We start from the raw sequence: 56695 nt of genomic DNA, 5'->3' as shown, positions 1-56695 counted from the left end.
ACATAGCGTTTATCTAAATATTTACCTCGCTTCTTTTTTATTGTGTGTGCTAACAATCTGGATTTAAAGATGATTCTGTTTTATAGGGTGTGTTTACATCCCAATAAAAGAGGTACACCTCTATTTATTTAAAGAAATATTAAGCTGAAAGAAAAAGCCCTTTCATATTGATTGTGCCTTTTCTTTTTTTATACACGCTGATATACTATCCATACAAGGACCTTTAGCTCAGTTGGTCAGAGCAGACGGCTCATAACCGTCCGGTCATAGGTTCAAATCCTATAAGGTCCATTTGGTTTTTAACCGTCATATGTTATAATCGAATTTCCATCACAAAACGTCTTAGTTGCTTCAAACTTCTAAGACTAGAATCCGTTGCAGATTGTAGCGGATTCTTTTTATTGGACTGACTCCTTTTATTAACAAATGGCATAACATAAAATTAGCCGTTTACCAATTGTTATTTCTTCAAACTTAAATCCATTATTAAGATGTTCTCATTGGGACATCTTTTCTTTTGGTAACAAACAAGCTATAATCTATTCAATAAATTGAATTATCACTCTTTATATAAAGGAGGAACCCCTATGGTGATCTATAAGGATGACAAACGAGGTACATATTTCTTCGTAGTAAGAGTCCGTCAGTTTGATGGGACAACCAAGCAAGTAAAACGTCGTGGGTTTAAAACAAAAAAAGAAGCACGTGAAGCAGAAGCTAAAATGTTAGTTGAAAAAGAATCAAACTCCAATCTAACATTTGAGCACGTTGCAGATAGTTATTTTAATTGGTATACGCAGAGGAGGAAACAATCTTCAATAAATACCATAAAAAATGCCATCTACAATCATTTAATGAAAGAATTTGGAAAAATGAAAATTGACTGTATCACACCTAGACATGTAATGGACTATCAAAACAAAATGATCAATGAATACTCTGCGGAATATTTAAAAAAATTCCACACTACACTCTCAGCAATATTTAATTTTGGAATAAAATTTCATGGTTTAACAACCAATCCAGCAAGAATTGCTGGGAATTTTCAAAAAGAATCAAAGAAAAGAATTAACTTTTGGGAATTCGAAGAATTTAAACAGTTTATCAGTGTGGTAGATGAGCCCATGTATAAAGCATTCTTTTCAACTCTTTATTATAGTGGAGCAAGAAAAGGCGAACTACTAGCTTTAACTTGGGAAGATATAAATTTCGAAGAAAAGACCATTAACATTCACAAAACTAAATACAATCGTCAAGTTACAGAACCAAAAACTAAAGCTTCTAATCGAATTATTATGTTACCTAACTTTGTAATGAATTTATTAAGAGGTATAAAAAAAGATGCTGCACTAACAGCACCAGTTAAAAATGATTATGTTGTTTTTGGTGAATTCTATGATAGTCTCGCCACAACTTCATTACATAAAAAATTCAACAACTATCTAAAGATTGCTATGGTTAAAGAGATTGTAATGCATGAGTTTAGACATTCTCATGCTTCTTATCTAATAAATAAAGGTGTTAGCCCGCTGGTTGTAGCCCAGCGATTAGGGCATTCTGATGTAGCAACAACTTTAAATACTTATAGCCATTTGTATCCTTCGAAGCAAGCAGAAGTAGTTGCGTTTATGGAAAAAGATTTGCTATAATTGTTACCAAACCGTTACCGATTAACTATAAACCGTTGATATTATAACTTTAGAAAAGACCCTGTTCGTCAATTCCTTTTTATCTGTCTTATTTCACACTTAGTTTTTCTTTCACTTTCGCTGGAAGCTCGTCTTTTTTCACTTCTTCCCAAGCTGTTACACCTTTTTTATCTGAGTGGTATACGCGTAGGAATGCTTCTTTACGAAGATTTTTTTGAGCTATGAATTCTAATTCTTTCTCTTTACCGTCTTTATCAAAGCCAGTCAGCTTATATTCATAATCTTTAAATTTCTGCCCATTACTAGCTTTACTATCAAATTCTTTTCCATCTACTGTAATTTGAACATAATACTCATCTTTACCCATACGGTTTAAATCACAACCAACTAACAAACTTGCAAATACAACTAAAATACTAAATAGTGCAATGTATCTTTTCATTTCCTTCACCTCATATGTTTTTTCTTATATTCTTATCTTAAAGCCCGGAGCTTAAAGAAGAAATTCAAAAACATGACATGAACATTACACTTTTGTAAGATAATAATTATTTCTTCACTTTAGAAATTGTCATTCCATTAAGCTTCTGTATAACGTTTTTGTTTCTCACGCTCATCAGCTACACTACCGCCAATAACGTCTTTCACGCCAATTTCGCCACTTATCACGTAATTTCCTTATACCGTTTATTACGCCTTCTATTATGCCCTCAATTATAATCTCTATTACAAGATATCTCACTAAACTAATAATAGGTTTAATTACGTATCTCCCTATAAATTCAAGAATATCCTCCATCATATTTTCCTCCTTCTTTTAAAAGGAAGCTGCTACTCCTCCGCGTCCAGTTACAATTTCTGCCCTACTGCGGTATATATCAACAAAGATAATACGACAACAACATCCACGATAACGCTATTGAATTTGGAAGAAACTTCGGTAAATACTAATACTGTAGTTAACATGGCTAAGAGAATTATTTTTTCACCTATATTCGGAGATGCTCCCAAAAACTTTATAAAATCAAAGACAACTTTACTACAATTCTTCCCGTAACTAATTTATTATCGTGGTAAACTGTCTTCCACTATATCCGTAACAGTTCCATTCGGTTCAAAGATTACACGTAATGATCCTTCTCCACCATAACCAGTATAGTCATATACTGAATAAGATTTATATTTCTCAATCACATGTGGCTGTCCAATTGCAGCTTTTACCTGATTCGCGGGCATACCTTTTTTGATTTTCAAATAATGATTGTAACTTACTGCTGCCGAATTGTTATTTACATCTTTATACCACGGTACACGATCGTTTTTTTCTTCATATTCCTTTACAGGCTCTTCACTACGTTTCGTAAATACCTGATTCTCTTTATCTTTATCTTTATCTTTATCCTTTATAGCAGTACGTTCAATATTTACAACGTAACCATATGTATTTAATTCAACCATAATTTCATATGTACCATCCGTATCTTTTTCAGTATAAAATACGCGTTTTTCATGGTTATTATAATGTTTTATGTTCTCACCACCATAGTCAATCGTATTAAGAATATCCGTATACGTCATACCTTCCTCAATCTTTTGAGATTCATCATGAGAAATATAACGCTTTTGTGATGATGGTGCATCCTCATTTTTAATACTTTCACGTTTGCTCGTAGTCATAGGTGTTTTCTTCTGATCTTTTAGTACTTCACCTTCCGCCTTCGCTGGTTGCTTTGCTCCTGCTTTTGTTAATACGTCTGTATCGCTAGAACAAGCTCCCAAAATCGATACTGTAGTCAACGCCATCCCTACTATAAGTACTCTCTTAAATGACTTCACTCTAATCTCCCCCGGTGGTTTTTAATATCTAGTAATCAATGTATTTTAATTAATACGGAAGTATTCAGTTCTATACAATTGGCTATAACCTTCTCCCTCATGCCCCTTTTTTGTATAAAGTGAAACTTTAATCAGCCCTCGCCAATCATCCTCGTTACAAATATTAACATTAAATATAACTAATAAATAGTATATTTTTGCTAATTATTTACATTTTTTCTACATAATCTTATCTTAAAATGAACAATATGAATCTCGAATTCACAGCGTTAATCATATATACCATATATAATAACATTTAAATTAAAATCTAAAGTAAATTTACATGCATTTTCTGTTTTAACGCAAAAAGAAAAGGCCTTTCTAACGATTTGAAGTGCACCCCAATTGTTAGACACAGTCTAACAATTGGAGGTGCATTTTTTATGGCTAAATTTTCTTCAAAAGAAAAAATCCAAGCGGTGAAACGATATTTAGATGGTACAGAAAGTGGAAAAACAATTGCTAAATCTATAGGAGTTAACCCTAGCGTACTTCGTGAGTGGATTAGACGATATGAGTCTTCAGGTGAAAAGGCCTTTGAAAAGTGCTATACATTCTACCCAGCCCAGTATAAACTAGATGTACTTTATTATATGAATGAACACGGGACATCTATCAGAGAAACAGCGGCACTTTTCAATATACCGTCTTATGAAACACTTCGGAAATGGAAAATAGCTTATGAAACAGGAGGATTGGATGCCCTACAATCAAAGAAAAAGGGGCGTCCAACCATGAAAGATAAAAAAATAAAGCCAGTAGATGAAGGATCAATCGAAGCCTTACAAGCGGAAAATGAGCGTTTACGTATGGAAAATGCATATTTAAAAAAGTTGAATGCCTTAGTTCAAAACAAAGAAAAATCACCAAACAAGACAAAGCGCAAGTAATCTACGAGTTAAGGCATGAATTTCCTATCAAGGAGTTACTTCAACTCGCAAACATTCCACGTAGTACGTACTATTACTGGATGAAACGTTTTAATCGTCCTGATCCAAATGCGGAGGTAAAAGAACTGATTCAAGCTATTTATAATGAACACGATGGGTGTTATGGTTATCGTCGTATTCGTGATGAACTTATGAATCGTGGACACAAAGTAAATCATAAAAAAGTGTATCGCCTTATGAAAGAATTAGGGTTAAAATGTCTGGTTCGTATGAAAAAATACCGCTCTTACAAAGGGACAGTTGGGAAAATTGCGCCAAATATTTTAAATCGCAACTTCCAAGCTGAAAAACCAAATGAAAAGTGGGTTACAGATATTACGGAGTTTAAGTTATTTGGGGAGAAGTTATACCTATCACCAATGTTGGATTTATTTAATGGTGAAATTATCACGTATACAATTGGTTCAAGACCGACCTATTCCCTTGTTTCAACGATGTTGGACCAAGCCCTTTATTGTGTAACCAATCCGGATAAACTCCTCATTCACTCTGATCAAGGTTGGCACTATCAAATGAAACAATACCGTCATTCTCTTAAGAATTGTGGCATAACTCAAAGTATGTCTCGCAAAGGAAACTGTTATGACAATGCCGTTATTGAAAATTTCTTCGGTATCATGAAATCGGAATTTCTGTATCGAAAAGAATTTGAAAGTATAACACATTTCAAACAAGAATTAGCAAAGTATATAGAATACTATAATCATAAAAGAATTAAGGCAAAATTAAAGGGTATGAGCCCAGTACAATACCGGGCTCATACCCTAGAGGCTGCCTAATGAAACGACCTGTCTAACTTTCGGGGGTCACTTCAATTTTATTCCATCGCTAAAAAGGCCTTTTCTATTTTGGCTAAAAACTTAGCACTCTTCTGGCTTACCAGCATTCGATGCTGTACGGAAAGATGATCCACATCCGCATGATGCGATCGCGTTTGGATTGTCGATTGTGAATCCGCCGCCAAGCATAGATTGTTTATAGTCAATTTTTACTCCTTTAACAATTGGAGCACTTTCTGTATCGATAACAAATTCAACACCGAAAAACTCAAGAACTGTGTCGTCTTCTTTTGGTTCTACTTCAAATCCTAAGCCGTAAGAAAGACCGCTACATCCGCCGCCGTGTACAGCAAGGCGCACATACTTCTCTCCATCTTCAGCATCTTTTAACATATCTTTAATTTGAAAAGCTGCTTGTTCTGTTACTTCAATCATGAAATACACCTTCCTTTCTGTTCTTAGTCCATTATACATCTTTACGCTTCTATCTTGTACTCATACACTCCGCGGCAAATTACTTCCGCAGGTCCTTTCATCAACACGTTTCCTTCTTCAGTCCACGCAATCATTAAATCGCCGCCAGCTAAATGGACTGTAATTTCCTTACCACGTTCCATCTTTCCATTTAAAATAGCAGCTACAACTGCAGCGCACGCTCCTGTTCCGCAAGCTTGCGTTACACCAGATCCACGTTCCCAAACGCGGAAGTTCATCTCGTCATTATTCAAAATTTCGATAAACTCAACATTTACTCGCTCTGGGAACATTTCATGTGTCTCGAGAACTGGTCCAAGTGTTGTAAGAGGTGCTTTTTCTACATCATCAACAAAAATAACCGCATGCGGATTTCCCATTGAAACAGCTGTAAATGCATAACGATGATTATTGTATAAGAAGTTTTCACGAATAAATGGTGTTTCACCTTCACCAAGCATTGGTATTTCTGCACGTGTTAGACGAGGTGCTCCCATATCGATTTTTGCTAATGTCACGACACCATCTTCTACTGTTACTTCAGCCGTTACAATACCAGCTAACGTTTCAATTGTGAAAACTGTTTCTTCTACTAGTTTATGCTCATACGCATATTTCGCTACGCAGCGTAAACCGTTACCACAGCTCTTTCCTTCAGAACCATCATTATTAAACATACGCATCTTCACCGGAGCTACGTCTGAAGGGCAAATTAAAATCATCCCGTCTGCTCCAATACCAGTATTAATATTTGAAACCTTTTCGGCCACAAGGGCTAAATCTTCTTCAGGAATTTGCTCTTCAAACATATTTACATATATATAACTATTGCCAAGACCATGCATTTTTGTAAAAGAAAATTGGCTCATTTATATTCACTCCAAAAATAATTTGTTATGTTAAGTATAAAATGCATGCTTTTAGAACACAATATGAATGTCCCCCGTTTCTCATATTTGACAACGTTTGGCGATGAGCCACTCTTACACAATTTGTGTAAGAAAAAAGCCCTTCTAAAAAGGGCCTTTTTTTATTTATCCTACTATTTTCGATTGGGGAAGACTAATACTCAGTATTAGTCTTCCCCACGAAATAAAGTTTTATCTAATGAAAAAGGTGCTGCTAATTCGCAACACCTTAAAACATTGGATTTTCATCCAAATACTCATATACATTATTAACAAGCTCTTCTACTGTTGCACCTTGTACAACTTCACCATTTACAAGTGCAAATGGTCCTTCAAAACAAATGCCACAATATCCTAAACAACCATACTCCATTACATCTAAATTCGGATCTTTTTCTAATTTTTCTAGAGCTGCTTGTGAACCACTTGCAAGGTTACCTACACAAAATTCAATTAATGGTTTAATCAAAATTCTCCCCCCTGTACTACAAAACAAATTACCTTTTCACTTTATCTATAAGAAGAAAACTAAGCTGTTTCTTGTTGTTTTCGTTACACAGTCTAAACTATTTAGTTACTTCATTACTTCACTTCAAAGTAGATGATTTCTTCTATATAACATGCTACTTACAATGAAAGAGTAACTTAAAAAGAAAAACAGTTTACTTTTCTTCTTATTGTACAACAGAGTATTCATTCATGCATTGTTATTTGTTCACAAATTCGATATAATTTGATTGAGTAAAGTCAAAATATTTTATTAATATAAAATTTTATGATTAGGGGATATTTCAACAGAAAAGGGGTAATCCATCATGAAACACCTCGTAATACTAGGTGGGGGCTACGGTGGAATGAGAATTCTGCAAAGGCTACTTCCAAGCAACCAACTTCCAGATGATGTACAAGTGACATTAATCGACAAAGTACCATATCATTGCTTCAAAACTGAATATTATGCATTAGTTGCGGGTACTATTTCAGAAACGCATATTCGTATACCGTTTCCTGAACACCCACGCCTCAATATTCAATACGGCACAGTAACAAATATTGACCTCGAAGAAAAAGCTGTTCATCTTGATGGCGGCGAAGCGATCCAATATGATGATTTAATTATCGGACTTGGCTGTGAAGATAAATATCATAACGTTCCTGGAGCTAGAGAATATACACATAGTCTACAATCAATTGAACAAACACGTAAGACATATGAACAATTAAATAGTCTAGAACCAAATGCAACAGTAGCTGTCGTTGGTGCTGGCTTAAGTGGCGTTGAAGTAGCAAGTGAACTTCGTGAAAGCCGTTCTGATTTAAAAATCTATTTATTTGATCGAAAAGATAGAATTTTATTCCCATATCCAGAGAAATTAAGTAGATACGTAGAAGAATGGTTTGTAAAGCATAAAGTTAACATTATACGAAACTCTAACATTACAAAAGTAGAACCAAATATTGTGTACAACCACGATGAACCACTTGAATGTGATGCAATCGTCTGGACAGCTGGTATTCAAGCAAATGAAGTTGTTCGAAACCTTCCAGTTGAACAAGATGGTAGCGGACGGGTTGTCTTAACTAAATATCATAATATTCCAAATAACGATCATGTTTACGTTGTAGGAGATTGCGCAGCACTTCCACATGCACCATCTGCCCAACTGGCTGAAGGTCAAGGAGAACAAATTGTCCAAATATTATTAAAACGTTGGAATAATGAACCACTCCCGGATGAACTACCTGTTATTAAATTAAAAGGTGTTCTAGGATCTCTTGGTAAGAAGCACGGCTTTGGTTTACTAGCAAACCAACCATTAATGGGACGTGTACCGAGATTATTAAAATCTGGTCTTCTTTGGATGTACAAATATCATAAAGGTTAATACTTTACAGGCTGTCTACTATGTAGGCAGCCTCTTTGCATCAGTTTTTAAAAATTATCAGACACATCTTTCTCAATATTTATAATGATTTATTTTTCATTTTTATATTAAAAAATATTGATAAACATTGTATGCTATTTGTAAGTTGTTTTATTACTTCCTTTAAGACCGAGTTCATTCGGTCTTATTTTTCATGTGATAAATACTTTTGTAGGAGGCATTACATTCCACTTATGAACTTATCGAAACTAAACAATCGAATAGAAGCGAAAAAGAAAGAGCTAATCTATCTCGTTGAACGATACGGATTCACTCATGATAAAGTGATTTCTTTCAGCCAAGAATTAGATCGTTTACTTAACTTATTAATAAAACTCAAGACGAAGAAAAAACGTTGTTCGTTATAACCATTTTCCCCTCTTTTTTTGATACGATATAACTAGAATCAGAAAGGAGCGATTTATGTTTATATTAAAAGACGTTATATATAAAGATATACTACACATTCCTTATTTACAGATTTAAAAAGAAAAGATTACTTGTATTATCGGTGAAAGCGGAAGCGGAAAAAGCACATTACTTCGCATGTTAAATGATTTACAATCCCCAACATCCGGTACAATTGAATATAACGGAAAGTTAATTTCTGATTATTACCCTATTCAATTACGTCGTGACGTAGTTATGCTTGGGCAAACTCCACCTATTTTTGATGGAACCGTTAAAGACAACCTATTAATGGGACTTCGTCTTTCTGAAAAACCATTTCCAAATGATGATGCCCTGCGGAGTGCATTACAAACCGTTAGCTTAGACAAGCAATTAGAAGATAGCACCTCCTCATTATCCGGCGGTGAAAAACAAAGACTTGCCTTTGCACGTATCGTACTTATGGATCCGCCTGTCTATTTATTAGATGAACCCACTTCAGCATTAGACAGTGATACAGAACGCCGCGTTATGAAACAATTTACTGAACTAGCACGAAAAAAGAAAAAAACAGTTATCTTCATCACACACTCGCAACAACTTCCAGAAGAAATTGCAGACGATATTATTGAAATTAGCAAAACAAAGGGTGCAACTAGAAAGGAAGTGCTCTCAGTTGAAGGGCGTTATTGAACTCCAAATTTGGCAACTTGCAGCTGCCTATATTTTCATTCTTATTTTAATTGGACTTGTAAAATTAAAAGGAATACCTCGCGAAAAACAAATCGCGCTCGCAACATTCCGTATGACGATTCAGCTCGTACTTGTTGCATATGTCCTTACATACATATTTGAAAACAGTAATCCATTTTATACAATCGCTCTCATCACTTCTATTACTACCTTTGCAATTTTTAATATTTATAAACGGGTTAACATCCCAATGTCTAAAGAATTAAAACGAGTAGCCGCCCTTTCCATGATCGCCGGATCAATTGGACCACTTCTACTATTTATCTTTGTTATTATCGGTCATGACCCTTGGTATGCTCCGCAATATATCGTCCCTATTACAGGAATGTTAGTTGGGAATGCCATGACTGGTGTTTCTCTTGGTGCAAATACGTTCTTAAACAATATGAAATCGCAAAGAGGTCAAATTGAAGGTGCACTTATGCTCGGCGCAACACCGAAAGAAGCAGCTGCTCCGCTCATTCGAGACGCTTTTGACTCTGCTATTTTACCAACAATTAATTCTATGGTCGGAATGGGAATTATAAGCTTACCAGGCATGATGACTGGTCAAATATTATCCGGTGTATCACCATTCACAGCCATTCAATATCAAATCGCCATCATACTCGGTATTTCTGGAAGTACTGCCTTTGCTGTCATTATCTTTTTACAGCTTGGATATAAAACGTTCTTTAATAAGCGATGTCAGTTGAAAGAGGTTGACTATGATGCGAGGTAAATCGTAACTTTCGCTCAGTAAATGATGCATCGTTCTCGGTGAGTGAAATTATATTAACGATTTTTTCAATATATCTATCATAACTTGCAATATATCAACGATTTTGCAAATATATCTATCATAACTCAGAATATATCAACGATTTTGTACGAAATATCGATTTACCGACAAAAAGTGACATAATAAAAAGAGGGGGCTATTCGCCTCCTCTTCTATTTACTTACGCCTTCTTAACGAACTGTGATTTTAACTTCATAGCTCCGAAACCGTCGATTTTGCAATCGATATCGTGATCGCCATCAACTAGACGGATACTCTTTACTTTCGTACCGATCTTCACAACTGAAGAAGTTCCTTTTACTTTTAAATCTTTAATAACAGTAACAGCATCGCCATCTTGAAGAACGTTTCCGTTCGCATCTTTTACAACTTTTGCACCATCATTATTTTCAGCTTCTGCTTCTTGGCCCCACTCATGAGCACATTCTGGACATACGAAAAGAACGCCATCCTCATACGTATATTCTGAATTACATTTTGGACAATTTGGTAAAGTAGCCATAAATTCATTTCCTCCGTTCATTATTTATACGTAAAAATCAAAATTGATGTTTACATCTCGATAAATAAAATTTGTATAGCATTTCTTTATAGTGCCATAGTCTCACGTTATTGACAACCCTACCTCAAATTCTCATTTTTTATTGTATTTTACAAAATTTCAATTTGTATGCCGTTTTTCTATTTGCTCTTCTACTAATTTTAAAAATCTTCGTTGTGCATTTTTATTTTTTACGAGCAATCGAACTCTTAGCTTACTTTGTAAATATGAGCGAACTTTGTAGTTCGTAATAAATAACTTTTGATACTTCTCGTCTTCATATATCATTCGAAACCATTCATACTGCTGCAAGTAACGTATGTTAACATCAATCTTTTTCGTGTGTAAACCCGTACTTAAACTAATAGATCCTATTAGAGCTTCTATTAATGCTGAAATCATTTCTCTCCCCCTAATAAACAAAAGAAGAACCTTCACAAGATTCTTCTTTTCAAAATGAACGAGTTCTCTCTAGAAACCCAAATTATTTTCTTCAATGTAAATTTGATATTCTTCCACTTCTTCTTCACTTAACTTCTTATTATTTTCATATACCTCTTGCCACTCGAAATAATCTTCATCGAAATAAACAGCAAATTTAATTTTCACGTTTTTCTTCTCTGTATAATCATAACCAGTAAACTCTACTACGTCATAATCTTTTTCTTTCTTAACAAACTTCCAAGTTGGATTATCAGTCATAATCTCTAAAGTAACCCCTTCACCACTTGAACGAACAACGTTTTTAATATTCGGTTCAGTTGGTAAAAAGGACAGCCCGAGCGCAGCTAACCCAAACACAATCCCGACTATAACCTGTAAACCAATCATACCAGCAATACTTACGCCACCCTTTGATTGTAAGAAATACGCCTTCTCATGATCAGACGAATCTTCTCCCTTACGAAAAACACGAACAGCATGCTTATAATATAAACGGTTTCCTTGCCATCCAGTAAATATCATCATTCCTAATTGAAGAGCTAAACTAAATGTTACATAAATCCCATCTGGAATATCTATAAAAGGGGGTATAAATATACTAGGTATAGCCAATAACGCAAATATAATAAATAACTTATACATTTTTCGATAAGCTAACCAAAAAGTTGGGAAGAAAAAGGCTACCCAATTCCATGTATTCCCTTGCGCTGGATTTTCTACTTTCCCCCACTTAAAGTCATAATAAGCTGTATTCTTTTGAACAACTTTATGTAATTCTTGTGGAGAAATCGTTTCTTGTAAAACAGTGTCCTTCACGTACATCATCCTTTTCTTATTTCTATATACATTTATTGTATATGCACAAAATGAAGGAATCTAACAAAAAGTACACATATTTCATAAAAATGAACGGAAATCGAATATATTCCGACAATTATCCGTTTCTTATTTCATTTTACTTTTAAATATATTAAAATAATCATGTATCATATATTTAATACACTAAGTTAATTATTTTATATATTCACTAAAAAGGATGCATCAAAATCATTTTTATACATCTTTTTTAGTGAATATATACTACATTTCCTCCCTCTTAATCACATTGAAATACTATTTTATTTCTCGCACATTCCCCTTCACTTTCTCAATAATATCTTCTATACGCTCCGCTATACATTCCGGCTCCCATTCTCCCTCACCGTGCATAGCTGTATAAACTGGACAGTTCTCATCGTTACTATCTACAAAAATCGGGTCTCCAAGATATGAATCTATCCCTATTACAATCCATCCTTCTTTCCAATCTCCTTCTTCATTCCCGACTAAGCTTTGACCTTCTTCATCAAAACTATAACCAAGTTGCCCTTCTTCTATTTCTTCACTATTAAACAATTCTATCGTCATAGGTTCAGATTCATACTCTAGCTCAATTTCATTATCATCAGCACGATCTACATGTGCTAAAAGTTGTTTAATTTTATTATGGTTAATCAAGATATCTTCTCCATTCTATCTTTTAAAAATCTAATTTTATTCATAATGAGCTGCCGCAAGTAACATTTGAGCAATAAACTTCCATGAAATATTTTCTGGAAACTTCTCTCCTTGATTTATATAAACCGATTCACAAGAACCTAACCAACTATTTAATGCCTCTAAATAAGTCTCTACCTCTACATTCTCCCATTCATCTCTATTCACTTTAAAATCCTTTTGGAGGTATACAAGAAATTTTAATAAATCTTCTTTAGAATTTACGTGATCGAGGTATTCATACACATCCATACTCCGTCCCTCCCTCTATTGCATGTTATCTAAACTAACTATAATATATGACATAAGATTCTTAAAACTATTATTTGAGGTGATCGAATATGAAGAGTACAATTTGGGCAGACGATGACTATTTAAAACTAGCACCCATTAACGATGAACTAATCAAAAAAGCAGAAGAAGTACTGAACGTAAAGCTTCCAGAATCATATATAAACCTTCTAAAAGAACAAAATGGGGGAACTCTTCGTCTCGATGTTCACCCTACTTCAAAGCCAAATTCTTGGGCAGACGATCACGTTAATGTATCTGGTTTATATGGTATTTCTTTTGATGAAAATGAATCTAGTATTTTAGAGAGCCGCTATTTAATTCGAGAATGGGAAATGCCTGAGAATATCATACTTTTATCTGGTGATGGACATACATGGATTGCATTAGACTATCGAAATGTAGCTGAAAATCCTCCAGTTATATTTATCGATAATGAGTTTGAGGAAATTATTGAATTAGCACCTAACTTTGAAAGTTTCTTACAAAACTTAACTACTTATGAATATGACGAAGAATAAGCCTGGCTCTAAAAAGGAGCAAGATTTTATTACAAATTTACACGCCACTTTAAAACCACTCGGCTTTAAGACAAAAAGACATACATTTTTCAAAGCTGAAAACGGATTTTATAAGCTCATTAACATACAAAAAAGCCAGTTTGGAGATGACTTTTATATAAATATAGGAGTCCACCCTATCGGTCTCCCGCAGCTTATTACGCACCAATTACAAATAAAAGAAAACATTTCAATATTCGATTGCATTCTACAAACGAGAATAGAGCCTATACATATCAAACAGAACCAGCTATTGCATAATGTTTCACATGAAACTATCAACATTCCGGGTTACCTTTCTACTATTTTCGACTGGTTTCAAACGTGGACATCTTATGAAAATTTAGTGGAAATAAATATACATTCCATTACTCCGGTACTAGCTGTCGTTCCAATATTAGAAGAAAAAGCGTTTCTACTTCTTACTTGTTTTTCTTTCTACAAATTAAAACAGTACGAACAAGCTAATCGCTACTTACAGCAATATTTACATTGCACCGTGCATCTGAATACTAAGGAAAAAGAGCCCATATTCTTTCACGAAGTTGATATGTATATGAAAAAACTAGTAGAAAGTGCAATGTAATTTCACATTGTTCTTTCTACTAGTCCTTTATCACAATTTTATATCCTATCCTACAACTCCCAAGTAATATTCATTTCTGCAAATGACTCCTTATTAGCTTCCAATCCTTCGCTATCTTCCGTTCCAATCATTGCTACTTCTTCTTTAGACAACTTAATTTCCTCATTTGGCCTTTGGATTTTTTTCTCATACACGAGTTGTAAAAGCTCTATTTGTTCCTCTGTCAGTTCATACTCTTCTTCCAGTCTTTCCATTGCTGATTCTGTATCAAGTAATGGAATTTCTAATAAGAATCCACCGTGCTCTTCCATCTCTTCAAATGAATCAATTGAATACGCACCACTATCCTCAATCCAAAATGCAGTTGTAATAAAAGGAACTGTTTCGCCTTCTACTTCTTCTAATACGTATTGAAGTGCTTCTTCTTTCGCAATATCTATTACTTCCGAAGGTGCCCCTTCAAAATAACTTTTCGCATCAATCCACTCATCCATTCTCTCACTATTCACATCTTGAAGACATACAATCGTATAATTCGGATGAAACGTAATTACCCCTTGTCCGCCTTGGCTATCTTGCATACTATAGTTAAATCCATCCCATGAACTTTCATGTGAGAAATCTGGACAATGCGCTACATTAATTGCATGGGCAATCGAATTTAAAACGCATCCTTTCCATAATTGTTCTCTATCTATATGTAATTTATATTTACTCATCATCTTCCCCCATGCACATATTTTTTCTATTATCTTTCCTCTACACAATACTTGTAAATACTTTTCTATCTACTACAAAATAAAAAAGACAATACACCCCACTGTATTGTCCATTTTCTTCCCTACCATTTCTCTCTACACATCTCAATTAAATGTAGTAAGTACCTCTTCGTCATATCTGCCCTTCTCCACCTTGAGAGCATTCGCTTTTCTTTTGGATTCTGCCGTATTCTCTCTACTTCTTTTAATAAAGGTCCCCATTCTTCCGATGAATGTTCTAACAAGTATTGTAGTCCTCTATCTTTTGAAACGATTGTTTTATGGTCTAGTGTATATAAAATACGCCCCATCGTAACAACCGCTGATTCTACCCATTCTTCTATAAAGAATAAATATGGCTTCTTCGCCTTCCCACTCCAGTACTGTTCTACGTTGTATTTCATCGTATTTACTACATCATTCCATTGTATTTGCAGCGGAAGATCTTCTGCTTCTTTTCCGGTAACTGTAATGCCTTGATTTTTCAACGTCCACCATGTGACCGCATTAATGTCCCAATGACCAACATTAGCTTTACCATCTGCACAATACACATACTCGTTCATTTCATCATTGTATTTCCCTAAGTCAGCAAGCGGAATATACATACCGTCCATTCTTTTACCTAGCATATTATCACTAAGTTTCTTATGTAGTTCCACAAGCTGCTGTTTTTCAGCTTCATTCACGGAATCATTTATCACTGTAACAAAATCAACATCGCTCGTTTCCTTATGAAATGCACCTAGTGCGATGGATCCGTAAATATATACCCCGACTATTTTTTCATCCAAAAAAATTTCTTTTAATTCTACTGTGTACCGCTCCATTAACTGCTCTACTTCCGTTGGTAACGCATGCTTCACTCCATTTTTCATATCTATCCCTCCAATAAAAAAAGCCTTTGCAAATTCGCAAAGACTTCTTGTTTTATAAATATTTCTCGATTTCTTCGTAAACATCCTTCAAACGAGGATTTCCTTCTCCAACAATTTCTCCATTTACAAGAACGACCGGATAAAATAAATCTTCTTCCACTACGCGCTCTGCGAATGCTTTTTTATCCGCATCTTCTTGTTCTTCTTGGAAATCAATATACTCGAAATTAAATTTATTTTCTTGTCCTTCATATTTACGACCAATTGCCGCTTGTAACCACTCAAACGTTTCTGTTGAAGATGGCATTCCAACGCAGCTCGCACAAATTACTTTCGTCCCATACACTTGAACATTAACCATTTCTTCTCCCCCACTTCTTGTCCCAACAGTATATTCAGATGTCTTATTACATAAGCACATCATTTTACAAACTTATTCCATACCCCTATACTGAAAAAACACGATACAAAATTTCGACAATAAAACAAGAAGAGAAAAAATAGATTTTCCCCTCTATCTTGATTATAATAAAACTGATGAAAGGAGTCGATAAAAATGGAAAACCCACATATGCAAGAACAAGTATTAGAAGTATTAGATAAATTACGTCCATTCTTACTTCGCGATGGCGGAGACGTTGAATTAGTAGACATTGAAGAAGGTATCGTAAAACTACGCCTTATGGGTGCATGCGGAAGCTGCCCAAGTTCTACAATCACACTAAAAGCTGGTATCGAGCGCGCGTTACTTGAAGAAGTACCAGGCGTTATCGAAGTAGAACAAGTATTTTAATTAAAAGCGGAAGCGGCTCGTTCAAAGTCACTTGCTAAAAGGAGACCAAATTTGGTCTCCTTTTTTTATTCAAATCACATTTATCCGTTAACATCATAAAACAAAATTGGAAATCCCTCTCAAAAAATGCGATAATTAATACTATATAGTGAATCGTTCACACATATAAAGTAAAAAACATAGGGGGACGACACATGCCAAAAATGGGGAACACTTTTTTAACAATTCAAGAACTAGAAAAGAAAAAAAAGTATTTATTAGGCCTTTCATCCGCTATACCAACGTGGAATACAAGCTATCAATTTTTATTTAAAGAAATCCAGCAAGAATTATTGGGTAAAGTAAATGAAAAGCTCGAAAAGCATCAATTCGTTTTAAATATATGTACAGATCAGCAGGTAGGGGCATAATGTATTACATAAAATTGTGGTATATAAAAAAGAGACCTCACTCGGTCTCTTTTTTATATTTTTAAGATAACCAATCTAATTTTCTAATCCCAAGCTTATCTACTGGTAAACGAAGCGAACCATAAAAATGCTTCATAAATTGCTCTGAGCGGTTCACATCGTGTAAAATGGCTTCTAAGCGATCTCTATATATGCTTTTTTGTTCTTCGTTTCCAGTTTGGTAATATCGTTCGACCGTTTCAAAATAGTGCAGCGGGAACAGGAGCCTTGCAAATAATAAGCGCCAGCCAAATGAGGATAGCGAATAATTCCGTTCATAATCCGTAACAAATTGAACGATTGTTTGCTCCCAGTCTTTCTTTTTTTCTATCGTCATATGGCGGATCCATTCTGCAATATCTCGACTCGGGTGATCATACACCCAATCAAAAGGAAGTTTGAGACGCTTCGTTTGATGCCATAATAAAGGTGTGAATCGTTCTTGGCAAATTGTTGCTGCATCCGTTAGTTGCGGCGTATCATCCATTTCTGTATCGACAACATATTGAATGGCATTTTCTGCAACTCCTAAGTAATACGGGAAGGATTCAATAAACAATTGATCGAATACATCTGAAGGGTGGTTCATCACTTGTGATTGCCAAAACTTTTCTAATTGATCGAGCCTTTTTTCCCATAACGCTTTCCATTCACCAATTCGGCTTAATTGCTCAATTTCTTCTGGAAAGAATGCACCTCGTTTATGGAATATAGAAAGCTCACTTCCTAATGACATAGCATGTCGTTCTAACGTGCGCATACCTTTTAATAAGCAATAATTTTGTTCTTCTATCTCACTTACATAGTAGCCGTGTATAGTCGGAACGAAAGTCGCTACAGTTATATCCCCTTGCTGGTTCATATAATCACTGAGCTTTTTCATCTCTACAAGTACTTCTTCCTCCATTTCTCCAATTGGAACAAGTACATAAATTTTGTTGCGAATCCAAAAGCTTTTATAGGGGCCAAGGGGGATTAATTCTTTAACATGCATGTGATAATGCTCATAAATATGCTGAATCATCGCAGTCGCCACCTATGGTTTTTCTTTATATATATGAGCTTGTGCTCGCCTTTCATTCCTATGCACATGATAAAGCAACGAAACGTATACAAATACTAAAAAGAAAAAAAGGTGATAAACATGAAAGAATCAAATCAACTACAAGAAAGAGCATTAAAACTATTACAAGAACGCGGTGTAACAATTGACGATATTGCTGAACTTGTTCATTTTCTTCAAAAAAAATATCATCCAAATTTAGAGATGTCAGAATGCCGTTACAATGTAGAACGTGTACTATCAAAACGTGAAGTACAAAACGCACTGATTACTGGTATCGAGCTTGATGTCCTTGCTGAAAAGGGAATGCTAAGTGAACCGTTACAAGATATTGTAAAACGTGATGAAGGCTTATACGGAATTGATGAAGTTATCGCACTTTCTATCGTGAATGTGTACGGCTCTATCGGTTTCACGAACTTTGGATATATTGATAAATTAAAACCTGGTATTTTAGAATACTTAAATGATAAATCAACTGGAAAGGTGCACACGTTCCTTGATGATATCGTTGGCGGAATCGCTGCCGCTGCTTCAAGCCGTTTAGCGCACCGAGCTGAGCACTCAGAATAATAGTGTTTTCTAGGCCGTCAGGTTCATGCTGACGGTCTTTCATATTCCATCAGCATAAATTCTCTTCCGCGACTCAAAAAAATAGGCCCTTGCTTAAATCCGATATTTTTATATAACGTAATCGCTCTTGTATTAAATGTCGCTACGCTTAATCGAAACATTTTTGCATTAAACTCTTTCGTGGCAAACGCTATTCCAGCTTGGAAGAATTCTTTCCCCATTCCTTTCCCGGTTAACGCCGGCTTCATGCCAAGTCCAATATCAATCACATCTTCTCCACCATATAAATGAGCATCTCTTCCACCTGGTACTTGTGCATTTGCTCCAAAACAAAAATAACCGATGAGGTCTCCTTGATCATCACAACAGCCATAATACGTTCCATCTAATAGCTCTTCCATTACTTCTTTCTCGCCTGAAAAACTATATAAATTATATGGTTCCTCGTACGTCCAAGTATTTATCTCATTTGCTTCTTCCTCTGTTAATTTATGTATATCCACTTTCTCTTTCCCCCTATTATATTTCTATTAACAATATTCGATATTCATCTTATAATTCATCTTTCTCAATATATTTTTTTAATTTCTTGCTTAATTTTTATGGAAGATTTTTCTTATTATGTTACGATTAAACAGAATCATTATAAATAAGGTGGTGACAATTTGAATTACTTTTCTTATCTCTCCTCAGAAGAACGGCAAAATTTTTTCTATAAAGAACCTCTTAGTTTTTCAAAAAATATAGGAAAAGAACAACTAGCTTACGCACTAGGCGCTACACTATATACTCCTGGCACGAAAGAAACGATTGCGGAAGATATAATTAGAAGGAAACATGTGGATGCTATCTCAATTATTCTTTGTCTAGAGGACGCTATAAGCGATGAGGAAGTAAAACTTGCAGAGCAAAACATCGTCGTTCAAATACAGCAAATCGCTAACTTAGTCAGTGCCAACATACTAAATCAAGCAGACATCCCACTTCTTTTTATTAGAGTTCGACAGCCAAGTCAAATGAAGAAAATTGTTACTGAATTAGGTAGTGCTGTTCATTGTTTATGTGGTTTTGTCTTTCCAAAATTCACACCGATTAACGGAAAGACTTATATCGATCAGCTTGCATATATAAACGAGTTATACTCATTATCGCTATATGGCATGCCGATTTTAGAATCACCCGAAATTATGTATAAGGAAACACGGGCAGAATCATTATTACAAATAAAGGATTTACTAGATTCTTATCACGATTACATCTTAAATGTACGTATTGGTGCTACTGATTTTTCAAGTATATTTAGTATTCGGCGCAATAAATACACACCTATCTATCATATTACTGTTGTCCGTGATTGTATTTCAGACATTATTAACGTTTTCTCAAGGGCAACAAATGAATATATTATTTCAGGATGTGTATGGGAATATTTTTCTAATGATCATGAAGAAGGGCTTATTCAAGAGGTATCACTTGACCATGCAAATGGCTTAATCGGAAAGACAGTTATTCACCCATCTCATATTAAAGTTGTACAGGCAATGCACATTGTCACAATGGAAGATTATTTAGATGCGAGATTAATTTTACAAAATGCAGATACGTATAATGGAGTGCTAAAAAGCAGTTTTTCTAACAAAATGAATGAAGCAAAACCTCATTATGGCTGGGCTCGCAAAACCATTTTAAAATCTAATATTTACGGGGTGCTACATGAAAACAAACAATTCACCGATCTCCTTATTACAAACGCAAAGCAACACGTATAACGTTTTAAATAATATACAAGTTCATGTAGAAGTACGTGATAATCCATATAATTTAGCGCTAGACAATCTTTTTCAAATGGCTGCGAGAATAAATAAGAAACGTAGTTTTTTATTTGTGAGTACAATCCTTGGAAAGCATCTTCCTATTAAACCTGCAGTCTCTCTATCAAGTGGAGTTGCTCTCGCTGCAAGATATATGGAAATACTACATAATATTTCTCATCCATTTCAAAAAGAAATTTTAAATCTCATTTCATTAGAAATTGATGAAATCCCAGAGGAAGTATTTCGTTATCAATATCCTCTGCAAGAAGAAGTTTTGTTCATCGGATTCGCTGAAACAGCGACATCACTTGGTCATTCTATGTTTCAATGCTTTCAAAATGCAAAGTATGTACATACAACTAGGGAATCGATACCCCACCTAGAATCTGTCATTACATTTGAGGAAGAACATTCTCATGCAACATCACACCGTTGTTATGTAGATGAAAGCTTTTTTCAAAACAACAATCCAATTGTTCTCGTAGATGATGAGATGACAACAGGAAAAACAGCATTAAATATTATTAGATCTATTCAAAATAAATTCCCACGAGAAGAATATATAATTGCTTCTTTGTTAGACTGGCGTTCTCATACTAATAGAAAACAATTTAAACAATTAGAAGAAGAACTTCAAATTAAGGTTCATGTTATTTCTTTATTAGAAGGCAGTATTCATACAACTGGCCAACCATTAAATATTGCAAAAAAAGAGATTCAAATTGAAGAAACAAAACCTGATTTCAAAAAACATACCCTTACCTGCCTAAAATCACCCTATACATCAAATTATATAAAATATACTGGGCGATTTGGCATTTCAGCATATGAACAAAAGCACATTCATTCTTTCGCCCAAGAAGCAGGAAAAACTTTAAAAAGAGAAAGAATTGGAAAACGAACACTCTGTCTCGGAACGGGTGAATTTATGTATATCCCAATGAAAATTGCTGCTGAAATGGGTGAAAATATTTTATATCAATCTACAACAAGAAGCCCTATCCATTCTGTTTCAAATGATGTGAACTACGCCATTCATAATCATTTCTCATATCCAAGTCCTGAAGATTCTACTATTACAAATTACTTTTATAATATTTCACCTCATGATTACGATGAAGTATTTGTTTTCATTGAGCGTGATTTAGGGGAAGAAGCCCTATCTCCTCTTCTACAGCAGTTACAAACAGTTATTCCTTTTATTCATATCGTCTCATTTTCAAATAGCATAGAAAAGGAAGGTTGATAATTATGGTAAAAGTAAATTCTCATATTAGTAGTTACAATCCAAATGATGCTATTTTTCTATTAAAAGATATTAGTGATTTAATGAAAGAAAGTTCCACGGAAACTAGAGAACAAGCAATTCAAGCTGGCACACATTATTCCGAAATGTTACCAATGGAATATAAACCCTCTAAAGCGTATATGGATTTATTCTTTTCTTCCCTGCAACAATACAAACACAAACTAGCCATCGCTGTTGGAGTTGTCGCCGAACAGATTATACAAACTAAAGGAACTAACCTTGTCCTCGTTTCATTAGCTCGTGCTGGTACACCTATTGGCATTCTTATCAAACGCTACATACGCTATCAATACAACCTTGATGTACCTCACTATTGTATTTCTATTGTTCGCGGACGCGGTATTGATGAAAATGCACTCCATTATATTTTGGAACATCACCCTAAAGAAACAATTCAATTCATTGATGGGTGGACTGGAAAAGGTGCAATAAAAAAAGAATTAGAATATGCAGTACACACATTTAACGAACGAAATAATACACACATTTCTCATTGTATGGCTGTGCTTGCTGATCCCGGTTACTGTACTTCAATTTACGGTACACGTGAAGATTTTCTTATTCCTAGCGCTTGCTTAAATGCAACAGTCTCTGGACTCATTAGCCGCACTGTACTAAATGACACCTATATCGGTCCAAATGATTTTCATGGTGTTAAATATTATAAAGAGCTAGAGCAAGAAGACTTATCAAATTTCTTCGTTGATGAGGTAACAGATTTATTCCCTTCTGTTCATTCTCATATAGATAATCAATTACGTTATATTACTTCAACTTACACTGATCCCTCTTGGCAAGGATTAAAAGATATACAGTCTATCCAAAATCACTTTGAAATTGACGATATTAACTTAATTAAACCAGGAGTCGGTGAAACAACTCGCGTATTACTCCGGAGAATACCGTGGAAAATTTTAATACGTAAGCAAAACAATCCCGATTTAAAGCATATTTTACTTCTTGCTAAAGAAAAGAATGTCTCTATTGAAATCTATGAGAATATGGCTTATTCATGTTGCGGGCTCATTAAGCCCCTTAGGAGGAAAACGATATGATTTTCGCCAGTGATCTTGATCAGACGCTTATTTATTCCCGGAAATCGTTTCGTGCCCCTATAGAAGATGAATCAATTCAACTCATTGAAACTTTAGATGGGAAAGAAATTTCTTTTATATCACATAAAACCATTTCACTACTAAAAAAATTACAACTGCACTCACATTTCATCCCAGTTACAACAAGAACTATTGAGCAGTTTCAGCGGATTGCTTTATTCCAAGACGAAATCATTCCCGAATACGCCATTACAAGTAATGGCGGTAATATCCTTCATAACGGGAAACAAGATGGTACTTGGAACAGGACAGTAAAAGAAAGACTATCGGTTGAATGTATAGAGAGAAACGACATACTAAAGGAATTTGGACAAATAGCTCATAAAGATTGGGTTATATCACAAAAAACAGCCGATGATCTATTCCATTATTGCATTATTAAACGGGAGAACATTCCTTATGATGAATTATCATCTTTCACTTCCTGGTTAGACAAACAAGGCTGGAATCATTCACTTCAAGGTAGAAAGCTATACTTTGTACCAAAACCAATTAACAAATGGGACGCTGTGCAATATATAAAAGAAATTTTGCAAATAGATACGATTATTACAGCTGGGGATTCTTTACTTGATTTATGCATGCTTGAAAAGGCGAACCATGCCTTCGCACCACTTCATGGTGAGTTAGGGGCAATGCATGATAACTTACAACCCCATATTTTAAAAACAGACGCAATTGGCATATATGCTGCAGAAGAAATCGTAAATAAATCACTTCAAATTATTCACAGTTCATTACCTACCCCATGATCATAATATGCACAATTGCATACGCACCATAATTAAACAAGTGGTACAATTTATTTGAATCGCTGTTGCTACACTTCTTGATTAAAGAAAAGGCGTTAACACGGAAATTAGCGTCTTATCAACCTCAAGCAATTGGCACATTTTGTCATCTTAAAAGACACTCCAACGAGTGTCTTTTTTTCTATATCCAACAAGGACTTACTCATTTCAAAGTATAAATACATAAAATAATGTAAATCATTACACGCATGAATCACTTTCTAAAAGTTATAAAGTAGATTCAAAATAAAAAAGCACTCTTAACTAGAGTGCTTTTTACTTTCAAACAAGGAGGCTACATATATGGATAGCACTCTCGTATTTAATTTCGGCATCGGGCTTGTCATTATTTTATTTGTCTTCTTTGTACTTTGTATGAGCGGGGTATAAAAAGGCGATTTTCGGGCGTCTTTTTATACATACATATGTATTACTTGACTTCTACAAAAACAGTAACCATAATAGTTACAGATATACAAATAACTATTCACATATCCACAAATAGGAGGAAGAAAAATGAAACATGTAATCGTTTATGCACACCCGAATACAGAAAGCTTCAACCATGCGATTTTAGAAACGGTAAAAAGTGAATTAGAAGGAAAAGGTCACGAAGTACGCGTTCGCGATCTATACGAATTAAACTTTAATCCAGTATTAGGCGCTTCCGATTTCATCTCATTTTCTAAAGGAAATACACCAGAAGATATTAAAGAAGAACAAGAGCATATCTCTTGGGCTGATAGCATTACATTTATTTATCCAGTTTGGTGGGCGGGACTTCCTGCTATTTTAAAAGGATACGTTGACCGTGTGTTTAGCCATGGATTTGCTTATGCTTACGGTGAAAACGGTATTGAAAAGTTATTAAGCGGTAAAAAAGGATTGTTATTATCTACAATGGGCAATACGAAAGAAGCATACACAGCAGGCGGCATGTTTGATGCGATGAAGAAAACAGCGGATGTTGGTATTTTTGAATTTACAGGCATTGAAACAATTGAGCATACATTCTATACAAGTGTTCCTTCTGTGGATGACAGTGTGCGTAAACAATATCTTGAAGAGGTTAAAGACGTTGTGAATCGTGCTTTTTAATAAAATTATATCAGTGATTTTCTAAATATATCAGCGCAACTCATATTATATCAGCGATTTTCTAAATATATCAGCGCAACTCATATTATATCAGCGATTTTCTAAATATATCGGCGCAACTCATATTATATCGGCGATTTTTCAAATATATCGACTTACCGACAAAAATCGACACTAGTCACAACTGAATGTTAGCCCACACCAATCGGGCTGCCCGCAAATATTAGAAAAAAAGCTGTTCCAAAGTTTGGAACAGCTTTCTTCATTACATCTTCTCAATCCACTCCGTCAAGTTATGCACAACTTGCGTTGGTTGTACTTCATATTCTGTTAACTTCTCCACAGTTGTGACTCCAGTGTGGACAAGAAGGGTATGCATGCCAGCATTTACTCCCGCTAAAATGTCTGTATCGTAGTTATCCCCAACCATTAATGCTTCATTTTTTTCTATGCCAAGCACTTTTAAAGCTTGTTCCATAATGATTGATTCTGGTTTTCCGATAAAGATTGGATCCACACCTGTCGATACTGCTACAACTGATGTTAATGAACCGTTACCTGGTAATAATCCGCGCTCAGTTGGAATGGCAATGTCCCCATTTGTAGAAATAAACGTTGCGCCGTTACGCACAGCAAGACACGCTTTTGCTAATTTTTCATATGTGATGTCACGATCTAAACCAACAACAACGAAATCAGGATTTTCATCCGCAAGTTCAAATCCTTTTTCCACAAGTGCATCATGCAAGCCTTCTTCACCAATCATATATACAGTTGCGTCTTGTTTACGTTCATAAATGAAGTTCGCAGTCGCCATACTCGTTGTGAATACTTGCTCTGCTTTCGCTGGAATATCGAAACGAACAAGTTTTTCTGCCACTTGTTCTGGTTTACGCGTTGAGTTATTCGTAACGAATAAATAAGGAATGCCGCGCTCTCCTAATGCTTTTACGAAGTCGCTTGCCTCTTCAATTTGTTCTTCCCCGCGATACATCGTACCGTCTAAGTCAATTAAGTAACCTTTATACATCGATTATGTCTCTCCTTCTATGCTAACGTTCTCACCTTATCATACCACTCTTATATTACCCGCTTTTTCCAAAGAAAAAAACGCTTTACCTAAAAGCGCCCCATAACGTTCATTTTTTCTCTTTTACTTGGTAAGAACAACTACAATCGCCCTCACACATATTTGCTAACGTCTTTACATCTGCTCCTGCAAATAAACGCTTATACATCTCTTTTTCATCTTTACATACTTGCGGGAATCTCTCTGCAATTTCCTTTAACGGACAGTTTTGTTTTTCAATTACGAAAGAATTCTCTCCATCTCTCTTTATTTGAACCATATAACCGTTTTTCTCTTGCATAGCTGCTATCTCTTGCACTTTATATGCTAAATTCTTTTGATTACTCACTCTCTTTTGTAACTGTTCTTCCATTCGCTTCGTTCTCTCTTTTAAAACGTAACGAAGTATTTTTTCATCACCCATTCGAGCTAAATCTTCTAGCATATCAATCGCAAATTGCTTATACTCTTTCGGGAATGTATCTTCTCCCTTTTCACTTAATCCATACAAATAAGTTGGTCTTCCGACATGTTGCCTTACCATCTTAGAATAAATGAGTCCGTCTTTCTCAAGATTACTTAAATGTCTTCGGATCGCCATTTCTGTAATCTCTAAAACGTCAGCTAGTTCAGCTACCGTGTGCTCTCCCTTTACTTTCAACAATTGTACAATTTCGTCTTTCGTCGTACGTGCTTCCCCCATACTTCACCCTTCTCCCTTTTCTTTCTCACATACAATATAAGATCCCCAAAAGGCATTCTCTGGGGATCTTATAAGCATAATTATTCTGGTACAAATGCAGATACAGGTCCTAATTCCTTTTCTAAATAACTGCGAATATTTGCTGGGTATTTCTCTACCACTGCAATATGTTTTTGAATCGTCTTATATAATTCATCATGATTCATTTGAATATAGTCTTGCGTAAGCATTTTTCGAAGAAGGATAATTTCTTTCATCCCTTGTCCATCTTCTTCACTTATCACTCGCTCGTCCATTAAAATATCAATAATATCTTCATAGCTTCCTGGATCGCGCATAATAAATCCATCAATCATCGCATTCCCGGCATCTAATACACAATCAATAATAAGATGGGCTATGCGCTCTAATGCGTAAAATTCAAACTCGGTTTCATATATCTTTTTCTCTTGAAATGTACTTGTTGCTCGTTCTAAACATACTAGCATTTGTTCTATTTTCTTTCTGTCTACAAAATACATGAATGTCACCTACCTGGAAATTAAAGCATTTACATTTTAATTGTAACGCTTTCTTCTGAAAAAATCGACAATTTTTCGAATTCACCTTTTCTCCGTTATTTGTTATAGTTATATTTGTATGATTTTTGAAATTGGAGGAATGGAATCTTGGAACGTGAACTCGCACTAGAAATTGTCCGTGTAACAGAAGCAGCAGCCTTAGCATCCGCACAGTGGATGGGCCGCGGAAAGAAAAATGAAGCAGATGATGCAGCAACTACAGCAATGCGTGATATGTTCGATTCAGTAAACATGGCAGGTACAGTTGTAATTGGTGAAGGAGAACTTGATGAAGCACCGATGTTGTATATTGGTGAAGAACTAGGAACAGGTAACGGTCCAGAAGTAGACATCGCCGTTGATCCATTAGAAGGTACAAACATCGTTGCAAAAGGTCTTGCAAATGCAATGGCAGCTATTGCAATCGCAGACAAAGGGAACCTTCTTCATGCTCCTGATATGTACATGGAAAAAATCGCGGTTGGTCCAAAAGCAGCTGGTAAAATTAGCTTAGATGATCCAATTGAAAAAACAATTGAAATTGTAGCAGAAGCTAACAATAAAAAGATTCGCGATCTAACAGTTATCGTTCAAGAACGTGAACGTCATCAAGATATTATTGACCGTGTTCGTGCAAAAGGTGCACGCGTAAAATTATTTGGTGACGGTGATGTTGGTGCGTCAATCGCAACAGCACTACCTGGAACGGGTATCGACTTATTCGTAGGTATTGGCGGAGCTCCAGAAGGTGTTATTTCTGCAGCAGCATTAAAATGCCTTGAAGGTGAAATGCAAGCTCGTTTAGTTCCAATGAACGAAGAAGAAGAAGCTCGTTGTCGTGAAATGGGATTAGAAGATCCTCGTCAACTTCTTATGTTAGATGACTTAGTATCTGGGGATGATGCAATCTTCTCAGCAACTGGTGTATCTGCTGGTGAGTTATTAGACGGTGTTAAATTCCTTGGTGGAGATTTAGCTGAAACATACTCTATCGTAATGCGTTACAAAACAAGAACAGTACGATTCATTAAAACGCATCACCATTTAGATCATAAACCACACTTAAACTTAGATATTTAATAAAGGAGCCATGTGTATGGAAGAACGTTTCTTTCTGTACGACGATACTGTCGCTACAAAAACTCGTTTCGTTAGCTTTATGGGAGAAAATGAGCGTCACGATTTAGCGCTATTATACTCCGATCGTCATTACGGTAAAACAATTGTCCTTGATATGCAACGCAATAAATTTGCAATCATCGGTGCTGACGATTTAAACGAACCAGGCTACTTAGAGCACGCATTTTCTATGACTGAAGAAATTGCAGAAGAATTACGCTCATTTTTATTTGAACTTATATAATTTATCGTATGCACCAGCTATTTTAGCTGGTGTTTTTTTATTGTAATTATTTTTAATTTTCAAACTAATATGTTATAATTAAGAATAAATCTATTTGGATAGAAAGGACGTTATCTACGTATGCCAACATTTACTTTGTAATGGACCAGCAATTGGATAGCATTACTCTCAAAAAAGCACCACGCTTTTTCAAGGGAGTAGTCTGCCCATTCCCATTACAAAGGAACGTAACGCATCTGTAGTATGATGTTTACGGAGGTTCCTAAGGGAACCTCCTTTTATTTTTGTCTTTTTCTCATGTCTTCATACTACAAGACATCCAAATAGCTGTATTACGTTTCTTTGCCACTACTATAAGAGGTGAAGAAAAATGCAGAAAGTACAACTTTCTTGGAGTTTATATGAAAATGAGCAAAACACAATCGAAAAGTATTGTAAAAATTGCAGACGCACTACCTTATTTACTGACACGAATATTCGTAGGCATAACGCCAACGGAAAAAACATATACCGCTTTGCCATTTATAAATGTCCGAAAGATCATACGTGGAATCAAAAACTGCGTATTTATAAATCATTTACTGATCACGTTGAAACAGTCGATATGACGCAGCAAGATCAAGCCGAAACAACTACTACTATTTCCATTATGCAACATAAAGAAAACGGCATAGCTAAAATCACGATCGTATTAGACATCGTTTTCGGTTCCCACCGCATCGATAAAGCCTTATCCACATATATTTCCGACTGGAGCCGTACACTCATTGTGGATAAAATTAAAAATGGGGATATTCAATTGAATGGACAACAAATGAAGCCAAATACAATACTATCTGAAGGAGATTCTATTTCAATTTGTTTATAAGGGGGAGTCTCATGCTAAATGTGAGAAAAGGTACGATGAATTTATTAGACGAATTAGATGCAATGTATACAGAATGTAAAAAAGCGCTCTTACAAAAGAAAATTTATCAATGGGATGATTCATATCCGACTCGAGAACATATTGCCTATCACTTAGAACAAGGTGAACTCTACTGCCTATTTGAGCATGATTCGCTCGTTGGTGCTGTTGTGTTGAATGAGTGGCAATCTCCAGAATATGAGCTAATTGATTGGTCAGAAACACACGGTCGCTTTCTTATCGTCCATTCTTTCGTCATCCATCCTTTCGCCCAAGGAAAAGGATATAGCAAAGTACTTTTATCCTTTTGGGAAAATGAAGCAAAACGAAAAGACTATACGGGCATACGATTAGATGCTTTCACTGGCAATCCCGTTTCATTGCGCTTGTATGAAAAGAATCATTATATTTGTCGAGGTGCTGTTTATTTTTCAAGTAAACAGCCTCCTCACAATTGGTATAACTGCTACGAAAAAAAACTCTTACAATCACTTCTTCACTTTTCGTAATACAAAATGTGCGCAACCGAAGTTACAGTACTCGTATAAATACTCCGTTAACGTACTAATTTTCGTATCATATGTCGCACGCTGGTTACTATCATCAAAGAATCCGCGCAGTCTAAGTTGCTCATATCCCCAGTCTCCAACGATATAATCATATTTATTTAAAATTTCTGCATAGCGCTCTTTAAATGCTTCTTCACTAAAACCGTCACGAAAGTTTTTAATTACTTCGTACTGCACATTATTAATGCTCACCGTAGCATGAATCTCTTGCTTTTGCTCCATCATTAACTTCCTCTCTAAGCATTCTTCTTTTTATCGTATCACAAAGCATAACAACCAACAATTTCAAATACAAAAAATTGAAAATTAGTGCATGCTATGGAGAAGGAGGTGATACATCGTGAAAAAACAAATTATACTCTCTCTCCTCACTCTTTCCTTATTTGCAGGCTGCCAATCAACGAATAAAGCCGAAATGGAACGTGAAGAAGGAAGCCGTGTTCTTGTTTCCAACAAAAACGACATGTATCATACGGAAAATACAAATACACGATTAACGAGAGTCGGTTATTCATCTAAACAAAAGCATGAAGTGTCTAACAAACAAGTAGGGGCCATTAACCGTGAGAAAGTCGCTGAAATGATTACAAGCATGACAGTCAAACTTCCTGACGTTACAAACGCTGCTACGCTCGTTACCGATGATGAAGTATTTGTTGTATACCGTGCAAACACAACGGATCCAAAACTCGTAGCGGATCAAGTATATAGAGCTGCTTTGTCCATCGTCCCTCGCTATTATAAAGGATATGTATCAACAGACCAAAAGTTGATTTCCCAAATTCAAGGTCTTCAATCTGGCGCATTAAATGATACAGAATATACGCAAAGCCTCGATATGCTAAAACGTGAAATGAGTAAAAATCCTCATTTGAACAATACGGGAGATCAGACTTTGAATGATATGATTAAAAAGTAAAACAGGTGGAGAAAATCTCCACCTGTTTTACTTTTTATTTTTTATTACGATTCGCATAAACCTCCATCGCATCACACATAAATTGCGCTAACCCCTCACCAAACTTATCGATATTTTTCGTGAAGCGCTCATCAGCGACGTACATTTGACCGAGTCCTTTAAAAGCATCTAATGAATATGCACCGAAGTTTTGCAAGTAATCGTACCACACTCCAATTGCTTCTTGTGCCTCTTTAGAATCTGGTGCTCCGTGTCTAAGCGCTGCTAAATTTCTATAAATAGCATTAAACTCCTCTTGGTTCTCTTTTGACATACCTTTTGCATATTCGTTCGCTTTATCTACAGCTGCATCTCCCCATTTTTCACGTGCTTCTTCTTCATATGGGTTATGGCTGAAATCGAATCCTTCAAATTTCTCTTTGTTCGTCATTTCAATCTCTCCTTTTGTATGCTGAATTGTTTTATCAATCGTCGCAATCACTTTATCTAATCTAGCACGCTTTTCAAGAAGCATTTTCTTATGAAGCTCTAGTGCCTCTTCGCGATCAAATGATGGACTCATGATAATCTCTTTAATTTTTTTCAAAGGGAAGCCAAGCTCTTTAAAAAACAAAATTTGCTGCAATGTCTCTAAATTTTCATTGGAATACAGACGATATCCAGACTCTGTCGTCTCGTCTGGGGTTAACAACCCAATTTCATCGTAATGATGCAGTGTGCGCACACTAATTCCAACTAAATCAGCTACTTCTTTTACTCTCATTGTCATTTGTATCTCCCCCTTAGTACATACGATAAAGTATGACGCAACGTTAGAGTCAATAAGTAAATTCATTTTATCTTAAAAAGTTTCATCTCTCCTATATTTGATGCATAATAGTTATGTACATATATTAGAAAGCGGTGAAAGTATGGTTTCAAATACTGTAATTGCCAGCATCATCTTTCAACTCATTGTCTCGATTCTGGTCCCAATTATTGTACTCGTTTATTTCCGTAAAAAATATAATATGAATTGGAAAGTAGTCGGCATTGGTGTTCTTATCTTTATCGGATTTACTCAAATTCTTGAAACACCATTCCACCTATTTATGCGCGGTAATCCAACAATCGCTCCATTTTTAGAAAATCCGTTTGTCTTCGCAATTTATGGCGGATTGACTGCTGGTATTTTTGAAGAATTAGGACGCTTCGTTGCCTTCTTCTTCTTACTAAAAAAATATCTAGAATATAAAGATGGCTTCGCTTATGGAATTGGTCACGGCGGAATTGAATCTATTTTAATTGGCGGTTTTTCTGCATTACAAGCATTAATCTTTGCTAATTCTATTAACGATGGTAGCTTCGCTCGACTGATTGAACAAAAACCCGAGCTGAGCATTTTACAGGACATGTTAATTCAGCAACCTGCCTACTTATACTTCCTTGGTAGCTTAGAAAGAATTATGGCACTCGTGCTTCAAATTGCCTTTACAATGCTTGTTTTATACGCAGTAAAACAGAAGAAATATATCTTCCTAGTATACGCTATACTATTCCACGCATTTGTAGACTTTTTCGCGGCCCTTTACCAAACAAAAACAATCAATATCTTCGTTGCAGAAGGAATTACACTTCTTTGTACAATTGGCGCTGTCGTTCTTATTCGCAAAATGAAAGCGAAATTAATGAGTGTACCGGAGTAAAAAATAAACCACCGATTGGTGGTTTATTTTTTATGGATTGTCGCAATGATGATAGCTTTTTCCTTCTTGCAGCTCCCTCTTTGTTTCTGCATCTATAACGATATATTTATGAAACTCTTCTACTTCATTTTGAGAAAAGGAAGCAAAAAAATAAACTTGGCGATCAGGATGAACAAAAAAATCTTGAAGCATCACACTACTCCGACAACCCACGGCTGTTTTTTGTAGGAAAGAAAATTCTTCATCGGGCACTTCTTTAAATAAGATTTTTTTCGAACACTATATGCTGCATTATTGTATTCTTTATAAATTTTCTTATCTAACTGTTTATAAAAAATATCCTCACTCACAAATGACTTATTTCGATTGCTTGGATAATTTACTTTTTGATTCGACTCTGCATAAGTTGTGGACAAGTGTATAAAAAAAACAAAGACTAACTACAATACATATCATTTTATTCATGATTGCACCTCAAATGTTCATTATCCACATTACTTTTCCACATATTTAAATCCATATGCCGTTTTACAAGAAAAAGGAATTATTTCCACATTTGTCGAAGTATATAGCGTCAACTTGAAAGATGGGGATGAATTATGAAGAAAATTATTGTAATACGACATTGTTCAGCAACTGGGCAAAAACGTGATGCTGAATTAACGACCGATGGAAAAGACCAAGCAAATACCCTTGCTACATTTCTCTTAGAAAATCATCTACAAATCGATCATATTATTTCAAGCCCATTTGTCCGAGCTATCGATTCCATTCGGCCCTATGCGCTCCAAGCTAACTTATCTATCCAAGAAGATGAACGATTAACTGAACGCATATTGAGCAACGTTCCAATGGATGATTGGATGCAAAAACTAGAATCTACTTTTACAAATATAGATATTGCCTTTTCAGGCGGAGAGTCAACAAAACAAGCAACAGACCGTGCCATATCGCTTATTCAAGACGTTTTACAATTAAACCATACAACAACACTACTTGTTACACATGGCAATTTACTTACGCTCATTTTAAAGCATTTTAATCATACGATTGGCTTTAATGAATGGAGAACTTTAACGAATCCTGATATTTACGAAATTACAATCGACGAACAATGTATCATAAAACGCTTATGGGAAGCATCGTCTAAGTAATATCCCTTTCCAAAACATTCAGTTGACGCCACGAGAAGAAACTGTACTAATAATAGAAAGGGGTATCACTCCATATGTACGAAGATGTACTTGCTCTACTACATAAAACAAATGTTTCTTATGAAAAATTTGAACACGAACCAGTACTCGATTATGAGACAGATCGGATTGTACGTGAGAGACTCGGCTTACAAGGCACTCCAAGTAAAAGCTTATTTTTAAAATCAAAGTCTGGAGATTATTACGTATTTTTTACGTTAGAGGGCACAAGGCTCAACCGGGGAGAGATGAAAGAACTAACAGGAGAACGCTTATCTCTCTGTTCTCCTGATGAACTGCGAGACAAAACTGGTTGTACGCCGGGATGTGTGGCTCCTTTCGGATATTCACACGATGTAACAATTATTGTGGATAACGCTATTTATACGTACGATAAAATTTTAATTACACCTGGTGTACCTGAATTTACAATTGAATTATCCACAGAAGAATTAAAAAAGATTTTATTAACATGTCCAAATACCGTTTTAGAGTATAAACAAAAAGAGAGCTAATCGTTAGCTCTCTTTTTTCATTATTTAGCTTCTGCTGTTTTTTCTTTTGCAGAACGTACTTGCTCATCCGCATGGTAAGAAGAACGCACAAGTGGGCCAGCTTCACAGTGGCTAAATCCTTTGCTAAGTGCAATTTCTTTAAGCTCTGCAAATTCTGCTGGTGGGTAATATTTAAGAACTGGTAAGTGCTTCTTAGATGGTTGTAGGTATTGCCCAAGAGTTAAAATATCCACATTGTTTGCACGTAAGTCATCCATTGCTTCAATTAAATCTTCTCTCGTTTCACCTAAGCCCACCATAATGCTCGATTTAGTTGGAATATCAGGCTGCATTTCTTTCGCTCGACGTAAAAACTCTAATGAACGTTCATATTTTGCTCTAGCGCGAACTCGGTCAGATAATCGACGTACTGTTTCAATGTTATGGTTTAAAATATCTGGTTTTGCATCCATTAACATTTTTAAGTTTTCTTCTACTCCACCCATATCAGATGGTAATACTTCGATAGACGTGAATGGGTTTTTACGACGTACTGCTCGTACTGTTTCAGCAAAAACAGCTGCTCCCCCGTCCTTTAAATCATCACGTGCAACCGCTGTTATAACAACGTGCTTTAAGCCCATTTGTACTACTGAATCTGCCACGCGTTCTGGTTCTTGTAAATCAAGCTCAGTTGGTAAGCCTGTTTTAACCGCACAAAAACGACAAGCACGTGTACAAACCGCACCTAAAATCATAAATGTTGCTGTTTTTCTTACAGCCCAGCATTCATGAATATTCGGACATTTTGCTTCCTCACAAACTGTATGAAGATTTTTAGAACGCATCATTTTCTTTAAGCCTGTATAGTTTTCATTCGTGTTTAACTTAATTTTCAACCATTCGGGCTTGCGCTTATATTCTGTTTGTTTTGTCATGGTTATCAACTCCGCACAATATGAAATAGTTTACCGTGTTCGCTTCTTTCAATGTAACATATCTATTCTAACGTATGAAAGCGATTTGCTCAAATGAAGATTCTAAGATTTTTTCCAATCGTTCCCTATAATGAAATACTCCGTATATCCCACACTAAAAAGAGTGATGTTGTGAAAGGAGTCTATTTCATGCTTCGAAAAATTTCTCTTTTGCTTTCTATTTGTTTTCTTCTCCACCAAAACATCGCTTACGGTGAAGATAATCAGCAAAGCATATACGAAAAGCGCATGGCACTATATAAAGAAACCGAGCAGTCTTCAGGCATTCCATGGTATTACTTAGCTGCAATGGATCAATATGAAAGAAATATACGGAGCGTAAGAAAAGATATTCCGAAAAAACCAGATGCCATCATTTCCCTTTATTTCAAACCAGAAATATGGGCTGGACCTATTAATAGTAACGATACTCTTCCCCATACAATTTCTCTATTTGGCGGAATAGGTTTAGATGGTGACAAAGATGGATTTGCAAATGCAAATAGCGACCGTGATCTTCTGCATACCGCAGCGACTATTTTAAGGAAACAAGGAACATCAGAAGACCGTATTAAAATTATGCTCTGGGAATATTATAGACGTGCCAAAACAGTTGATTTAATTAGCGAATACGCCCAAATTTATAAACATTATGGACGTATTAATTTAGAAGGAAATGCTTTTCCTCTTCCGATCCGTAGTGACCATAGCTACCGTAGTACTTTCGGCGCTGGAAGAAGTTTTGGCGGCAGAAGGATTCATGAAGGAACCGATATTTTTGCCGGATATGGCGTGCCAGTAAGATCGACTTGCTATGGCATTATTGAAACGAAAGGTTGGAACCGCCTTGGTGGATGGCGCATTGGTATTCGCGACCTTCATAACAATTACCATTATTACGCTCATTTAGGCGGGTTTTCAAAAGAAATACAGCTTGGACAAATTGTTGAGCCAGGGAAAGTAATCGGATTTGTTGGTAGCACTGGTTATGGACCTCCTGGTACAGCCGGAAAATTTCCGCCCCACTTACATTTTGGCATGTATAAAGACAATGGCTATACAGAATGGGCCTTCGATCCATACATGCATTTAAGCCTTTGGGAGCGCAAAGAACGAGCAAATACAAAACGATAACCGTAGCTGCATTGCTACGGTTATTTTTTATCCAGTAAAAGCCTGACTGAGCCGAGTTTCACTTTATTTACAACTAACTATCTGTTTTCTTTTTATCAGGTACAGCAACACTTCCGCTTCCATAATACGTAGGCACTTCCCCTTGAACGATACGCGTCGCAATCGGAACATTTTGTTTCACCTTTATCTCTTTCGTATGAAATGGAATAATCACTTGCAATGTTACTTCCATTTCCATAACAATTTGAATCGCTGTAGTATTAATCCCATGCGGCTCAATTTTTTGTTTAATATCTGTATTCACATGTCCAACTGGCGTGAAATGAATCGGAATATCTGGTCCTATATTACCAAGAAGTGCATTATCAGTTACACGCCCAAAAGGAACTGCCATAGTCGCGCCGTTTTTTTCAGCAATACCTAGCTCCTTCAACTTCCCTTGTTCTACTTGCTGCAAATATTTTTCTATGTATGTGGTCGTTGATGTTACGATTTCATTTACTTGCTTTGTATTTAAATTAATTGTGGATACTTTTCCGTTTTTATCATTCTGTACTTTCATTAATGAATCTACATCGAATCCTTCATTAATTCGATCCTTTACTGCCTTCGTCATAATTGCCGTCGCCATTTTATGTGTCTCTACTTCCCCATATTTAATTAAGGTCGGCTGAATATTATTATTCACAATCCACAACCCTTGCGTAAGTAATATAACAAAAAGAATAAACGACATAAGCAGTATATACCGAAAGGCAATAGGTCCCCTTCGAAACCGCGAGTTTTTCGAGCGAAATATACTCATAAAAAAACCTCCTTCTTATATCATTTCTATGCAAGAAGGAGGGACGATATATGCTTATCTCATTTTTAATAATGCTTCTTTTCCAATCGTACCTGCTGGAATGCCTAATGCTTCAGCTCCAGTCGTTACCGATTCTAGTGGCGCTTCAAGAAGTTGTTCAATCGTTCTTACACCAACCGCACGGCCAGCAATAATTCCTCGATCACCTAATTTCTCATTTAAAAGACCTACATCTAATGCACCACACATAATATATCCTTTATCGCTCATTACAGCTAGCAAATTCGTCTTTGGAAGTTTCACGCTAACTGCAATAAACGTATAATTATCAATTATAATTGGCTCCACATTAACCATAGTTCACACTCCTCTCTTTCTTATCTGTATGACAAGAGAAAAATGAGTGTTACAAGTTAACTAGCCTATAGTTTAACGGAAGATGTATAAGTTATTAACATATCTGTTAACACATCTCTAAGTAGTTCTGGCATATAATATTGTTTGTCAGAAAGTGTGGATAGCTCTGGGTATAAGTAGCCAAATGTAAACATATCAATCGTTCCTACTGTATATATACGATCTAATTCCAGCGATTCCCCGTTAATTAATACATCTTCGAGTAAAATTTTATTCCCGGGAATCGTATCTGGAATGACTTCTACACCAGCGTAAATCATTTTCCCCATCACTTTTCCCCGAAATCCGAATCCTTTCACCTCAAGATTCTCCATATTCGGCTTACGTGCTTTCAAAATAACTTCTCTTAATATCTTTCCTGGAACTTTCAAAGCACACGGATTAATTGGATGTGGACAAATTCTGTGAATATCTCCGCGCGTTACAACACCCTCTTCTAACCCTTCAAGAAGTACACCAGCGTTCACCATGCCAATCTCTGCATTGCACCATGTTTTCAGCGCACTTGCTAACATGTGAGAAAACGGCGTCTCATGAAACCAATCAACCGGTAATGACTCTTTTAAATGAACGACAGACTCTGCCATTATATGCTCACTTTCTTCCTGCAGTATTTCAATTGTGGATAACGGCTCGCTATAAGCACCTAACCGTTCCGTCTTAATCGCCCTACCGTCTTTTTTCAGCAATTTCTTCATCTCTATATCCACAGTAAGCTGCACGTGACCAACGTAACGCCCCCACTTTTCACAACAACAAAGTAAAGTATTATTCAGTAGAATACCACGCTCAAATAAATGATGCGTATGTGCTCCTAAAATAACATCTATATCATAATGCTCTGCCATATACTCATCCATACTTTTTCCAAGGTGAGAAAGGACAACCGTAATATGAGCCTCATCTTTCACTTCTTCTAAAATAGACTCTAAATGAATAATGGGATCTTCAATATGCCAATCGAGCATCTGATAAAACTCTGGATAAGCTACCGTTAATCCGATAAAAGCAATGGTAATCCCATCCGTCGTTGTATGCAATTTATAAGGCCTTGCCCATGACGGACGTACCCCTTCTTTTTCAAATAAATTTGCGACAAGTATTTCAAATCCAGCATCATCATAGAGCCGATTCAAATGCTCCTTCGCTAACGTAATTCCTTCATTATTTCCGATCGTTACATAATCATATAACGCCTCATTCAAAAGCTTCGTATTCCCAAGTCCATTCGTCGCTTCCGAAATACTATGAAAACGATCCACATGATCGCCGATATCAACCGTCAAAACAGTCTCTCCCGCTTCCTGTCTTCGCTTTTTCTCCCCTAGAACAAACCGAGAAATTTGCGGCCAATTTTCAAAATGACTATGTATATCGTTTGTATGATAAAGGTGGATGATTGTTTCTTTATTTGTATTCAGAGAAAAAACCTCCTCTCAGTTCCTTACTGCCATTTACGCTATGCGCACACAATAATCCTGTAAATACTTTTCGTCTTTTCTTGCTATTTTACATTGTACTCGCATTGTGAGAAAAAGCAAAAGATTGTCCTTTTTATATGAGAAACTTTATTTTTGCCAGTGTGGGGATTTGTTGGTAGAGCGGGGATTTGTCAGAAAGTTAGCCGTGGGGATTTTCCCATAAGTTCTTTGCTGCATTTGTCAGTATTTTAATCTAAATTACTTTCAGTTGCCCTCTTTATGTATAAATGCTCCTTTCCTTTTTGAAGGGTACGGGGTATTCGTTCCTCTTGCTATGTCGTAATTTGTTGATAAGTCGATATCCCTTGTCGAATCGTCGATATATTGAAATAATCGCTGATATATTTCGAGTTATGGACGATATATTTGAAAAATCGCTGATATATTTAACTGAACACCCACCCGGGTATCCTCTCCCAAGCCAAGACAAATCCGCAAAACAAAAAAGCGCCCTGCACTGAAGTGACCCCTGTCAAGTAGACAGTATTCAAAAAACACAACTAAGCAACCTGAGTTCTATATTTATATGGACTCAGGTTATTTAGTTTCTTTTGGAACCTTTGGTGATTATAAAAGTGTATATATTTGCGCACAGCAAACTTAACCTCATCAGCTGTGCGGAAAGAGTATAAATGAAAACACTCTGACTTAAAGTGACTGAAGAAGCTTTCTATACAAGCATTGTCCCAACAGTTTCCCTTTCTGGACATACTAGCCTTCATCTGATATTTTTTGAGTAGTTGATTATATTGACGAGATGTGTACTGGAACCCCTGATCACTATGCAGGAGAATCCCTTTCACGTTTCGTTTTTTTCTTGCTTTTTTAAGTGTGTCTAGTACTAGTTTTAGGTCATTTCTACGGCTAATTTCATAGGCAACAATTTCATTGTTGTATAGGTCTTTAATAGCGGATAAGTACAATCTCTGTCCATTGAAAATCAAATAGGTAATATCTGTTACCCATTTTTCGTTTGGTTTGGAAGCTTGAAAATCCCTGTTCAGATGGTTATCTGAAATCACATAAGCTTCTTTCTTCCCGTAATAAGGTCGTTTTCTCCTAATAATAGCTTTGATACCTAGTTCACCCATCAACCTTTGTATACGTTTGTGATTAAAATGAAGGTTATAAGTGGCTTTCAGCCAAACTTGTACTCTCCTGTATCCATAAATCCCTTTAAGTTTTTTATGACACTCCAATATCTTCTTTTTTATTTCGGTATCTTCCAATTGTTTTTCAGAAGGCGTCAACTGTCGCTTAATCCATTTGTAGTACCCACCTCTAGTTACTCCAGCGATATCACATAGAATGGTAACTGCATAACCTTTTTCTGATAGCCCTTTGATGGCTTCAAACTTCCTCGTTTTTGGTACAGATTCCACTCCTCCTTTTACATCCCTAAGAGCTTTTTTAACATTGCATTCTCCGCTTCTAATCGTTTCATTTTAGCTTCTGGATCTTCTGGATTGTTTTTTGGTCTACCTATACCTGGACCTTTCGTTTTACCACGTTTTTCTTCTAGTCCTTTGATACCTTCAGCTTCAAAGTGTTTCACCCAACGTCTTACTACCGAGTGATCAATTCCTAATTCTTTAGCAACCGTTTTGTATCCCATTCCTTCTTTCAAGTATAAATTTACTGCTTTTTTCTTAAATTCTATATCATAAGTTACTCTAATTTTGCCCATAGAAAAATCCCCTCCATAGTAAACAGATTAATGTGCTTTCTTTTTACTGTCTACTATAAGGGGATCATATCACACAGCAGGGCGCTTTCTTCATACATATATTATCCAGCTTTGCCTCCTAGACCCTCATGTCTAAGAACCTTCCGCACGAGAAGATAAAAAGCATCTTCTGTGCGAAAGAACCTTAGCCAACGGGTCTGAACAGTCGGCTCCGCATTTCTATTTAACCAATAGAACCTTCCATCTCGACTATGTATAAAAGAACAGAACGTAAAAAACCGCATTAAATCAACATTTTTGAAGTTTAATGTAATTTGTTTTTTGATGTTTTTCTTTATTTATTTTACAAAACGGTATCACAAATGGTATCACGAAAAAAATTTTAAAACAAAAGAGCACAGCGTGTATAAGTAGTGCTACCAACACTCTTATACCGTCCGCCTACTCTAATTAGGCAAACACTTGCTGTACTCTTACGCACTATTTTACAGTACGTAAGGGCTCCTTAGCAACAGTTTGCTTACACTTGGCATTCTGTTGCTTTTTTGTTTACAAAAAGGAGACATATAATATGGAAAGAAAACGTATCGATGTTATCGCAACTAAAGAATCCTTCCACAACTTATCATCATTCAAAGATGTGGAAGAACTAAACAAAACTATACGTACATACAGAGATAATATCCGTATGTCTATTAAGCGTACGGATGTACAATCTAAACTCATTACATTACTTGAAATTTTAAAACGCCACAGTTGCAAATATGTAGGTGTTAGTTTCCTTTGCAAAAATAGAATAGCTGAAAAGATGGAAGTATCCTATAAAACTGTACAACGTTTAATGAAAAAGCTTGTGGATCTAGAGATGATTAAACAAGTAGCAATGAAACGTAAAAAAGATATGCTTCAAACATCTAACGCTATTATTATCAAACCAATTGTGGAAGAAGTGTCCAACAAGGTAGATGCAAAAAGTCCTACAAAGTGTCCTACCATTAAAACAAAACCTGTTTCCTTAAAACAAAATATAAAAGATATAAACAAACGTAATAGTAATGAGAATAGCAATACTCCTGAAGAGAACATTAAAGAAGCTGATTTCATTGCTCACTGGGTACCAGAACGTTTTGTTTCTTTAGTTAACTCTTTTTACAGTGAATCTAAAACAATTCAAGAACTGTGGAAGGTTGTAAGACAGTGTAATAAAATTGTTAACCATACAACAGGAGATAAAGCATTTAATAAGGACCAAGAGCTTACTATTGGCTTAAAAGCTATTAAAGAGTTTGTTATGAAAATTAAATCTGGGGTGAAAATGAAAAAAGGTAAATTTGCTTATTTCAACGGGATTGTAAACAACTTAATGGATAAGTTTTATTTTGATCGTGAGTTTATGAGTATATAAAAACACCCAGTTCTAATAACTAGGTGTTGCGGTTTTTAAAATATACATAGCATGAATTTTATTTTACCGTTTTCCTTATATAACTTTATTCCGACTCTTTTAAAGTAATGGGCTCATTTTCATTTATAAGCCCCTCTTTCACAACAACAGAATCTTCTTTTGGAGAATAGTATTCATAAATTTCATTTCGAACAGAATTACTTATGTTTTCATTCTCTTTCAGAAATTGTTTGGCATTGTCTCTACCCTGTCCAAGACGTTCTTCTTGATACGAGTACCATGCCCCACTTTTCTGAACAATATCTAAATCTACACCAATATCAATAAGCTCTCCCTCTAAGGAGATTCCTTCTCCGTATAAGATGTCAAAGTCAATGTTTTTAAATGGTGGAGCAACTTTATTTTTTACTACTTTCACTTTTGTTTTATTCCCTAAAACGTCACTCTCTTTTCCTTTCAACTGTTCTCCTCTACGTACATCTAGTCGAATTGTTGAATAGAATTTTAACGCCCTACCACCTGGTGTTGTCTCAGGACTCCCAAAAGAAACACCAACTTTTTCTCTGATTTGATTTAAAAATATTGCTACAACTCCATTTTTGGATATTGCTCCTGATATTTTTCTCATTGCCTGCCCCATCAATCTAGCCTGCAATCCCACATGTGAATCTCCCATGTCCCCATCAATTTCCGCTTTCGGGACTAAAGCAGCTACAGAATCTATCACAATGATATCTACAGCCCCACTTCTAACTAGAGCTTCTGCAATCTCTAGTGCTTGCTCTCCTGTATCTGGTTGTGACATGAGCAGTTCATCAATATTCACACCTAATTTCTGTGCATAACTAGGGTCAAGGGCATGCTCTGCATCAATAAATGCCGCTGTTCCACCTTCTTTTTGCGCTTCTGCAATTGCATGTAATGCTATAGTTGTCTTACCTGAAGATTCAGGACCAAAGATTTCAGTAATGCGTCCTTTTGGATATCCACCAACCCCTAAAGCATTATCTAATCCAACAGAACCACTTGATACGACAGATACTTTTTGATTAGGTCGCTCACCCAGTTTCATAATAGCCCCTGTACCAAATTCTTTTACGATTTTCTTCAGAGCCTCTTCTAATGCTTTCTCTTTTCCTTTAGTTGTATTTTCAGTTGCTGCCATATGAATTACCCCTTCCAAGAACATTTGTTTGTATCTGAATTGTAGAACAATCGTTCTGTTTTGTCAATGAATGAGAAACTAACATTTACATTTGTTACATGAAATTGGTATGATTTAGGTATTATTTCAAGGAGGGGGTTTCATGAGTTATGATACTGTAGCATCGCTACAACGTATGCAACAATTAGAACAAGCTCAGGCTGCATCTGGAAAACGTTTAGTGTTACAAAGAGATCATAAGAAAGATAATTTATTAGCCGTACTTGCTATTGTATTCGCTATTCCAACGTTCAGTTTTTCTCTTATACTATTTGCTATTTATTACATAGTTAAATCTCTTACATCTAAAACATATTTAGTTAAAAACGTTGCTACTGGTGAGAAATTCAGAGTGGATAAACAAGACTTCAAACAGTATAAGAAGAATTTTAAGAAGAAAGAAAAACAAGTAAGAAGAATATCTGATTTGTAATAAAAAAATCCCCCTCTAAATATAGAAGGGGATTTTTAAAAATATATGTTGGAGAACTCTTTTTTGATAACACTACATCACCTAAGCAACAATGCAGTAGAAAAATTAGAACAAACAGTGCGCTATCAAAAAACAACATGTAAAATATACAATATTTAAATGTAGAATGTCAATATACTCTTATTTAATTTCTACATAATAAGAACTAGCTGTAATATAGAATACGCTACCTCTACTATTCTTTACTTTATATTGTGAAGAGCCATTTACAGATACTTTATCAAGGATTGTAAATCCTAATCCTTCATCCACAGTTCCTGCTACATCCCTATCTAACCAGGAAGGTTTTGAATAGAATCGTAAGTCATTCACTTTAGAAACAACACGTTTACCTTCCACAGATGAAGATTCCTCTTTATAGCGAATGTATGATGAATCGTTATAAATCCACTGATTTCCTCCAAGATTCAACCAGTTTCCTACTTTACCCCAGACTTTATATGATTCACCTTTTTGCAATTTACGAATAACACTATTTGTTGTGGAGGGACCAGAACGAAGGTTTACATTGTATCCATCAATATACGCTACTCCCACTTCATTAATAACACCAGGTACTTCATTTGGTTGCTGTGGTTTCGCTTCAACTGAAATAGAATCTCCATTATATGCTTTTAATACATCAGCACGGAATTTTGATTCCGATACACCATGACTGCGAAGATAGTCAATTGGATCTTCATGATCTGTGCCACCAAGCTTATACGTAATGTCTTTATGCGTCCACAATCCAATGGATGGATGGATATTTCTATCTTTTAAAATTTTAGCAAGTAACTTTACATATCTTTCATATGATTTTTTAAATTTAATAGAGTCACTAGTTTCAGAGAGCTCTACATGAACAAATCGCTTATTGGCCGCTGGTCCTGCTCCCCATGCTTGATACTTAGTAGAAGCAATTTGAATTGTTTCATCCCAATCCGTTGCATAATGTACAAATGCAGAACGCCATGTTCTTGCTTCATAGTTTCGGATATTAATAGCAGGCGCTTCAGGAGTTGCTGTAGAATGTGCTACTACACCTTCATACGCTCCATATCCATTGCGATATTCAACTTTAGGTAACCCTGGAATAATCATTTCTCGATCAGCAAAGACACTACCTGTTGAAGTGAATGCAATGATAGCTGCAGTAGAAATTGAGGCTAATAATTTAATAGATTTTTTCATTTGTCGTCACCATTCCCCATAATTTTTTGTTTAATGTCTGATACATCCTTTGCAAGTGAACCAAATGCTTTTGCTTGTTCTTCGATGACTGCCTGGTTTTTTTCGATTACTTTTTGTTACTGTTCTTCACGCTGTTCATTCTTTTTTTGCGTAGTAAAAAGCATCCACACAAATAACGCTGCGAATGCTCCTTGTTGAATCATTGAATTAAAAATCTGTTCCTCCACTGTTCTCATCTCCTTTTTAACAAAATAAAAAAGCCTGCCTATGCACGCTTAATCTGTAATATCTAAATTAAAAAGTTAATTGCAATATGAATGACATTTCCATTTTGAACACCATTCAAGAAAATTCCACCATCACTTTTAACTGTAACTTCACAAGCAGTTGGTCCATTGCCATATGCAAGTGCTGGGAAAGCAATACTTTGTACAGGGCGAAATCCAGCCGGAAGGGTGGCAAATACTGCTGTATTTGCTAGATATTTAACTGATCCAATGACAGATATTTGTTCCCCACTTCTCTTGTACTTCAAAATTCTATCAGGAACATTCTCTACCCCAGTTGTAGGAAGGGTACTCCAACCTGTATCTGTTGCTTGTTTGATAGTACCATCTGGCTTGATTTCAACTCGCTTTGACCAATCCCAATTATCACTTTGCTCTTCTATAGAAGGAGCAATAACAAGTTGTCCTTGTGCGCCTTTATGAAGAACTGTTTTATACGAACGGCTACCGATTACAATAGCATTATCAGTATTAAAATAGGTCGTTCCCGTATACGAACCACCTGTTTTAGGTACAATCTCTTTCTCTAATACCAAACGAGACCACTCAGACCACTTACCACTGTTATTTAATCGAATATATGTCTCATTCAAATTCCCTAGCAATGTAGCTCTTTGAACAAACGCTAAACTTGTAGCTGTTTCTACAGATACAAACCATGTGTATACAGAATTATTCGGTGCATTTTTGAGTTGACTTCCTACATAGAATCCCGATTTTACAATTGTATTCAAATCTGTATTTGCAGCCAGATCAATGGATGTTCCATCATCGTCTGTAATCTTCCACAGTTGATACTTTTGCCCTGTAACTGCTGCTGTTAATTCATTTATGCGTTTATTTGCTTCATCAATTTGCTTTTGATATCCTTTAACCATTTCAAGAGCTTTATCAAACTCAGAAATATAGTTTTCGATTTTAATATTTCCTTCTTTCACATCACGTCTTAATGCAATACGAATGTCTGGTGTACTCATTCGTTCTGTACTTTTTTCCATAACAAAATAAGCTGTCCAATCATCCGATGTAGAAACAGCTTGAGATGTAAACGTGTATGAAAACACACCATTCTTTGCATCAACTATTTGAGCATCATCTCGAATGAATACTCCTGTATGATTTGTTGCTTCATATTTAACCGCATATCCTGTTAAATCCACCTTCTCCCCTTTTTCTCTTACGTACACCGTAAGCCTCAATCCATTCTTGTCATTCTGCCGAGAACGAATTGTTTTTGTAAACACAGGATCTGCTAAATCTATCATAATTTCCTCATTTCGCATAACTACACCTCTTTCTAGCTACTCCTTTTCACGTGTCTAGGCGGTCTTCTTTGACGTTTTACTTTGTTCCTATGCTTTATATTCCCTTTAGGTTTTAATGGCTCTAATTCTTCCACTCTAGCATCGGTTTTTGTCACATATTCTTGAAATGCGCTTGTCAATTGTGAAAGCATCCCATATAAACCCACACCATTTTCCTCTGATTCTTTTGGAATAACTAAACCATAATGTGTAGGAATTGCATCTGTAGTAATTGTCGGCTCTCCTTCTTTACGATTCATACGCATCTCATACAGTTTCGGAATATCCGTTTTCAGATTATACTGTTTAATATCCCAAGCCATTACAGTTTCCAATACACTACGTGTAATTGATCTAATATTGGTTTTATAGGTTTCTTTAGAAGAAACTTTGAAGTCCGAAGCAATTACGCCTTGATAATATGTCCCAAGAGCGGTTTTCACTTGAATATAGCCATTTTCCCAACTCGAATTCCGTATCATCGCACTTGGGAGCATAATGTCTGTATCTCCTCCAGATGAAGTCCCAATACTTGCAATCCAATTATTATTCCGATAAAAGCGGAACTGATCTTTGACTTTAAACCTCATTTCACTTTGAGCACCTAAGACAATCATTTTATCAGCGTCAAGCATTGCATTCCCTGTTTGTGAAAAGTATAAAGAAGCTGCATTCAAGTATCCATTGCCATCGAGTCCTTTTGTAATTCCAATTCCACCAGACTTCACACTTGCATCTGAGAATTGATACAACATAATAGCACCGTTTGCACCTGTTTGATCTGAGTCACCACCTAGAATAAAAGTAGGCTGTATTTCATTTCTGCTATTTTTGTAATACCCAATAAAGGCTCTTACTTTCGAGGACTCATAGAGACGAATAAATTGTTTAGAGATATTTACAAAATTAGCCGAATTAGATGTTTTCAAAGTTGATCCTGTTATTTCTCCACCTTGCACTAGATTTCCACTGAGCGTTCCCGCCGTAATAAAATCCGCAACAATCCTTCCATCATTTGTGATTGCTGTTCCGTACGGTCCATTCACCCCTGTGGAAGAATACCCTAATCCATTCAAATTCCATTGCCAAACCTTTTTAGCACTCTTTTCATCTTTCGTATCCATAATTAAAATACGATCTGGATAAATACGTACATGTCCTCCGAATCCTGAATTAATAAGGCTTGTAGCATTTGCTTTTGCTGCATCCAAAATAGAGCCTGGCATATTGGATAACTCTTCTTGTACCAGATCAACCCTACCGGAAACGTCCGTAAAGGATTCTTTGAAGTTACCAATGGTTATATCCAGATACTCTTTTTTTATTGGATCATATTTATAAGCAATTACCTTCGCCTTTATATCAATACCATCTTCTTGATGCTCAACCGTAACCGTATCTGCCATATAAACACTTTGTAAGTGCTTATAATCCTTATACTCTTCCGTTTGTGATAACTCCTGAAACTTAACGTTATAATTTGCTTTAGGCTGATCAACCTTTTGAATAGCAAACATATCCTTAGCTGCCTGGCGTAATAACCTATATGCTTCTTCTAACGGAACTGCATCTTCATCGTCAGCATTTTCCCCAATAGCTGCTTTAATATGTTTAAATTCAACCACTTTAATTTTAGGATGAGGATACTTATTTATAATTGGGCTATCCACATACTTTTCAGGAAGAAATAACCCATCAAAACCTTGTGGCATGATTCTCGTTATGGGACTTTTCCAATCCACATTACCTTCATATCCTAATAAATCTTTCTTATGGCGAATCACTACTCCACGATCCATACCGCGATTTAGTAGCATCTTCACATCAAAATTATCTCGTTTTAATTCGCCACCCCAACGATTAACAAATGAATTATCTTGACTAGAATCCAATAATGCTTCCACAGGATTTTTACGGACAATACGTGCACTGGCTATCTTTGGTACATCTGAATAAAACTGAAAAGGATGCTTGTATTGGCATCCTGCTGACATACGATTCATAGCTCCATTACCATTTGTTGTTTCAGCAAAAATGTCTTCAATTAGATTTTCTGTTAAGTCATAAAAAATGTGATAACATTGCGCTGTAATCTCACCCATACTGACCTTAGGAGCCGCCACTCGAAATAGTTGTTCACCATCCGGAGTTGGAACTTTAATGATACTCATTCCCTCTATTTCCAGACCACGCGGCGCAAACAATGGATAACTAAATGAAAATAAAAATAAACCATTGAGTTCTTCCTCAACAGTTGCGTTATAAATATTTTTATCTAAAGCCCCTATACCATTGTGTGTAAAATCAGTCTCATTTGGTTTATATAAAGTAATCATTTATATCTCCACCTAGGTCGAATTTCCATGAATTGAATTGCTCCTGACCACTCTATTGTATTTTCTCCTACGTTAAATATAGGGAACTGCCCAACCATTTTATTATTCATTGATATGGTATCGGTATATGCTTCAAGTATTTCTGAGTCTATGACAACAGAACCATTCACATCTTTTATTTGAAAAGAGACATCATTGATTGTTATACGGAAAGTACCATTTCCCACAATCCAAAACTTAGGATCAGATTCAATTGTACCTGGATTATAAATTACACCAGGTTTGGTGAGCTTTAGATTTACATCCTCTGTATATTCAAAGGGATCTAGCTTAAAATCCACTTCAAATTCACCGTGTTCTTCAATTTCATTTACAATATCACCTACTACAACATGTTTAATTTTTCGATACACATCATCATCAGTAAAATATAATGTCTTTCCATTCATCAACCAAGCCTTCATACGTCGCACTAACGGCTTAATATTCTCTTCTTCAAGCATATTGAACTTTATTTTTAAAGGGACGTCTTTAAACGCCCCTTTTTTTGTCAGTGAACCATGTCTACCAGACACTTCAATATGCTCTACTTCTTGTTCTGCTGTAGGAATAACAGGGCGTCCTACTATACATATTCCGTATTCACTTGCCAACTGATTATCGATACCTATGTCTAGCAATTTAAGTCCTCCCTATTCCTATTTTTGAATTACGCCCTTTTTGAGCAAGTGCATCATCTATTTTTCCGACCATGCGGTCGATATCACGATCATCCCTCACTGAAGGATTATAAATATTAATTACAGTTGGTTCAGTAGACATTGTCGCTGCAATCCCTTCACCAATCTCACCCAATGTCTTTTTGTTCAACGGTAAAACTGCTTCATTTCCAGCTTCTCCTGCACCTTGCAACTGACCATTACTCATACCGAAAATAGTAGGTCTAGTAAAGATACCGCCTTTTGCACGCCATTGTATACCAATACCAGATGGATAAGTAATGTCTTTACCCAAAACGTTTTTCGTACTAGTTTCTAAGCTAAAATGTGGCATTTTAGGCATTTCCGGTTTCGGGATTTTTAATGACAAATTATTAAAAAACCCTTTGATTTTATCTATGAATCCTTGCACCTTGTCTACAGCATCTTTTATCGGATCAATGATAAATCTCTTTGCTGCATCAAATTTCTCTTGAGCTGCATTTTTAACTGCGTCAAACTTCTCTCGTGCTGTGTTGTACATATCATTGAACTTCTCTTTTGCAGAATTATAAGCTGAAATAACTGGTTCAATAATATATTTATAAACTAAATTCCATGCCGTAAGTGTGTAAGATTGGATTTTAGCCCAATTACCTAGTATCCAATTCGCTAAATCATTCAATTTTTCTTTCGTTGCATTCCACAATTCCTGAACAGGCTGAATGACATATTGTTTTACTAGATTCCACGCTGCGGAAGTATATGATTTCACTGTCTCCCACTGTGAATTTAACCAAGAAACAAGCGTACCGATCTGTTCTTTAACCCAGTTCCATGCTTCTTGAACAGGTTGAGTAATATATTGTTTAAATAAGCCCCAAGCAACTTGTGCAGCAGCCTTGGCAATTTCCCACTGCGTACTAAGCCATGTGACCAATTCACCAATTTGTGTACTTACCCAATCATACGCTTCTTGAATTGGTTGAATAATATATTGAGATATGGCCGCCCAAGCAATTTGCGCTCCCGCTTGTATTAATAACCATCCAGCCTCAAGAACTGTAGAAATCAAAGAAATAATCGGATCTAAAACTGTAAGCATTGTATTCCAAGTTTCTTGCCAAGCCTGAGTCAATGTACTCCATAATTCAGACGCCGTTTCAACAATACCGGTCCACAATTCACTGAAAAATTCACCTAAAGGAGACAATATACTATCTGCTAATTCAATGAATGAAGACCACGATTCTGAAAAATAATCAGTAATACCGGTCCAAATTTCCGATGCCGTATCAGAAATTCCAGTCCATAGATCAGCAAAAAATTGACCGACGGGTTCAAAGAACTCATTTGCCATATTTAAAAAATCTGACCAGGCTCCAGAAAAGTAATCAACTGTGGATGACCAAGCATCTTCACAAGTTTGAACTATGCTACCCCACAATTCACCAAACCAATCTTTAAATTCCGACCATTTTTTTGAAAGCCAATCGGTTATTTCTCCCCAGTTTTTTACGGCCCAAATAACACCTGCAATTACAGCTGAAAGACCAATAATCCCCAATATAACAGGTCCTAACGCTAGGTTTAAAGCACCAACCGCAAGAGATAATACACCGATCGCAGCTCCGATAGCTGTAATAGTAATTGTTAAGCCTGCTCCAATGGCAACAAAGTTCCGTATCGGCTCTGGTAACTTAGAAAACCATTCAGCAAAATCTGATATTCCTTTTGCAGCTTTCGGAAGAACATCTGCAGCTAAATCAGCAAGTTGTTTTCCTAAAGGTTCAAGTGCTGTTTGAGTTTCCCTTAAAGTACTTTGAAACTTTTGTCCAAGTGATTCTTCTTGAAGCTTTTTCATTTCATCCATACGACCGTTTACATCGCCTATTGCATTTTTAACATCACCCATGCTCAAAATCGCTTCTTTCCCTTGTCCTTCCCACAAAGTGCGCATTAAGGTTTGTCCAATTGTATTCCGCTTAACTTGATCGTCCATACCTTGCAAGTCTGTTATTACTGATTTAAAGACATCCGAAGCTGATGCTTTACCATTTTTGAAATCCTTAAATAATCCTTGAGATTTTTCACTAAGTTCACCAAAGGCTTCACCAATATCTTTACCGCCGTATAATAACTGATTATTGAACTCAAGCATCCCGTCATTTAATCGGTCCAAGTTGTAGGATCCATTTTGAGTCCCAGCAATGAGCATACCAAACATATCTTGAGCACTAAACTGCATCTCTTTAAAGGTAGGCGAATATTCAGCTAAGTTATCAAACATTTCATCCGAGTAATTTAAACCTTCTTGCATCCCATATGCAAGTAAATCAAATGTTTCTTTTGAGCCTAGGCCAAATTGAGTCATTACTTGACCTGCACCACGCGTTGCTTCTCGCACATCAACATCAAACAAACTTGCAATTGTTAAAATATCCTCAGACACCGTTTGTAGCTCTCCATGTGGAACATCTCTCATATTTTGATAAACTTGAATTAAAGCTTGATCTACCTCTTCAAGATTTTCACCAAAGCCTTTTTTCCAAGTCTCTACAGCAATTTTTTGAAGGTTCTCAGCGCCTTTTGCTGATAAACCTAATGATGCTTGAATTTTCCTTTGTGATTTATCAAAATCTATCGCTATACCTACAGTCGCTTTACCAAGTTCAATCAGTTTTTCTGACATCCCCTGTAGCATCTGAGTGGCTTCCATCATGTTATGCAAATCTAATTTCTTACCTAGTTGTTCCATACCAGCTGCAGCTTGATCTCCACTCTGGCCAACACTATGCAACGAGTTTTCAAATTGCTTTAATGTAGTTTTTGCTTGATTTAGTTTCGTTTCAAGCTGCTGTACTTCTTTAGAATTTTCACCATATACTTTTTTAGTTGCACTCAATTGACGTTCGAGATTATCAACAACTCTCCCAGTCATTTCTGTTTGTTGACTTAACTGTCTTTGGGCTAGACCTAACTTATCAGCTTCACTAGCGTTTGCTCCTAATTCAGCATTTTGTAGTTTAAAAGCACTAGTCAATCGCTTTTGTTCAGCTTCTAAACCTTTTTCACTTTGCTGTAAAGAATCTAAATCACCTTTTGCTTTTCTGGACTCCGTTGCCTGTTGTGAAAGACCTTCATTCGTAGTTTTTAACGAATTCTCGAATTGTTTTAACGTTGTTTTAGCTTGGTTCAAACTCGTTTCAAGTTGTTTCACTTCTGTAGAATTCTCACCATATGCACTTTTTGCTGCACTTAATTGTTGTTCTAAATTTTGTACAACCTTCTCCGTCATATCCATTTGCTGACGTAACTGTTTTTGCGCTAATTCCAACTTATCTGACTCACTAGCATTTCGCCCCAACTCAGCTGTCTGAAGCTTAAAGGCACTCGCTAATTGTTTTTGTTCTACTTCAAGTTTTTTTGCATTCTCTTGTAAATCAACTAACTTCCCTCGAGCTTCCCTGGCTTCAATTGCTTGCTCGGAAAGACCTTCATTCACTCTTTTCATTGCATTATCAAGAGAAGTTTCAGCACGTTCTGCATCTAGCAATTTACCGTACATTTTATTGAGCTGTTCAGCGGTTGTACTTGTGTCCTTGGACATCGCTTGATATTCAGAACGCAACATAGCTGTACGTTTCTTGGCTGCTTCCATTTGAATTTCAAGCTTCTTCTTTTCAGCAAGGAGTTTATCAGTCATCGTCGCATCTTGGCCCATTGCTGCAATATGATTTTTATATTCTTTCGCTGCATTATTCATAACCATATTGATTTGTTTCAATGTATTTGCATACTGAACTTGACCATCCATTTTAAAATTAAGGACGACGTTTCTTTCTTTACTATTCCCTGGCATTTTCTCACCTCATTTCTTATAAGAATGGTGTTTGATCTAACGTGTAGATTTGTTTGGGTTTCTGCTCATGTAATGCATCCGGATTGTTATATCTAAGATGCATAATGAATTGTTTTAAAAAATGTGCCGGTGTGATTTTCCAAAAGTCATCCATACTTAAACCAAGCAACGTATTACCGACATAAAAATAAAAATCCCAGTCCAATTCGGACTGAGATTCCTCGTTTTTAGTCAGTATATTTTTTACTTTTTTTCTTGCTTCAGCTTCTCCATATCAGAATTCTGGAAAGTTTGGCCGCTGAAAATTTCGTATACAACAATGAAGATGTCAGGTAAATCATTCATAGGAATGGCACCTTTAATTTCATCTAATGTACATTCCGTACCACCACTACGTACCATCGCATAAATTAATGCACGCATCAATTTCGCTTCATTTTCCCCCAGGCTAAATTGACCTTTAGCTAACATATCATTCATTTCTTTTTCAAATTCATGATAAGGTGTTCCAAATGCTTCTTCCACATAAGGAAAAGATTCAAAAGTGAAAATAACAGGGATTGAGACACCCTGTATCTTAATGCTATTCCTAGTTATATTAACGTTAACTAAATCACTTAAACGTGCCATACTATCACTCCTTATTTCCCTGGTGTCGATGTTCCACCAAGTTGTGTTAATTGAGATTCATCACAAATGACTTGTTTTAAGAAATCTTCAGCTTTAATTCCTTTTGCCTCTGGATCACCAGTATCTAATTCAGCTTGTGTTACATCATTAAATAACAATGGATCTGCTGTAATTGTGTAAGCAATGTCATCCACAGTCATTTCATCACCTTGTGTTTTCCAAGATTCCTCTACTGGAGCAACTGTACATTTTGGGTACCAACGTAATATTTTTGTTCCATCATTTAAAGGGAATACAACACCTACTGCAAACTTTGGATACGCCTTTGCCTTCGCTGTTTCAAAAGACACGCCCTTTTTACGTATTTTGGCAAAGATTTTATCTTTTACTTCACGATTTAGACCAGCAAGATTAAAAGCTAATCCAAACGCTGTATTTTTGACAATGTTAATAATTTTTTTGTTAGATGCCCACTTTGTAAAATTAGTAGAAGTAGTGGAAATCGTTAAATCAGAAATGTTCGTTTGTCTATAAACGATATCCTCATAAGTTGGTAGTGCACTAGAAGTTTCATTTCCCTTCATCAAGCACAGATATAAATCTTCAATCCCTACCGAATATTGAATTTCTTTATTTTCAACTGTCATGTATATCATCCTCACATTCTATCCATTATTTTTTGTGCCATAATATCAGCAATTTTGTCACCTTCTGCATCAAAGGTATTCTGAACAAAGTGTTTTCCTTTCACACGTCCCTTACCATTTGCTTTTTTATGGCCATGTTCAACTAAGTACCAATACCAAGCTTCATCTTTAAATTCCACAGATACACGATCATCTTTCACAACAACCTTTAGGCTATCCCTTAAATGTGTCCGCTTGTTTTTACTGGATGCTTTAATTTTTGGTTTTAATTTACTCGCAAAATACTTCGCTGCTTCATCCAATACATGCAGTTCGACCTTTTTATTCACACGTAATAGCGTATTGATATCTTCTAAAGCTTCAGCAAAACCATTGTTATTTGAAGCCATTATTGGACACACCTCACATACGTTATAAACTGCGTGATAGTGTCGTCGTTCTCGTCATAATCCATTCCATCAAATTGAGAATAAGACACGCCTGCTTCGTTAAAAACAACCTTTAACGGCTCATAATCTTTTTCAGTTCCATTTGTGATAACTGCAATTTGATAAAGTGGCATATCCTTTATAACTTTATTAGAAGCTCTTTTCTGTTGCTCATTCACAAATTCATACACAATGTAAGGATAATTTGCTTTTGTGGGTGCACTATCACGATAAACTGGAATGCCTGACTTCTTCATAATGTCTCGTAACTCTTGAAAACTAATTTGCATAAGACAGTGACACCTCCATCAATCGGTCTTCTTCTTTTACGTAAATACGCTCAATATCATAAATACGGCCGCCAACTTTTACACGATAATCCTTTTGATTGTTTTCAATCTCCCGATCAATACGAACTTCAATTTTCTTTACAATTTCATTCATATCTTTTGTCGTGAATTTATCAGTGGCTGTAACTCCAATATTGTTATATCGAATTTTCCGTTCTAATGGATATCCCATAACAGGACGGTCTGTTTCTGGATCAATGGTCTCCCCTAGTTTAAGTAGCTCACCCATCCATTTGAGTTTATTCGTCTTCCTCTTCGGCATCATAAACCTCCTGGACAAAGAATGGTGTCAAAGCATCAAGTGCTTGTTCTAATTCCTTTTCTGATACACGATATTCATAAAAAATACCCGCGCACATAATGACCAGGTATTTCACTTCTCTTCCACATGCTTTTTTTACATATCGTTGACCTTGCTCAATATAAAAAGAGAGCAAAGAATCATCCATGCCCTCTTCCCAATGAATATGAGATTTTAATTTCTCAATTAATTCATCCATATTAAGCTCCAGTAGAAGCTTTTACTTCATAACGATAAACAGTTGGTTCAAATGGTGAATAGATTAGTTGAGCATCAAGTAATGAATACAACTTAAATCCTACTCGGTTTGTATTAGTGAATAATTCTCTTAATACTTCTAATTCTAATGAACCAGTAACATCTTGAATTTTGAATGAAGAGAAGTCACCAAAATAGAAAACAGGTGTATCTTCTTGTCCTTCTTTACTGATTTCTTCCTCTTCTTCCACCAGATAGCCTAACAATTTATAATCACAACCATCTTGAGCTTGTTCTAAAGGTTTTAATAATGGGAAACCATCTTTAGTT

At 35.9% G+C, this 56695-nt stretch carries 66 protein-coding genes, 1 tRNA gene and 4 pseudogenes (1 of these 71 cut by a window edge); 28 read left to right on the top strand and 43 right to left on the bottom strand.

All coding sequences use genetic code 11. The features are described from left to right. The first annotated feature begins 217 nt into the window (after nt 1–217). Together QCI79_RS16695 and QCI79_RS16690 are read left to right on the top strand one after the other, a co-directional pair. A tRNA-Ile gene (locus QCI79_RS16695) sits at nt 218–291 on the top strand. Nucleotides 292–587: 296 nt separating this feature from the next. Next, nucleotides 588–1649, top strand: coding sequence for a tyrosine-type recombinase/integrase (locus tag QCI79_RS16690; protein ID WP_000237488.1), 1062 nt, complete (start codon nt 588–590; stop codon nt 1647–1649). A gap of 88 nt (nt 1650–1737) precedes the next feature. Here the strand turns inward: QCI79_RS16690 and QCI79_RS16685 are convergent, their stop codons facing one another. From QCI79_RS16685 to QCI79_RS16675, 3 genes and pseudogenes are all read right to left on the bottom strand, one after another. Beyond that, a complete protein-coding gene (locus QCI79_RS16685) occupies nt 1738–2091 on the bottom strand; it encodes a YxeA family protein (protein WP_000833145.1) in 354 nt (117 codons plus the stop codon). A gap of 143 nt (nt 2092–2234) precedes the next feature. Continuing rightward, a pseudogene (locus QCI79_RS16680) lies at nt 2235–2303 on the bottom strand (methyltransferase); the annotation flags it as partial. Between the two features lie 411 nt (nt 2304–2714). Next, nucleotides 2715–3485, bottom strand: a complete 771-nt coding sequence (locus QCI79_RS16675; RefSeq protein WP_000834605.1) for a hypothetical protein — start codon at nt 3483–3485, stop codon at nt 2715–2717. Nucleotides 3486–3910: 425 nt separating this feature from the next. Between QCI79_RS16675 and QCI79_RS16670 the strand changes: the two genes are divergently transcribed. Further along, a protein-coding gene (locus QCI79_RS16670) for an IS3-like element ISBth10 family transposase (RefSeq protein WP_087942842.1) occupies nt 3911–5256 on the top strand; the annotation gives its coding sequence in 2 pieces (ribosomal slippage) (nt 3911–4352 and nt 4352–5256; 1347 coding nt in all). Between the two features lie 81 nt (nt 5257–5337). On the opposite strand, the gene QCI79_RS16665 is transcribed toward QCI79_RS16670, so the two are convergent. From QCI79_RS16665 to QCI79_RS16655, 3 genes are all read right to left on the bottom strand, one after another. Beyond that, nucleotides 5338–5691: a HesB/IscA family protein gene (locus tag QCI79_RS16665; protein ID WP_000573825.1), complete on the bottom strand. Its 354-nt coding sequence runs from the start codon at nt 5689–5691 to the stop codon at nt 5338–5340. A 41-nt stretch (nt 5692–5732) separates the two neighbouring features. Further along, the gene (dapF, locus tag QCI79_RS16660; protein ID WP_000077397.1) at nt 5733–6599 is read right to left on the bottom strand and encodes a diaminopimelate epimerase; all 867 of its coding nucleotides are present in this window, start codon (nt 6597–6599) and stop codon (nt 5733–5735) included. Nucleotides 6600–6867: 268 nt separating this feature from the next. After that, nucleotides 6868–7107 (bottom strand): YuzB family protein, encoded by a 240-nt coding sequence (locus tag QCI79_RS16655; protein WP_000595026.1) that lies wholly within the window; start codon nt 7105–7107, stop codon nt 6868–6870. Nucleotides 7108–7453: 346 nt separating this feature from the next. On the opposite strand from QCI79_RS16655, the gene QCI79_RS16650 reads away from it, so the two are divergent. The 4 genes and pseudogenes from QCI79_RS16650 (at nt 7454) to QCI79_RS16635 (ending at nt 10427) form a co-directional block, all read left to right on the top strand. Next, nucleotides 7454–8524 (top strand): NAD(P)/FAD-dependent oxidoreductase, encoded by a 1071-nt coding sequence (locus tag QCI79_RS16650; RefSeq protein WP_000682077.1) that lies wholly within the window; start codon nt 7454–7456, stop codon nt 8522–8524. A 233-nt stretch (nt 8525–8757) separates the two neighbouring features. After that, nucleotides 8758–8931, top strand: a complete 174-nt coding sequence (locus QCI79_RS16645) for an aspartyl-phosphate phosphatase Spo0E family protein (protein WP_001054089.1) — start codon at nt 8758–8760, stop codon at nt 8929–8931. Nucleotides 8932–8986: 55 nt separating this feature from the next. Next, a pseudogene (locus QCI79_RS16640) lies at nt 8987–9646 on the top strand (ABC transporter ATP-binding protein). Further along, nucleotides 9630–10427: an ABC transporter permease gene (locus QCI79_RS16635; RefSeq protein WP_021727534.1), complete on the top strand. Its 798-nt coding sequence runs from the start codon at nt 9630–9632 to the stop codon at nt 10425–10427. The pseudogene QCI79_RS16640 and the gene QCI79_RS16635 overlap by 17 nt, the downstream one beginning before the upstream one ends. 220 nt (nt 10428–10647) lie before the next feature. Here QCI79_RS16635 and phnA read toward each other — a convergent pair whose 3' ends face one another. The 5 genes from phnA to QCI79_RS16610 form a co-directional block, all read right to left on the bottom strand. Beyond that, nucleotides 10648–10989, bottom strand: coding sequence for an alkylphosphonate utilization operon protein PhnA (gene phnA, locus QCI79_RS16630; protein WP_000212737.1), 342 nt, complete (start codon nt 10987–10989; stop codon nt 10648–10650). A gap of 159 nt (nt 10990–11148) precedes the next feature. Next, nucleotides 11149–11430: a hypothetical protein gene (locus QCI79_RS16625; RefSeq protein WP_000622258.1), complete on the bottom strand. Its 282-nt coding sequence runs from the start codon at nt 11428–11430 to the stop codon at nt 11149–11151. Nucleotides 11431–11499: 69 nt separating this feature from the next. Beyond that, entirely contained in the window at nt 11500–12297 is a 798-nt protein-coding gene (locus QCI79_RS16620) for a DUF2628 domain-containing protein (RefSeq protein ID WP_003285671.1), read from the bottom strand. A 288-nt stretch (nt 12298–12585) separates the two neighbouring features. Beyond that, entirely contained in the window at nt 12586–12969 is a 384-nt protein-coding gene (locus QCI79_RS16615; protein WP_000607080.1) for a hypothetical protein, read from the bottom strand. 36 nt (nt 12970–13005) lie between these two features. Beyond that, nucleotides 13006–13260: a DUF7660 family protein gene (locus QCI79_RS16610; protein WP_000383681.1), complete on the bottom strand. Its 255-nt coding sequence runs from the start codon at nt 13258–13260 to the stop codon at nt 13006–13008. A gap of 89 nt (nt 13261–13349) precedes the next feature. Between QCI79_RS16610 and QCI79_RS16605 the strand changes: the two genes are divergently transcribed. Both QCI79_RS16605 and QCI79_RS16600 read left to right on the top strand, forming a co-directional pair. Further along, nucleotides 13350–13820: an SMI1/KNR4 family protein gene (locus QCI79_RS16605; protein ID WP_000843107.1), complete on the top strand. Its 471-nt coding sequence runs from the start codon at nt 13350–13352 to the stop codon at nt 13818–13820. Next, a complete protein-coding gene (locus tag QCI79_RS16600; RefSeq protein ID WP_002101500.1) occupies nt 13807–14445 on the top strand; it encodes a DUF4304 domain-containing protein in 639 nt (212 codons plus the stop codon). The genes QCI79_RS16605 and QCI79_RS16600 overlap by 14 nt, the downstream gene beginning before the upstream one ends. A gap of 50 nt (nt 14446–14495) precedes the next feature. Here QCI79_RS16600 and QCI79_RS16595 read toward each other — a convergent pair whose 3' ends face one another. From QCI79_RS16595 to QCI79_RS16585, 3 genes are all read right to left on the bottom strand, one after another. Next, complete coding sequence (locus QCI79_RS16595; RefSeq protein ID WP_000049707.1) at nt 14496–15164, bottom strand: hypothetical protein; 669 nt, start codon at nt 15162–15164, stop codon at nt 14496–14498. 122 nt (nt 15165–15286) lie between these two features. Further along, nucleotides 15287–16081 (bottom strand): nucleotidyltransferase domain-containing protein, encoded by a 795-nt coding sequence (locus QCI79_RS16590; protein WP_002101505.1) that lies wholly within the window; start codon nt 16079–16081, stop codon nt 15287–15289. A 52-nt stretch (nt 16082–16133) separates the two neighbouring features. Then, a complete protein-coding gene (locus QCI79_RS16585; RefSeq protein WP_000248588.1) occupies nt 16134–16442 on the bottom strand; it encodes a YuzD family protein in 309 nt (102 codons plus the stop codon). Between the two features lie 195 nt (nt 16443–16637). Between QCI79_RS16585 and QCI79_RS16580 the strand changes: the two genes are divergently transcribed. Both QCI79_RS16580 and QCI79_RS16575 read left to right on the top strand, forming a co-directional pair. Continuing rightward, nucleotides 16638–16874: a NifU family protein gene (locus QCI79_RS16580; protein WP_000431159.1), complete on the top strand. Its 237-nt coding sequence runs from the start codon at nt 16638–16640 to the stop codon at nt 16872–16874. Nucleotides 16875–17068: 194 nt separating this feature from the next. Beyond that, on the top strand, nt 17069–17284 hold the full coding sequence (locus QCI79_RS16575; RefSeq protein WP_021727532.1) for a hypothetical protein: 216 nt from the start codon (nt 17069–17071) through the stop codon (nt 17282–17284). A gap of 61 nt (nt 17285–17345) precedes the next feature. Here QCI79_RS16575 and yutH read toward each other — a convergent pair whose 3' ends face one another. Next, on the bottom strand, nt 17346–18347 hold the full coding sequence (gene yutH / locus QCI79_RS16570) for a spore coat putative kinase YutH (protein ID WP_000614218.1): 1002 nt from the start codon (nt 18345–18347) through the stop codon (nt 17346–17348). A gap of 120 nt (nt 18348–18467) precedes the next feature. On the opposite strand from yutH, the gene QCI79_RS16565 reads away from it, so the two are divergent. Then, nucleotides 18468–18959, top strand: a complete 492-nt coding sequence (locus QCI79_RS16565) for a phosphatidylglycerophosphatase A family protein (protein WP_000665094.1) — start codon at nt 18468–18470, stop codon at nt 18957–18959. A gap of 23 nt (nt 18960–18982) precedes the next feature. Here the strand turns inward: QCI79_RS16565 and QCI79_RS16560 are convergent, their stop codons facing one another. Next, complete coding sequence (locus QCI79_RS16560; protein ID WP_021727531.1) at nt 18983–19462, bottom strand: GNAT family N-acetyltransferase; 480 nt, start codon at nt 19460–19462, stop codon at nt 18983–18985. Between the two features lie 162 nt (nt 19463–19624). On the opposite strand from QCI79_RS16560, the gene QCI79_RS16555 reads away from it, so the two are divergent. The 5 genes from QCI79_RS16555 (at nt 19625) to QCI79_RS16535 (ending at nt 25086) form a co-directional block, all read left to right on the top strand. Then, nucleotides 19625–20728 carry an HpcH/HpaI aldolase/citrate lyase family protein gene (locus QCI79_RS16555; RefSeq protein ID WP_021727530.1) on the top strand — a complete coding sequence of 368 codons (1104 nt, stop codon included), beginning with the start codon at nt 19625–19627 and terminating at the stop codon, nt 20726–20728. Continuing rightward, nucleotides 20673–22019, top strand: a complete 1347-nt coding sequence (locus QCI79_RS16550) for a phosphoribosyltransferase family protein (RefSeq protein WP_000856300.1) — start codon at nt 20673–20675, stop codon at nt 22017–22019. Before QCI79_RS16555 ends, QCI79_RS16550 begins: the two co-directional genes overlap by 56 nt. Before the next feature lie 5 nt (nt 22020–22024). After that, entirely contained in the window at nt 22025–23137 is a 1113-nt protein-coding gene (locus QCI79_RS16545; protein WP_000241505.1) for a cysteine protease StiP family protein, read from the top strand. Next, nucleotides 23134–23949, top strand: coding sequence for an HAD family hydrolase (locus QCI79_RS16540; RefSeq protein ID WP_000575377.1), 816 nt, complete (start codon nt 23134–23136; stop codon nt 23947–23949). The genes QCI79_RS16545 and QCI79_RS16540 overlap by 4 nt, the downstream gene beginning before the upstream one ends. A 555-nt stretch (nt 23950–24504) precedes the next feature. Beyond that, nucleotides 24505–25086, top strand: coding sequence for an NAD(P)H-dependent oxidoreductase (locus QCI79_RS16535; protein WP_000683436.1), 582 nt, complete (start codon nt 24505–24507; stop codon nt 25084–25086). 265 nt (nt 25087–25351) lie between these two features. On the opposite strand, the gene QCI79_RS16530 is transcribed toward QCI79_RS16535, so the two are convergent. The 3 genes from QCI79_RS16530 to QCI79_RS16520 form a co-directional block, all read right to left on the bottom strand. Next, nucleotides 25352–26116: a TIGR01457 family HAD-type hydrolase gene (locus QCI79_RS16530; RefSeq protein ID WP_000276463.1), complete on the bottom strand. Its 765-nt coding sequence runs from the start codon at nt 26114–26116 to the stop codon at nt 25352–25354. Nucleotides 26117–26225: 109 nt separating this feature from the next. Beyond that, nucleotides 26226–26858 carry a helix-turn-helix transcriptional regulator gene (locus QCI79_RS16525; protein ID WP_000503350.1) on the bottom strand — a complete coding sequence of 211 codons (633 nt, stop codon included), beginning with the start codon at nt 26856–26858 and terminating at the stop codon, nt 26226–26228. An 80-nt stretch (nt 26859–26938) separates the two neighbouring features. Further along, nucleotides 26939–27379: a DUF86 domain-containing protein gene (locus tag QCI79_RS16520; RefSeq protein WP_000273999.1), complete on the bottom strand. Its 441-nt coding sequence runs from the start codon at nt 27377–27379 to the stop codon at nt 26939–26941. Between the two features lie 147 nt (nt 27380–27526). Between QCI79_RS16520 and glpX the strand changes: the two genes are divergently transcribed. The 4 genes from glpX to QCI79_RS16500 all read left to right on the top strand — a co-directional run bounded on the left by glpX (nt 27527) and on the right by QCI79_RS16500 (nt 30197). Next, nucleotides 27527–28498: a class II fructose-bisphosphatase gene (gene glpX, locus QCI79_RS16515; RefSeq protein WP_021727529.1), complete on the top strand. Its 972-nt coding sequence runs from the start codon at nt 27527–27529 to the stop codon at nt 28496–28498. 16 nt (nt 28499–28514) lie between these two features. Next, nucleotides 28515–28781: a DUF3055 domain-containing protein gene (locus QCI79_RS16510; protein WP_000392606.1), complete on the top strand. Its 267-nt coding sequence runs from the start codon at nt 28515–28517 to the stop codon at nt 28779–28781. A gap of 370 nt (nt 28782–29151) precedes the next feature. Further along, a complete protein-coding gene (locus tag QCI79_RS16505; protein WP_001174574.1) occupies nt 29152–29649 on the top strand; it encodes a hypothetical protein in 498 nt (165 codons plus the stop codon). An 11-nt stretch (nt 29650–29660) separates the two neighbouring features. Next, the gene (locus tag QCI79_RS16500) at nt 29661–30197 is read left to right on the top strand and encodes a GNAT family N-acetyltransferase (protein ID WP_071699976.1); all 537 of its coding nucleotides are present in this window, start codon (nt 29661–29663) and stop codon (nt 30195–30197) included. Here the strand turns inward: QCI79_RS16500 and QCI79_RS16495 are convergent. Beyond that, the gene (locus QCI79_RS16495; protein ID WP_000435943.1) at nt 30177–30479 is read right to left on the bottom strand and encodes a YutD family protein; all 303 of its coding nucleotides are present in this window, start codon (nt 30477–30479) and stop codon (nt 30177–30179) included. The two genes, QCI79_RS16500 and QCI79_RS16495, sit on opposite strands and share 21 nt — an antisense overlap. Before the next feature lie 118 nt (nt 30480–30597). Here QCI79_RS16495 and QCI79_RS16490 point away from each other — a divergent pair, with 118 nt between their 5' ends. After that, nucleotides 30598–31176, top strand: coding sequence for a YhcN/YlaJ family sporulation lipoprotein (locus QCI79_RS16490; RefSeq protein WP_000744039.1), 579 nt, complete (start codon nt 30598–30600; stop codon nt 31174–31176). 34 nt (nt 31177–31210) lie between these two features. On the opposite strand, the gene QCI79_RS16485 is transcribed toward QCI79_RS16490, so the two are convergent. Then, complete coding sequence (locus QCI79_RS16485; protein WP_000178768.1) at nt 31211–31945, bottom strand: MerR family transcriptional regulator; 735 nt, start codon at nt 31943–31945, stop codon at nt 31211–31213. A gap of 100 nt (nt 31946–32045) precedes the next feature. Between QCI79_RS16485 and QCI79_RS16480 the strand changes: the two genes are divergently transcribed. Further along, nucleotides 32046–32861, top strand: a complete 816-nt coding sequence (locus tag QCI79_RS16480) for a YhfC family intramembrane metalloprotease (RefSeq protein WP_002101508.1) — start codon at nt 32046–32048, stop codon at nt 32859–32861. Between the two features lie 30 nt (nt 32862–32891). Here the strand turns inward: QCI79_RS16480 and QCI79_RS16475 are convergent. Next, nucleotides 32892–33326, bottom strand: a pseudogene (locus tag QCI79_RS16475) (hypothetical protein). 134 nt (nt 33327–33460) lie between these two features. Here QCI79_RS16475 and QCI79_RS16470 point away from each other — a divergent pair. Together QCI79_RS16470 and QCI79_RS16465 are read left to right on the top strand one after the other, a co-directional pair. Then, entirely contained in the window at nt 33461–34015 is a 555-nt protein-coding gene (locus QCI79_RS16470; protein ID WP_000721050.1) for a histidine phosphatase family protein, read from the top strand. A 74-nt stretch (nt 34016–34089) separates the two neighbouring features. Continuing rightward, the gene (locus QCI79_RS16465) at nt 34090–34569 is read left to right on the top strand and encodes a YbaK/EbsC family protein (protein WP_000272747.1); all 480 of its coding nucleotides are present in this window, start codon (nt 34090–34092) and stop codon (nt 34567–34569) included. 20 nt (nt 34570–34589) lie between these two features. On the opposite strand, the gene lipA is transcribed toward QCI79_RS16465, so the two are convergent. After that, nucleotides 34590–35486 (bottom strand): lipoyl synthase, encoded by an 897-nt coding sequence (gene lipA, locus QCI79_RS16460; protein WP_000166372.1) that lies wholly within the window; start codon nt 35484–35486, stop codon nt 34590–34592. A gap of 189 nt (nt 35487–35675) precedes the next feature. Between lipA and QCI79_RS16455 the strand changes: the two genes are divergently transcribed. After that, complete coding sequence (locus QCI79_RS16455) at nt 35676–36659, top strand: M23 family metallopeptidase (protein ID WP_000944665.1); 984 nt, start codon at nt 35676–35678, stop codon at nt 36657–36659. A 73-nt stretch (nt 36660–36732) separates the two neighbouring features. Here QCI79_RS16455 and yunB read toward each other — a convergent pair whose 3' ends face one another. The 5 genes from yunB to QCI79_RS16430 form a co-directional block, all read right to left on the bottom strand. Continuing rightward, nucleotides 36733–37464, bottom strand: a complete 732-nt coding sequence (gene yunB, locus QCI79_RS16450; protein ID WP_000021802.1) for a sporulation protein YunB — start codon at nt 37462–37464, stop codon at nt 36733–36735. 54 nt (nt 37465–37518) lie between these two features. After that, nucleotides 37519–37821: a YunC family protein gene (locus QCI79_RS16445; protein ID WP_000248466.1), complete on the bottom strand. Its 303-nt coding sequence runs from the start codon at nt 37819–37821 to the stop codon at nt 37519–37521. Between the two features lie 65 nt (nt 37822–37886). Next, entirely contained in the window at nt 37887–39278 is a 1392-nt protein-coding gene (locus tag QCI79_RS16440; RefSeq protein WP_071686394.1) for a bifunctional metallophosphatase/5'-nucleotidase, read from the bottom strand. Nucleotides 39279–39862: 584 nt separating this feature from the next. Next, nucleotides 39863–40744 (bottom strand): IS3 family transposase, encoded by an 882-nt coding sequence (locus QCI79_RS16435; protein ID WP_000446736.1) that lies wholly within the window; start codon nt 40742–40744, stop codon nt 39863–39865. Between the two features lie 8 nt (nt 40745–40752). Further along, entirely contained in the window at nt 40753–41049 is a 297-nt protein-coding gene (locus QCI79_RS16430) for a transposase (protein ID WP_000516529.1), read from the bottom strand. Between the two features lie 571 nt (nt 41050–41620). Here QCI79_RS16430 and QCI79_RS16425 point away from each other — a divergent pair. After that, complete coding sequence (locus tag QCI79_RS16425) at nt 41621–42454, top strand: hypothetical protein (protein ID WP_021728001.1); 834 nt, start codon at nt 41621–41623, stop codon at nt 42452–42454. Between the two features lie 85 nt (nt 42455–42539). Here QCI79_RS16425 and recA read toward each other — a convergent pair whose 3' ends face one another. Further along, on the bottom strand, nt 42540–43619 hold the full coding sequence (gene recA, locus QCI79_RS16420; RefSeq protein ID WP_021728000.1) for a recombinase RecA: 1080 nt from the start codon (nt 43617–43619) through the stop codon (nt 42540–42542). 142 nt (nt 43620–43761) lie between these two features. Between recA and QCI79_RS16415 the strand changes: the two genes are divergently transcribed. Continuing rightward, nucleotides 43762–44091, top strand: coding sequence for a hypothetical protein (locus QCI79_RS16415; RefSeq protein ID WP_021727999.1), 330 nt, complete (start codon nt 43762–43764; stop codon nt 44089–44091). A gap of 180 nt (nt 44092–44271) precedes the next feature. Here the strand turns inward: QCI79_RS16415 and QCI79_RS16410 are convergent, their stop codons facing one another. The 14 genes and pseudogenes from QCI79_RS16410 to QCI79_RS16345 form a co-directional block, all read right to left on the bottom strand. Then, nucleotides 44272–45324 (bottom strand): N-acetylmuramoyl-L-alanine amidase, encoded by a 1053-nt coding sequence (locus tag QCI79_RS16410; RefSeq protein WP_042991587.1) that lies wholly within the window; start codon nt 45322–45324, stop codon nt 44272–44274. Beyond that, nucleotides 45321–45551, bottom strand: a pseudogene (locus tag QCI79_RS16405) (BhlA/UviB family holin-like peptide). The gene QCI79_RS16410 and the pseudogene QCI79_RS16405 overlap by 4 nt, the downstream one beginning before the upstream one ends. Nucleotides 45552–45613: 62 nt before the next feature. Next, nucleotides 45614–46894 (bottom strand): BppU family phage baseplate upper protein, encoded by a 1281-nt coding sequence (locus QCI79_RS16400; RefSeq protein ID WP_021728058.1) that lies wholly within the window; start codon nt 46892–46894, stop codon nt 45614–45616. Nucleotides 46895–46908: 14 nt separating this feature from the next. Then, nucleotides 46909–49251 (bottom strand): phage tail spike protein, encoded by a 2343-nt coding sequence (locus QCI79_RS16395; protein WP_021728057.1) that lies wholly within the window; start codon nt 49249–49251, stop codon nt 46909–46911. Continuing rightward, nucleotides 49248–49931 carry a phage tail domain-containing protein gene (locus tag QCI79_RS16390; RefSeq protein WP_021728056.1) on the bottom strand — a complete coding sequence of 228 codons (684 nt, stop codon included), beginning with the start codon at nt 49929–49931 and terminating at the stop codon, nt 49248–49250. The genes QCI79_RS16395 and QCI79_RS16390 overlap by 4 nt, the downstream gene beginning before the upstream one ends. A gap of 1 nt (nt 49932) precedes the next feature. Further along, nucleotides 49933–53811, bottom strand: a complete 3879-nt coding sequence (locus tag QCI79_RS16385; RefSeq protein ID WP_042991588.1) for a phage tail tape measure protein — start codon at nt 53809–53811, stop codon at nt 49933–49935. A 16-nt stretch (nt 53812–53827) separates the two neighbouring features. Next, nucleotides 53828–54016, bottom strand: a complete 189-nt coding sequence (locus QCI79_RS16380; protein ID WP_006927278.1) for a hypothetical protein — start codon at nt 54014–54016, stop codon at nt 53828–53830. A gap of 38 nt (nt 54017–54054) precedes the next feature. Beyond that, nucleotides 54055–54441: a hypothetical protein gene (locus QCI79_RS16375; RefSeq protein ID WP_000113340.1), complete on the bottom strand. Its 387-nt coding sequence runs from the start codon at nt 54439–54441 to the stop codon at nt 54055–54057. A gap of 11 nt (nt 54442–54452) precedes the next feature. Next, nucleotides 54453–55088 (bottom strand): major tail protein, encoded by a 636-nt coding sequence (locus QCI79_RS16370; protein WP_042991589.1) that lies wholly within the window; start codon nt 55086–55088, stop codon nt 54453–54455. Nucleotides 55089–55099: 11 nt separating this feature from the next. Then, nucleotides 55100–55477 (bottom strand): HK97-gp10 family putative phage morphogenesis protein, encoded by a 378-nt coding sequence (locus tag QCI79_RS16365; protein ID WP_021727769.1) that lies wholly within the window; start codon nt 55475–55477, stop codon nt 55100–55102. Next, a complete protein-coding gene (locus QCI79_RS16360; protein ID WP_021727768.1) occupies nt 55477–55806 on the bottom strand; it encodes a hypothetical protein in 330 nt (109 codons plus the stop codon). The genes QCI79_RS16365 and QCI79_RS16360 overlap by 1 nt, the downstream gene beginning before the upstream one ends. Continuing rightward, nucleotides 55796–56128, bottom strand: a complete 333-nt coding sequence (locus tag QCI79_RS16355) for a hypothetical protein (protein ID WP_001126094.1) — start codon at nt 56126–56128, stop codon at nt 55796–55798. Before QCI79_RS16355 ends, QCI79_RS16360 begins: the two co-directional genes overlap by 11 nt. Then, the gene (locus QCI79_RS16350; protein ID WP_000343863.1) at nt 56106–56366 is read right to left on the bottom strand and encodes a head-tail connector protein; all 261 of its coding nucleotides are present in this window, start codon (nt 56364–56366) and stop codon (nt 56106–56108) included. Before QCI79_RS16350 ends, QCI79_RS16355 begins: the two co-directional genes overlap by 23 nt. Before the next feature lies 1 nt (nt 56367). Beyond that, on the bottom strand, nt 56368–56695 hold the 3' portion of the coding sequence (locus QCI79_RS16345) for a phage major capsid protein (RefSeq protein WP_021727767.1). It continues 1001 nt past the right edge of the window; only the last 328 of its 1329 coding nucleotides appear in the window; the start codon falls outside the window, past its right edge; it ends in the stop codon at nt 56368–56370.

Source organism: Bacillus cereus group sp. MG1 (assembly GCF_040460035.1).
GTDB classification, from domain to species: domain Bacteria; phylum Bacillota; class Bacilli; order Bacillales; family Bacillaceae_G; genus Bacillus_A; species Bacillus_A cereus.
This window is presented reverse-complemented; position numbering and strand designations above follow the sequence as displayed.

Bases quoted from the DNA above. Each gene is read 5' to 3' on its own strand.
- QCI79_RS16690 (WP_000237488.1), top strand. From the start codon at position 588: ATGGTGATCTATAAGGATGACAAACGAGGTACATATTTCTTCGTAGTA.
- QCI79_RS16685 (WP_000833145.1), bottom strand. From the start codon at position 2,091: ATGAAAAGATACATTGCACTATTTAGTATTTTAGTTGTATTTGCAAGT.
- QCI79_RS16665 (WP_000573825.1), bottom strand. From the start codon at position 5,691: ATGATTGAAGTAACAGAACAAGCAGCTTTTCAAATTAAAGATATGTTA.
- dapF (WP_000077397.1), bottom strand. From the start codon at position 6,599: ATGAGCCAATTTTCTTTTACAAAAATGCATGGTCTTGGCAATAGTTAT.
- QCI79_RS16650 (WP_000682077.1), top strand. From the start codon at position 7,454: ATGAAACACCTCGTAATACTAGGTGGGGGCTACGGTGGAATGAGAATT.
- QCI79_RS16645 (WP_001054089.1), top strand. From the start codon at position 8,758: ATGAACTTATCGAAACTAAACAATCGAATAGAAGCGAAAAAGAAAGAG.
- phnA (WP_000212737.1), bottom strand. From the start codon at position 10,989: ATGGCTACTTTACCAAATTGTCCAAAATGTAATTCAGAATATACGTAT.
- QCI79_RS16625 (WP_000622258.1), bottom strand. From the start codon at position 11,430: ATGATTTCAGCATTAATAGAAGCTCTAATAGGATCTATTAGTTTAAGT.
- QCI79_RS16620 (WP_003285671.1), bottom strand. From the start codon at position 12,297: ATGATGTACGTGAAGGACACTGTTTTACAAGAAACGATTTCTCCACAA.
- QCI79_RS16610 (WP_000383681.1), bottom strand. From the start codon at position 13,260: ATGGATGTGTATGAATACCTCGATCACGTAAATTCTAAAGAAGATTTA.
- QCI79_RS16605 (WP_000843107.1), top strand. From the start codon at position 13,350: ATGAAGAGTACAATTTGGGCAGACGATGACTATTTAAAACTAGCACCC.
- QCI79_RS16600 (WP_002101500.1), top strand. From the start codon at position 13,807: ATGACGAAGAATAAGCCTGGCTCTAAAAAGGAGCAAGATTTTATTACA.
- QCI79_RS16595 (WP_000049707.1), bottom strand. From the start codon at position 15,164: ATGAGTAAATATAAATTACATATAGATAGAGAACAATTATGGAAAGGA.
- QCI79_RS16590 (WP_002101505.1), bottom strand. From the start codon at position 16,081: ATGAAAAATGGAGTGAAGCATGCGTTACCAACGGAAGTAGAGCAGTTA.
- QCI79_RS16585 (WP_000248588.1), bottom strand. From the start codon at position 16,442: ATGGTTAATGTTCAAGTGTATGGGACGAAAGTAATTTGTGCGAGCTGC.
- QCI79_RS16580 (WP_000431159.1), top strand. From the start codon at position 16,638: ATGGAAAACCCACATATGCAAGAACAAGTATTAGAAGTATTAGATAAA.
- QCI79_RS16575 (WP_021727532.1), top strand. From the start codon at position 17,069: ATGCCAAAAATGGGGAACACTTTTTTAACAATTCAAGAACTAGAAAAG.
- yutH (WP_000614218.1), bottom strand. From the start codon at position 18,347: ATGATTCAGCATATTTATGAGCATTATCACATGCATGTTAAAGAATTA.
- QCI79_RS16565 (WP_000665094.1), top strand. From the start codon at position 18,468: ATGAAAGAATCAAATCAACTACAAGAAAGAGCATTAAAACTATTACAA.
- QCI79_RS16550 (WP_000856300.1), top strand. From the start codon at position 20,673: ATGAAAACAAACAATTCACCGATCTCCTTATTACAAACGCAAAGCAAC.
- QCI79_RS16545 (WP_000241505.1), top strand. From the start codon at position 22,025: ATGGTAAAAGTAAATTCTCATATTAGTAGTTACAATCCAAATGATGCT.
- QCI79_RS16540 (WP_000575377.1), top strand. From the start codon at position 23,134: ATGATTTTCGCCAGTGATCTTGATCAGACGCTTATTTATTCCCGGAAA.
- QCI79_RS16535 (WP_000683436.1), top strand. From the start codon at position 24,505: ATGAAACATGTAATCGTTTATGCACACCCGAATACAGAAAGCTTCAAC.
- QCI79_RS16530 (WP_000276463.1), bottom strand. From the start codon at position 26,116: ATGTATAAAGGTTACTTAATTGACTTAGACGGTACGATGTATCGCGGG.
- QCI79_RS16525 (WP_000503350.1), bottom strand. From the start codon at position 26,858: ATGGGGGAAGCACGTACGACGAAAGACGAAATTGTACAATTGTTGAAA.
- QCI79_RS16520 (WP_000273999.1), bottom strand. From the start codon at position 27,379: ATGTATTTTGTAGACAGAAAGAAAATAGAACAAATGCTAGTATGTTTA.
- QCI79_RS16510 (WP_000392606.1), top strand. From the start codon at position 28,515: ATGGAAGAACGTTTCTTTCTGTACGACGATACTGTCGCTACAAAAACT.
- QCI79_RS16505 (WP_001174574.1), top strand. From the start codon at position 29,152: ATGCAGAAAGTACAACTTTCTTGGAGTTTATATGAAAATGAGCAAAAC.
- QCI79_RS16500 (WP_071699976.1), top strand. From the start codon at position 29,661: ATGCTAAATGTGAGAAAAGGTACGATGAATTTATTAGACGAATTAGAT.
- QCI79_RS16495 (WP_000435943.1), bottom strand. From the start codon at position 30,479: ATGGAGCAAAAGCAAGAGATTCATGCTACGGTGAGCATTAATAATGTG.
- QCI79_RS16485 (WP_000178768.1), bottom strand. From the start codon at position 31,945: ATGACAATGAGAGTAAAAGAAGTAGCTGATTTAGTTGGAATTAGTGTG.
- QCI79_RS16480 (WP_002101508.1), top strand. From the start codon at position 32,046: ATGCATAATAGTTATGTACATATATTAGAAAGCGGTGAAAGTATGGTT.
- QCI79_RS16470 (WP_000721050.1), top strand. From the start codon at position 33,461: ATGAAGAAAATTATTGTAATACGACATTGTTCAGCAACTGGGCAAAAA.
- QCI79_RS16465 (WP_000272747.1), top strand. From the start codon at position 34,090: ATGTACGAAGATGTACTTGCTCTACTACATAAAACAAATGTTTCTTAT.
- lipA (WP_000166372.1), bottom strand. From the start codon at position 35,486: ATGACAAAACAAACAGAATATAAGCGCAAGCCCGAATGGTTGAAAATT.
- QCI79_RS16455 (WP_000944665.1), top strand. From the start codon at position 35,676: ATGCTTCGAAAAATTTCTCTTTTGCTTTCTATTTGTTTTCTTCTCCAC.
- yunB (WP_000021802.1), bottom strand. From the start codon at position 37,464: ATGAGTATATTTCGCTCGAAAAACTCGCGGTTTCGAAGGGGACCTATT.
- QCI79_RS16445 (WP_000248466.1), bottom strand. From the start codon at position 37,821: ATGGTTAATGTGGAGCCAATTATAATTGATAATTATACGTTTATTGCA.
- QCI79_RS16430 (WP_000516529.1), bottom strand. From the start codon at position 41,049: ATGGGCAAAATTAGAGTAACTTATGATATAGAATTTAAGAAAAAAGCA.
- QCI79_RS16425 (WP_021728001.1), top strand. From the start codon at position 41,621: ATGGAAAGAAAACGTATCGATGTTATCGCAACTAAAGAATCCTTCCAC.
- recA (WP_021728000.1), bottom strand. From the start codon at position 43,619: ATGGCAGCAACTGAAAATACAACTAAAGGAAAAGAGAAAGCATTAGAA.
- QCI79_RS16415 (WP_021727999.1), top strand. From the start codon at position 43,762: ATGAGTTATGATACTGTAGCATCGCTACAACGTATGCAACAATTAGAA.
- QCI79_RS16410 (WP_042991587.1), bottom strand. From the start codon at position 45,324: ATGAAAAAATCTATTAAATTATTAGCCTCAATTTCTACTGCAGCTATC.
- QCI79_RS16400 (WP_021728058.1), bottom strand. From the start codon at position 46,894: ATGCGAAATGAGGAAATTATGATAGATTTAGCAGATCCTGTGTTTACA.
- QCI79_RS16395 (WP_021728057.1), bottom strand. From the start codon at position 49,251: ATGATTACTTTATATAAACCAAATGAGACTGATTTTACACACAATGGT.
- QCI79_RS16385 (WP_042991588.1), bottom strand. From the start codon at position 53,811: ATGCCAGGGAATAGTAAAGAAAGAAACGTCGTCCTTAATTTTAAAATG.
- QCI79_RS16375 (WP_000113340.1), bottom strand. From the start codon at position 54,441: ATGGCACGTTTAAGTGATTTAGTTAACGTTAATATAACTAGGAATAGC.
- QCI79_RS16370 (WP_042991589.1), bottom strand. From the start codon at position 55,088: ATGACAGTTGAAAATAAAGAAATTCAATATTCGGTAGGGATTGAAGAT.
- QCI79_RS16365 (WP_021727769.1), bottom strand. From the start codon at position 55,477: ATGGCTTCAAATAACAATGGTTTTGCTGAAGCTTTAGAAGATATCAAT.
- QCI79_RS16360 (WP_021727768.1), bottom strand. From the start codon at position 55,806: ATGCAAATTAGTTTTCAAGAGTTACGAGACATTATGAAGAAGTCAGGC.
- QCI79_RS16355 (WP_001126094.1), bottom strand. From the start codon at position 56,128: ATGCCGAAGAGGAAGACGAATAAACTCAAATGGATGGGTGAGCTACTT.
- QCI79_RS16350 (WP_000343863.1), bottom strand. From the start codon at position 56,366: ATGGATGAATTAATTGAGAAATTAAAATCTCATATTCATTGGGAAGAG.